The 57,671-nt window shown below is 66.3% G+C and carries 47 protein-coding genes and 1 pseudogene (1 of these 48 running past the window's edge); 32 read left to right on the forward strand and 16 right to left on the reverse strand.

Features of this window, described 5'->3' with window-relative positions; translation table 11 throughout:
- Both RhoFasB10_RS18130 and RhoFasB10_RS18135 read right to left on the reverse strand, forming a co-directional pair.
- A partial coding sequence (locus tag RhoFasB10_RS18130; RefSeq protein WP_167677777.1) for an MFS transporter occupies positions 1-678 on the reverse strand: 678 nt, incomplete at its 3' end.
- On the reverse strand, positions 675-1,535 hold the full coding sequence (locus tag RhoFasB10_RS18135) for a PAC2 family protein (RefSeq protein WP_114329706.1): 861 nt from the start codon (positions 1,533-1,535) through the stop codon (positions 675-677). The genes RhoFasB10_RS18130 and RhoFasB10_RS18135, both read right to left, overlap by 4 nt.
- Before the next feature lie 235 nt (positions 1,536-1,770).
- Here RhoFasB10_RS18135 and metH point away from each other — a divergent pair, with 235 nt between their 5' ends.
- The 4 genes from metH to hisG are packed head-to-tail and all read left to right on the forward strand — an operon-like array spanning position 1,771 to position 7,250.
- Positions 1,771-5,340, forward strand: coding sequence for a methionine synthase (gene metH / locus RhoFasB10_RS18140; protein WP_068424153.1), 3,570 nt, complete (start codon positions 1,771-1,773; stop codon positions 5,338-5,340).
- Positions 5,333-6,013: an HAD family hydrolase gene (locus tag RhoFasB10_RS18145; protein WP_114329465.1), complete on the forward strand. Its 681-nt coding sequence runs from the start codon at positions 5,333-5,335 to the stop codon at positions 6,011-6,013. Before metH ends, RhoFasB10_RS18145 begins: the two co-directional genes overlap by 8 nt.
- A gap of 41 nt (positions 6,014-6,054) precedes the next feature.
- A complete protein-coding gene (locus RhoFasB10_RS18150; RefSeq protein ID WP_174551393.1) occupies positions 6,055-6,336 on the forward strand; it encodes a phosphoribosyl-ATP diphosphatase in 282 nt (93 codons plus the stop codon).
- A 44-nt stretch (positions 6,337-6,380) separates the two neighbouring features.
- The gene (hisG, locus tag RhoFasB10_RS18155; RefSeq protein WP_068425873.1) at positions 6,381-7,250 is read left to right on the forward strand and encodes an ATP phosphoribosyltransferase; all 870 of its coding nucleotides are present in this window, start codon (positions 6,381-6,383) and stop codon (positions 7,248-7,250) included.
- A gap of 19 nt (positions 7,251-7,269) precedes the next feature.
- On the opposite strand, the gene RhoFasB10_RS18160 is transcribed toward hisG, so the two are convergent.
- Both RhoFasB10_RS18160 and RhoFasB10_RS18165 read right to left on the reverse strand, forming a co-directional pair.
- Entirely contained in the window at positions 7,270-8,091 is an 822-nt protein-coding gene (locus RhoFasB10_RS18160; protein WP_167677779.1) for a thioesterase family protein, read from the reverse strand.
- A complete protein-coding gene (locus RhoFasB10_RS18165) occupies positions 8,088-8,966 on the reverse strand; it encodes a RecB family exonuclease (protein ID WP_167677781.1) in 879 nt (292 codons plus the stop codon). Before RhoFasB10_RS18165 ends, RhoFasB10_RS18160 begins: the two co-directional genes overlap by 4 nt.
- A 140-nt stretch (positions 8,967-9,106) precedes the next feature.
- On the opposite strand from RhoFasB10_RS18165, the gene RhoFasB10_RS18170 reads away from it, so the two are divergent.
- Positions 9,107-10,036, forward strand: coding sequence for a tRNA (adenine-N1)-methyltransferase (locus RhoFasB10_RS18170; RefSeq protein ID WP_068424145.1), 930 nt, complete (start codon positions 9,107-9,109; stop codon positions 10,034-10,036).
- Between the two features lie 46 nt (positions 10,037-10,082).
- Here the strand turns inward: RhoFasB10_RS18170 and RhoFasB10_RS18175 are convergent, their stop codons facing one another.
- Positions 10,083-10,568 carry a hypothetical protein gene (locus tag RhoFasB10_RS18175; protein WP_068424143.1) on the reverse strand — a complete coding sequence of 162 codons (486 nt, stop codon included), beginning with the start codon at positions 10,566-10,568 and terminating at the stop codon, positions 10,083-10,085.
- A 182-nt stretch (positions 10,569-10,750) separates the two neighbouring features.
- On the opposite strand from RhoFasB10_RS18175, the gene arc reads away from it, so the two are divergent.
- The 5 genes from arc to prcA all read left to right on the forward strand — a co-directional run bounded on the left by arc (position 10,751) and on the right by prcA (position 16,081).
- Complete coding sequence (arc, locus tag RhoFasB10_RS18180) at positions 10,751-12,523, forward strand: proteasome ATPase (protein ID WP_068424141.1); 1,773 nt, start codon at positions 10,751-10,753, stop codon at positions 12,521-12,523.
- Between the two features lie 129 nt (positions 12,524-12,652).
- Complete coding sequence (gene dop / locus RhoFasB10_RS18185) at positions 12,653-14,152, forward strand: depupylase/deamidase Dop (protein ID WP_068424139.1); 1,500 nt, start codon at positions 12,653-12,655, stop codon at positions 14,150-14,152.
- A gap of 131 nt (positions 14,153-14,283) precedes the next feature.
- Complete coding sequence (locus tag RhoFasB10_RS18190; RefSeq protein ID WP_068424137.1) at positions 14,284-14,478, forward strand: ubiquitin-like protein Pup; 195 nt, start codon at positions 14,284-14,286, stop codon at positions 14,476-14,478.
- Entirely contained in the window at positions 14,475-15,350 is an 876-nt protein-coding gene (gene prcB, locus RhoFasB10_RS18195; protein WP_167677783.1) for a proteasome subunit beta, read from the forward strand. The genes RhoFasB10_RS18190 and prcB overlap by 4 nt, the downstream gene beginning before the upstream one ends.
- Positions 15,347-16,081: a proteasome subunit alpha gene (prcA, locus tag RhoFasB10_RS18200; RefSeq protein WP_167677785.1), complete on the forward strand. Its 735-nt coding sequence runs from the start codon at positions 15,347-15,349 to the stop codon at positions 16,079-16,081. The genes prcB and prcA overlap by 4 nt, the downstream gene beginning before the upstream one ends.
- A gap of 30 nt (positions 16,082-16,111) precedes the next feature.
- On the opposite strand, the gene RhoFasB10_RS18205 is transcribed toward prcA, so the two are convergent.
- Positions 16,112-17,527: a bifunctional phosphatase PAP2/diacylglycerol kinase family protein gene (locus tag RhoFasB10_RS18205; RefSeq protein ID WP_240931260.1), complete on the reverse strand. Its 1,416-nt coding sequence runs from the start codon at positions 17,525-17,527 to the stop codon at positions 16,112-16,114.
- Positions 17,528-17,704: 177 nt separating this feature from the next.
- Here RhoFasB10_RS18205 and pafA point away from each other — a divergent pair, with 177 nt between their 5' ends.
- The 7 genes from pafA to RhoFasB10_RS18240 all read left to right on the forward strand — a co-directional run bounded on the left by pafA (position 17,705) and on the right by RhoFasB10_RS18240 (position 26,155).
- On the forward strand, positions 17,705-19,063 hold the full coding sequence (gene pafA, locus RhoFasB10_RS18210) for a Pup--protein ligase (protein WP_174551392.1): 1,359 nt from the start codon (positions 17,705-17,707) through the stop codon (positions 19,061-19,063).
- Positions 19,064-19,095: 32 nt separating this feature from the next.
- On the forward strand, positions 19,096-20,130 hold the full coding sequence (locus RhoFasB10_RS18215) for a YafY family protein (RefSeq protein ID WP_084423673.1): 1,035 nt from the start codon (positions 19,096-19,098) through the stop codon (positions 20,128-20,130).
- Positions 20,127-21,095 carry a YafY family protein gene (locus RhoFasB10_RS18220; RefSeq protein WP_068424129.1) on the forward strand — a complete coding sequence of 323 codons (969 nt, stop codon included), beginning with the start codon at positions 20,127-20,129 and terminating at the stop codon, positions 21,093-21,095. The genes RhoFasB10_RS18215 and RhoFasB10_RS18220 overlap by 4 nt, the downstream gene beginning before the upstream one ends.
- 122 nt (positions 21,096-21,217) lie before the next feature.
- Entirely contained in the window at positions 21,218-21,472 is a 255-nt protein-coding gene (gene tatA / locus RhoFasB10_RS18225; protein WP_068424127.1) for a Sec-independent protein translocase subunit TatA, read from the forward strand.
- A gap of 71 nt (positions 21,473-21,543) precedes the next feature.
- A complete protein-coding gene (gene tatC / locus RhoFasB10_RS18230) occupies positions 21,544-22,506 on the forward strand; it encodes a twin-arginine translocase subunit TatC (protein WP_167677789.1) in 963 nt (320 codons plus the stop codon).
- 9 nt (positions 22,507-22,515) lie between these two features.
- The gene (locus tag RhoFasB10_RS18235; RefSeq protein ID WP_068424123.1) at positions 22,516-25,248 is read left to right on the forward strand and encodes a DEAD/DEAH box helicase; all 2,733 of its coding nucleotides are present in this window, start codon (positions 22,516-22,518) and stop codon (positions 25,246-25,248) included.
- 55 nt (positions 25,249-25,303) lie between these two features.
- Positions 25,304-26,155: a DUF4333 domain-containing protein gene (locus tag RhoFasB10_RS18240; RefSeq protein ID WP_167677791.1), complete on the forward strand. Its 852-nt coding sequence runs from the start codon at positions 25,304-25,306 to the stop codon at positions 26,153-26,155.
- Positions 26,156-26,171: 16 nt separating this feature from the next.
- Here the strand turns inward: RhoFasB10_RS18240 and RhoFasB10_RS18245 are convergent, their stop codons facing one another.
- On the reverse strand, positions 26,172-27,146 hold the full coding sequence (locus tag RhoFasB10_RS18245; RefSeq protein WP_068424121.1) for a 5'-3' exonuclease: 975 nt from the start codon (positions 27,144-27,146) through the stop codon (positions 26,172-26,174).
- 27 nt (positions 27,147-27,173) lie between these two features.
- On the opposite strand from RhoFasB10_RS18245, the gene RhoFasB10_RS18250 reads away from it, so the two are divergent.
- On the forward strand, positions 27,174-28,319 hold the full coding sequence (locus tag RhoFasB10_RS18250; RefSeq protein WP_068424119.1) for a Xaa-Pro peptidase family protein: 1,146 nt from the start codon (positions 27,174-27,176) through the stop codon (positions 28,317-28,319).
- Between the two features lie 19 nt (positions 28,320-28,338).
- On the opposite strand, the gene RhoFasB10_RS18255 is transcribed toward RhoFasB10_RS18250, so the two are convergent.
- Positions 28,339-28,752: a PPOX class F420-dependent oxidoreductase gene (locus tag RhoFasB10_RS18255; RefSeq protein ID WP_068424117.1), complete on the reverse strand. Its 414-nt coding sequence runs from the start codon at positions 28,750-28,752 to the stop codon at positions 28,339-28,341.
- Between the two features lie 23 nt (positions 28,753-28,775).
- Between RhoFasB10_RS18255 and RhoFasB10_RS18260 the strand changes: the two genes are divergently transcribed.
- The 3 genes from RhoFasB10_RS18260 to RhoFasB10_RS18270 are packed head-to-tail and all read left to right on the forward strand — an operon-like array spanning position 28,776 to position 31,494.
- Positions 28,776-29,537 carry an SDR family NAD(P)-dependent oxidoreductase gene (locus RhoFasB10_RS18260; protein ID WP_157105276.1) on the forward strand — a complete coding sequence of 254 codons (762 nt, stop codon included), beginning with the start codon at positions 28,776-28,778 and terminating at the stop codon, positions 29,535-29,537.
- Positions 29,537-30,760, forward strand: a complete 1,224-nt coding sequence (locus RhoFasB10_RS18265; RefSeq protein WP_068425861.1) for a bifunctional cobalt-precorrin-7 (C(5))-methyltransferase/cobalt-precorrin-6B (C(15))-methyltransferase — start codon at positions 29,537-29,539, stop codon at positions 30,758-30,760. Before RhoFasB10_RS18260 ends, RhoFasB10_RS18265 begins: the two co-directional genes overlap by 1 nt.
- A complete protein-coding gene (locus RhoFasB10_RS18270; RefSeq protein ID WP_157105275.1) occupies positions 30,757-31,494 on the forward strand; it encodes a cobalt-precorrin-6A reductase in 738 nt (245 codons plus the stop codon). Before RhoFasB10_RS18265 ends, RhoFasB10_RS18270 begins: the two co-directional genes overlap by 4 nt.
- On the opposite strand, the gene cobJ is transcribed toward RhoFasB10_RS18270, so the two are convergent.
- The 3 genes from cobJ to cobG are packed head-to-tail and all read right to left on the reverse strand — an operon-like array spanning position 31,489 to position 34,797.
- The gene (gene cobJ, locus RhoFasB10_RS18275; protein WP_167677793.1) at positions 31,489-33,006 is read right to left on the reverse strand and encodes a precorrin-3B C(17)-methyltransferase; all 1,518 of its coding nucleotides are present in this window, start codon (positions 33,004-33,006) and stop codon (positions 31,489-31,491) included. The genes RhoFasB10_RS18270 and cobJ overlap by 6 nt on opposite strands.
- Complete coding sequence (locus tag RhoFasB10_RS18280; protein WP_068425859.1) at positions 33,003-33,629, reverse strand: precorrin-8X methylmutase; 627 nt, start codon at positions 33,627-33,629, stop codon at positions 33,003-33,005. The genes cobJ and RhoFasB10_RS18280 overlap by 4 nt, the downstream gene beginning before the upstream one ends.
- Positions 33,630-33,660: 31 nt before the next feature.
- Positions 33,661-34,797 carry a precorrin-3B synthase gene (cobG, locus tag RhoFasB10_RS18285; protein ID WP_084423731.1) on the reverse strand — a complete coding sequence of 379 codons (1,137 nt, stop codon included), beginning with the start codon at positions 34,795-34,797 and terminating at the stop codon, positions 33,661-33,663.
- 237 nt (positions 34,798-35,034) lie between these two features.
- Here cobG and cobN point away from each other — a divergent pair, with 237 nt between their 5' ends.
- The 3 genes from cobN to RhoFasB10_RS18300 are packed head-to-tail and all read left to right on the forward strand — an operon-like array spanning position 35,035 to position 40,723.
- Positions 35,035-38,676 carry a cobaltochelatase subunit CobN gene (gene cobN, locus RhoFasB10_RS18290; protein WP_167677795.1) on the forward strand — a complete coding sequence of 1,214 codons (3,642 nt, stop codon included), beginning with the start codon at positions 35,035-35,037 and terminating at the stop codon, positions 38,674-38,676.
- 15 nt (positions 38,677-38,691) lie between these two features.
- On the forward strand, positions 38,692-39,069 hold the full coding sequence (locus tag RhoFasB10_RS18295; RefSeq protein WP_068424107.1) for a PPOX class F420-dependent oxidoreductase: 378 nt from the start codon (positions 38,692-38,694) through the stop codon (positions 39,067-39,069).
- Between the two features lie 34 nt (positions 39,070-39,103).
- A complete protein-coding gene (locus RhoFasB10_RS18300) occupies positions 39,104-40,723 on the forward strand; it encodes an amidohydrolase (RefSeq protein WP_167677797.1) in 1,620 nt (539 codons plus the stop codon).
- Here RhoFasB10_RS18300 and RhoFasB10_RS18305 read toward each other — a convergent pair.
- Complete coding sequence (locus tag RhoFasB10_RS18305; RefSeq protein ID WP_167677799.1) at positions 40,715-41,314, reverse strand: TIGR03086 family metal-binding protein; 600 nt, start codon at positions 41,312-41,314, stop codon at positions 40,715-40,717. The two genes, RhoFasB10_RS18300 and RhoFasB10_RS18305, sit on opposite strands and share 9 nt — an antisense overlap.
- A gap of 55 nt (positions 41,315-41,369) precedes the next feature.
- Here RhoFasB10_RS18305 and RhoFasB10_RS18310 point away from each other — a divergent pair, with 55 nt between their 5' ends.
- Positions 41,370-42,368, forward strand: a complete 999-nt coding sequence (locus RhoFasB10_RS18310) for a YafY family protein (protein ID WP_206031082.1) — start codon at positions 41,370-41,372, stop codon at positions 42,366-42,368.
- A gap of 27 nt (positions 42,369-42,395) precedes the next feature.
- Here RhoFasB10_RS18310 and RhoFasB10_RS18315 read toward each other — a convergent pair whose 3' ends face one another.
- The gene (locus tag RhoFasB10_RS18315) at positions 42,396-44,777 is read right to left on the reverse strand and encodes an excinuclease ABC subunit UvrA (RefSeq protein ID WP_167677801.1); all 2,382 of its coding nucleotides are present in this window, start codon (positions 44,775-44,777) and stop codon (positions 42,396-42,398) included.
- A gap of 186 nt (positions 44,778-44,963) precedes the next feature.
- Between RhoFasB10_RS18315 and RhoFasB10_RS18320 the strand changes: the two genes are divergently transcribed.
- Entirely contained in the window at positions 44,964-45,389 is a 426-nt protein-coding gene (locus tag RhoFasB10_RS18320) for a VOC family protein (RefSeq protein ID WP_114329424.1), read from the forward strand.
- A gap of 2 nt (positions 45,390-45,391) precedes the next feature.
- Here the strand turns inward: RhoFasB10_RS18320 and RhoFasB10_RS18325 are convergent, their stop codons facing one another.
- The 3 genes and pseudogenes from RhoFasB10_RS18325 to RhoFasB10_RS18335 all read right to left on the reverse strand — a co-directional run bounded on the left by RhoFasB10_RS18325 (position 45,392) and on the right by RhoFasB10_RS18335 (position 49,003).
- Positions 45,392-46,753, reverse strand: coding sequence for a metallopeptidase TldD-related protein (locus tag RhoFasB10_RS18325; protein ID WP_068424097.1), 1,362 nt, complete (start codon positions 46,751-46,753; stop codon positions 45,392-45,394).
- A pseudogene (locus RhoFasB10_RS18330) lies at positions 46,750-48,179 on the reverse strand (TldD/PmbA family protein). The gene RhoFasB10_RS18325 and the pseudogene RhoFasB10_RS18330 overlap by 4 nt, the downstream one beginning before the upstream one ends.
- A 56-nt stretch (positions 48,180-48,235) precedes the next feature.
- Entirely contained in the window at positions 48,236-49,003 is a 768-nt protein-coding gene (locus tag RhoFasB10_RS18335; RefSeq protein ID WP_068424093.1) for a TSUP family transporter, read from the reverse strand.
- A 34-nt stretch (positions 49,004-49,037) separates the two neighbouring features.
- On the opposite strand from RhoFasB10_RS18335, the gene RhoFasB10_RS18340 reads away from it, so the two are divergent.
- The 6 genes from RhoFasB10_RS18340 to RhoFasB10_RS18365 all read left to right on the forward strand — a co-directional run.
- Positions 49,038-50,198 (forward strand): histidine kinase, encoded by a 1,161-nt coding sequence (locus RhoFasB10_RS18340; protein ID WP_068425853.1) that lies wholly within the window; start codon positions 49,038-49,040, stop codon positions 50,196-50,198.
- 52 nt (positions 50,199-50,250) lie between these two features.
- Positions 50,251-50,910 (forward strand): response regulator transcription factor, encoded by a 660-nt coding sequence (locus RhoFasB10_RS18345; RefSeq protein ID WP_167677803.1) that lies wholly within the window; start codon positions 50,251-50,253, stop codon positions 50,908-50,910.
- Between the two features lie 81 nt (positions 50,911-50,991).
- Positions 50,992-51,486 carry an FxsA family protein gene (locus RhoFasB10_RS18350; RefSeq protein WP_308115107.1) on the forward strand — a complete coding sequence of 165 codons (495 nt, stop codon included), beginning with the start codon at positions 50,992-50,994 and terminating at the stop codon, positions 51,484-51,486.
- 17 nt (positions 51,487-51,503) lie between these two features.
- Positions 51,504-53,099, forward strand: a complete 1,596-nt coding sequence (locus RhoFasB10_RS18355) for an amidohydrolase family protein (protein ID WP_346764424.1) — start codon at positions 51,504-51,506, stop codon at positions 53,097-53,099.
- Positions 53,089-54,669 carry an apolipoprotein N-acyltransferase gene (gene lnt / locus RhoFasB10_RS18360; protein WP_068424087.1) on the forward strand — a complete coding sequence of 527 codons (1,581 nt, stop codon included), beginning with the start codon at positions 53,089-53,091 and terminating at the stop codon, positions 54,667-54,669. The genes RhoFasB10_RS18355 and lnt overlap by 11 nt, the downstream gene beginning before the upstream one ends.
- A gap of 648 nt (positions 54,670-55,317) precedes the next feature.
- On the forward strand, positions 55,318-57,671 hold part of the coding region annotated (locus tag RhoFasB10_RS18365) for a non-ribosomal peptide synthase/polyketide synthase (protein WP_167677807.1) (this coding region is incomplete at its 3' end). 16,885 nt of the annotated region lie beyond the right edge of the window; 2,354 of 19,239 annotated nt are visible.

Here is a 57,671-nt window from a genome sequence, read left to right on the forward strand (position 1 = left end):
CAGCCCACCCAGCGCGCCCCACCCGAGCAGCGCGACCAACCCGATACGCACCACATGCGGGCGCAGTGCGTCGCGGAGCCGTTCGCGCGGCGCTGCCGACGTCGCGTCATCCGTGCGCGGCAGGCCGACGAGACCGAGAACCGCCGACACCACCGCCAGCACGACGAACGCGTAGCGCCAGTCGAACTGTGCAGCCACCCCACCGACGAGCGGCGCACTCGTCTGCCCTGCCGCCTGCAGCGCGCCGAACGTCCCGAGAACTCGGCCGAGACGTTCACGAGGGGTCGCCGCCGCGAGGGTTGCGAGCAGCAGAGGCGTCGTGAACGCGTTTCCGCATCCCTGCACCACTCGCGCCGCGAGCAGAATCTGGAGCGTCGGCGCCAGCGCGCAGACGATGGACGCGAGTGTGTACACGCCGTAGGCGATCCGGACCGTGCGCAGGCGTCCCCACCTGGCGCCGAGCGTGCCCGACACGAGCATCGTCAGCGCGAACGGCAGCAGATACGCCGTCAACGACGACGACGCGGACCCGGTGGAGACACCGAGCGAGTCACCCATCTCGGGAAGCATCGACGCGACCAGTGCGCCGCCGAACGGGCCGAGAAAGCCTCCCGAGTACAGCGCAGCGACGCGAAGACGTTCGGATCGAGGTCTGTCCTGGGGTCGAGTACCCGTCACAGACCGAAGCTGCCGGGACCCCGCCGACGGAGATAGCGTTCGAACTCGGCGGCGATGGCGTCACCGTCGATCTTGGAGATGGCGTCGGTGATGTCGACCTCGGCGTCGCCGCGCTCCTCGAGGCTGCGGACGTACTCGCTGATCTCCTCGTCCTCCTTCGTCATCTCGGTGACGGCTTCCTCCCAATCCTCTGCCTGGGTGGGGAGCTCGCCGAGCGGCACCTCGATGTCGAGTACTTCCTCGACACGCTGGAGCAACGCAACCGTTGCCTTCGGGTTGGGCGGCTGCGAGACGTAGTGGGGAACCGCGGCCCAGAACGACACGGCGGGTACGCCTGCCTTGACGCACTCGTCCTGCAGAACTCCGGTGATGCCGGTCGGACCTTCGTAGCGGGTCTGTTCGAGATTGAACCGTTCGGCCGCCTCCACGCTGTGCGCGCTTCCGGTGACGGGAACAGGGCGGGTGTGCGGCGTGTCGGCCAGGAGCGCGCCGAGGATGACGACGGTGTCGACGCCGAGCTGCTCGATGAACTCCAACAGGTCGTCGCAGAAGCTACGCCACCGCATGTTCGGCTCGATACCGCGCAGCAGAACGATGTCGCGGGCGCTTCCGGGGGGAGAACACACCGACAGACGCGTCGACGGCCACTGGATCTCGCGGGTGACGCCGTCGACCTGCCTGATGGTCGGTCGGTTGACCTGGTAGTCGTAGTAATCCTCGGAGTCGAGCTCCGCGAGCGGACTCGCGTCCCAGATCAGTTCCAGGTGTTCGACGGCACCGCTCGCGGCGTCGCCCGCGTCGTTCCAGCCTTCGAACGCAGCCACCAGAATCGGGTCGCGCAGCGTCGGCAGCGGCATCTCGTCGTCGTCGACGAGCTCGGAAACCGGCGAAAACGGTGTTGCGTTCGACACAGCGGTGGAGACCGCATCCAGTAGCGTTTCGGCTGCGCTGTCCGATTTGTCGCGCTCTGCGTCGATGTTGTCGTCGTTGTCGGCGGGAAAGTTGCCGTCGCGGTTTCGGGGACTCACCACGACAGACTACGACCAGGCAGCGCTGTCGTGGCCGCGGCGCCTTGCCCTCTACTCTGTAGGGATGCCTGCGCTACATAGAACCGGCCTGCTGGATGCGATTCGTTCTCGCGTTGTGATCGGCGACGGCGCTATGGGAACGATGTTGCAGGACGCGAATCTGACGCTCGACGATTTCCTGGGTCTCGAAGGCTGCAACGAGATCCTGAACGAGACCCGCCCGGACGTGTTGCGCGAAATCCACCGGGCGTACTTCGCGGCAGGTGCCGACGCGGTGGAGACCAACACGTTCGGCTGCAATCTGCCGAACCTCGCCGACTACGACATCGCCGACCGCATCCGCGACCTCGCCGAGAAGGGCACCCGTCTCGCCCGTGAGACCGCCGACGAGATGGGCAAGGGACGCGACGGCATGGACCGGTTCGTCCTCGGATCCATGGGTCCGGGCACGAAGCTGCCCACCCTGGGTCACGCGCCGTTCGCCTCGCTCCGCGACGCGTACACCGAGGCAGCGCTCGGCATGATCGACGGAGGCGCCGACGCGATCCTGGTGGAGACCTGCCAGGATCTGCTCCAGGTCAAGGCGGCCATCATCGGCAGCCAGAACGCGATGGACAAGCTCGGCGTCCGTATCCCGATCATCACCCACGTCACGGTCGAGACCACCGGAGCGATGCTGGTCGGCAGCGAGATCGGCGCAGCGTTGACCGCGTTGGAGCCGCTCGGCATCGACATGATCGGTCTCAACTGTGCGACGGGTCCCGCCGAGATGAGCGAGCACCTGCGTCACCTGTCGAAGCACTCGACGCTTCCCGTGTCGGTCATGCCGAACGCCGGCCTGCCGACGCTGGGCGCGAACGGCGCCGAATACCCGCTGACGGCACCTGAGCTGGCGACGGCTCTCGGTTCGTTCGTCAGCGAGTACGGCCTGTCGCTCGTCGGCGGCTGCTGCGGTACGACGCCCGAGCACATTCGTCAGGTCGCAGACCTCGTGCACGGTGTGACCAAGGCCGACCGCGTGCCCGCCCCGGAGCCCGGTGTGTCGTCGCTGTACACGGCCGTTCCGTTCGAACAGGACGCCAGCATCCTGATGATCGGCGAGCGCACCAACTCCAACGGATCCAAGGCCTTCCGTGAGGCGATGATCGCCGAGGACTACGAGAAGTGCCTCGACATCGCCAAGGATCAGACCCGCGACGGCGCCCACATGCTCGACCTCAACGTCGACTACGTCGGCCGCGACGGCGCCGCCGACATGGCCGCGCTCGCGTCACGTCTCGCGACGGCGTCCACGCTGCCGATCATGCTCGACTCGACCGAGCCCGCGGTGCTGCAGGCAGGCTTGGAGCATCTGGGTGGGCGCAGCGCGGTCAACTCGGTGAACTACGAGGACGGTGACGGTCCCGACTCGCGCTTCCACAAGATCATGACGCTGGTGAAGGAACACGGTGCCGCTGTCGTCGCGCTGACCATCGACGAGGAGGGCCAGGCTCGTACCGCCGAGTGGAAGGTGCGCGTCGCCGACCGACTGATCGAGGACATCACGACCAACTGGGGTCTGAGCCACGAGGACATCATCGTCGACACGCTGACGTTCCCCATCTCGACCGGCCAGGAAGAGGTCCGACGCGACGGCATCGAGACCATCGAAGCCATTCGGCAGCTCAAGGCGAAGTATCCGAACGTGCACACCACGCTGGGTCTGTCGAACATCTCGTTCGGCCTGAATCCTGCTGCGCGGCAGGTGCTCAACTCGGTCTTCCTGCACGAGTGCACCGAAGCGGGCCTCGACACGGCCATCGTGCACGCGTCGAAGATTCTGCCCATGAACAAGATTCCGGACGAGCAACGCGAGACGGCTCTCGATCTCGTGTACGACCGGCGCACCGACGACTACGACCCGCTGCAGAAGCTCATGCAGCTGTTCGAGGGGGTGTCGGCCGCGTCCGCCCGCGAGTCTCGCGCCGAGGAACTGGCACGCCTGCCGTTGTTCGAGCGCCTCGAACGTCGCATCGTCGACGGCGAACGCGCCGGACTCGACGCCGATCTCGATGCTGCGATGACCGAGAAGCCGCCGCTCGAGATCATCAACGAGACGTTGCTGTCCGGCATGAAGACCGTCGGCGAACTGTTCGGCTCCGGTCAGATGCAGCTGCCGTTCGTGCTCGCCTCGGCCGAGGTCATGAAAGCTGCCGTGGCGTACCTCGAACCGCACATGGAGGCGACGGACGACGACGGCAAGGGTCGCATCGTGCTCGGCACCGTCAAGGGCGACGTGCACGACATCGGCAAGAACCTCGTCGACATCATCTTGAGCAACAACGGTTACGAGGTCGTCAATCTCGGTATCAAGCAACCGATTTCGACCATCCTCGAAGCTGCGCTCGACAAGCGTGCCGACGTCATCGGCATGTCCGGTCTGCTCGTGAAGTCGACGGTCGTCATGAAGGACAACCTGATCGAACTCAACAACAAGGGAGTCGCCGAGCAGTTCCCGGTGCTGCTGGGCGGCGCGGCATTGACGCGGTCCTACGTGGAGAACGATCTTCAGGACGTGTACGAGGGCGAGGTCCACTACGCACGCGATGCGTTCGAGGGTCTGCGCCTGATGGACACCATCATGACCACGAAGCGCGGTGGGGGCCCTGCGCCCGACAGTCCGGAAGCGTTGGAGGCCAAGGCGAAAGCCGAGGAGCGCAAGGCGCGCCACGAGCGGTCGCGTCGAATCGCCGAGCAGCGTAAGGCGGCCGAGACTCCCGTCGTCGTGCCGGATCGTTCCGACGTCGCGGCCGACATCGAGGTGCCGGTGCCGCCGTTCTGGGGCACGCGCATCGTCAAGGGTGTCTCGCTGACCGAGTACGCCGGTCTGCTCGACGAGCGGGCACTGTTCCTCGGCCAGTGGGGTCTGCGGGGCGCACGCAAGGGTGAGGGCGCGACGTACGAGGATCTCGTCGAGTCGGAAGGCAAACCGCGCCTGCGCTACTGGCTCGACCGCCTCAGCACCGACGGCATCCTGGCGCACGCGGCGCTCGTGTACGGGTACTTCCCAGCGGTCTCCGAGGGCGACGACGTCGTCGTGCTCACCGAACCCGAGCCCGACGCACCGGAGCGATTCCGCTTCTCGTTCCCCCGCCAGCAGCGCGACCGGTTCCTCTGTGTCGCCGACTTCGTCCGGTCACGCGAATCGGCGCGCGAGCGAGGTCAGGTCGACGTGCTTCCGATGAACCTCGTGACGATGGGCCAGCCGATCGCGGACTTCGCGAATCAGCTGTTCGCATCCGATTCGTACCGGGACTACCTCGAAGTGCACGGCATCGGAGTGCAACTCACCGAAGCGCTCGCCGAGTACTGGCACCGCCGCGTCCGCGAGGAGCTGAAGTTGGCAGGCGGGACCAGTGTCGCGGCCGACGACCCGACGAACCCGGAAGGGTTCTTCAAGCTCGAATACCGTGGTGCGCGTTACTCGTTCGGCTACGGCGCGTGCCCCGATCTGGAGGACCGCATCAAGCTTGCGGCCCTGCTCGAACCGGAGCGAATCGGCGTCAAGCTGTCCGAAGAGCTGCAGCTGCATCCCGAACAATCGACCGACGCATTCGTGCTTCACCACCCGGAGGCCAAGTACTTCAATGTCTGAGAACACTCTGCTCGCTGTTCTGTGGGACATGGACGGCACACTGCTCGACTCGGAGAAGATCTGGGACGTCGCGGTGGCCGAGCTGTCGCTCGAGCTGGGGCGTGAGCTGACGGCCGAGGTCCGTGAGAGCACCCTCGGCAACTCGATGCGCGGCGCGCTGACGAAGGTGTTCGCGCATACCGGCACCGAGGTCACCGACGAATCGTTGAAACGCGGACGCGACTGGCTGACCGACCGCGTCGGAACTCTGTTCGCAGAAGGCATCCCGTGGCGACCGGGTGCCAAGGATGCGCTGCAGCTGGCCCGCGACATGGACCTGAAGACCGCGCTCGTCACCAACACCGAACGCGGCCTCGTCGAGAACGCGTTGGAGACGATCGGTCGCGAGTACTTCGACTTCACCGTGAGCGGAGACGAAGTCGAGGAAGGTAAGCCGCACCCTGCGCCGTACCTTCGTGGGGCCTCGCTGCTGGGTCTCGAACCGTCGTCGTGTCTGGCAGTGGAGGATTCGCCGACGGGATCGCTCTCGGCGCACCGGGCAGGCTGTTCGGTGCTGCTCGTGCCGTCCGAGGTGTCGGTGGACGCGCGGCCGGGTTACGTCGTCCGCGAGTCGTTGGTGGGACTCACCGATGCAGGATTTCGGTCGGCCTGGCGCGACGCACGACCGGCGTGAACAGTGATGAGAGGCGTCGGCCGCGTCACGAATCCAGCGTCATGAAAGAATCATCCACCGTGAAGACCTTCGACTCACTGTTCGCCGAGCTCACCGACCGTGCCGCCACCCGTCCCGAGGGTTCCGGCACCGTGGCCGCGTTGGATGCAGGTGTGCACGCTCAAGGGAAGAAGATCATCGAGGAAGCGGGCGAGGTCTGGATCGCCGCCGAACACGAGGGCGACGACGCGCTGGCCGAGGAGATCTCCCAGCTGCTGTACTGGGTTCAGGTGTTGATGGTGGGTCGCGGGCTGAAGCTGGAGGATGTCTACCGACATCTGTGAGCAGGTTCTCCTCCATCGGACTTCTCTCACATAAGGACATCGTCATGTTGCGCGTAGCAGTTCCCAACAAGGGTGCTCTTTCCGAATCCGCCGCAGAGATTCTCAAGGAAGCCGGCTACCGGCGTCGAAGCGACTCCAAGGACCTCACCGTCCTCGACCCCGCCAACGGCGTCGAATTCTTCTTCCTCCGCCCCAAGGACATCGCAATCTACGTCGGTTCCGGCCAGCTCGACCTGGGCATCACCGGCCGCGATCTCGCGCTCGACTCAGGAGCTCCCGTCGAGGAACTTCTGTCTCTCGGATTCGGGCGTTCGACCTTCCGTTACGCCGGACCGCAGGGCAAGGACTGGTCCACCGACGACCTCGCCGGCCTCCGCATCGCGACGTCGTACCCCAATCTGGTGAAGGCCGACCTCGCAGCGCGTGGAATGGAGGCGACGGTCATCCGGCTCGACGGTGCCGTCGAGATCTCCATCCAGCTGGGTGTCGCCGACGCAATTGCCGACGTCGTCGAATCCGGTCGCTCGCTGCGGCAGAACAATCTCGTCGCATTCGGTGAGTCGTTGTGCGATTCCGAGGGTGTGCTGATCGAACGAGCAGGCGGCGACGGGAGGGACGGTAGCGACAGCAGCGACCGAACTCGGAAGCAGCTGATCGCCCGCATTCAAGGTGTCGTGTTCGCGCAGCAGTACCTGATGCTGGATTACGACTGCCCGAAGGCCATTCTCGACGAGGCTGTGAAGATCACGCCGGGAATCGAGTCGCCGACGTTGTCGCCGATGGCCGACGAGAACTGGATTGCGGTGCGCGCCATGGTCTCTCGGAAGGCCCACAATTCCGTCATGGACGATCTCGCCGAGCTCGGCGCGAAAGCGATTCTGGCGTCGGACATCAGGTCCTGTCGGGCGTTCTGATCACCGGAATGTCGACACCTCACCGAGGTCGTACCAGCACCGTCTGAGCGATCCGTCCGACGGGTCCGTGTTCGTCGTGGAGCACTCCTGCGGACATCGCGAATCCGTCGGGGCCGGTGGATGTTTCGGCGGACACGCCCACCCATTCGCCGACCGGTTCCCGAAACACGTGCACGGTGAGATCGGTGTTGAGGAACGTCCATCGGTCGATGTCGATCTTGGCGCCGATTCCGTTGGCGATGTCCGCGATCGAGAACAAGCGCTCCATCGGAGTCATCGATTCGCCCTCCACGAGAGCGGGTTTCGGACGCGCCCACACCTGACCGGGCCCGTCGACGCCGAACTCGGTGAGCGCGCGCATCTCGACGTTGTCGAGGTAACCGGACTTCCAGGTGCCGCCCCAGGTGTGAACAGCGGCGTCGGACAACGGTTTCAGCGGCGTGTCTGCGGCGGACGAGACGGCGGATGTGTCCGCGGTGGCCATGCGCCACGCCGTTCCTCTGGCGACGGCTCGGTCGACACCGGAACTCGTACGCGCCCACAGCTCGGCGACGACGAGTTCGATGGACGACCCGGGGCGTTCCATCCACGCGCGAACTTCGATGTCTGCGATGGGAACCGGGCCGAGCAACTCGACGACGACCCTCGTGAGCTGCATGTCGGGACGCGGCGCCACGCGCCCCAGCGCTCGGACCAGCAGAGCAGACGGGGGCGCGCCGTGCTGCATCGTGGGTGCCCACAGGCTGACGGTTCGTTCGGTGGTGCGGAACACCTCGTGGCCGCGCTCGTTCGGGCCGAGCGGAACGTAGAACGCGTCGGCGGTCGCTGGACTCGGTGTCATCGGTCGCCTCCGGTAGGCCAACCGGGGTACGCAGGCGGAGTTCCGCCGAACTCCGGGCACAGCGGCTGGTGATCGCACCACTTGCACAGCGTTCCGCGACGGGGTTGGAAGTCGCCGGTCTCGCCCGCCGTCATGATCGCCTTCCAGATCGCGGACAGCATGCGCTCGAAGCGCAGCAACTCGCCCTCGTCGGGGGTGTACGTCAACGACTTCTTGTCCGCGAGATACATCAGCTTGAGCTGCGCGGGAACGATGCCGCGCATCCGCATGATCACGAGCGCGTAGAACTTCATCTGGAACAGCGCCTTGGCCTCGGTGAAACCGCTGGGCGCACGGCCCGTCTTGTAGTCGACGACGCGAACCATGCCGTTGGGCGCGACGTCGATCCGGTCGATGAAACCGCGCAGGGGAGTGCCGTCGGCGAGCTCGATCTCGACGCGCTGTTCGCACGACTCGGGTTCGAACCGAGTGGGATCTTCCATCTCGTAGTAGCCGCTGACGAGTGCTCGTGCTTGGTCGAGCAACGTGGCACGTTCGGCAGGAGTGAGCAGATCCGCAATGTCCGGAGACTCGGCGACGACGCGTTCCCACGCTGGGTCGACGAGCTCGACTGCCGTCGCCGAATCTCGTGTCGCACTGGGCATTCCGTACAGCGCTTCCAGTGCTGCGTGAACGACGGTTCCCTTGACCTGTGCGGTGGTCGACTTCTCCGGGATGCGATCGACCGCACGGAAGCGGTACAGCAGCGGGCACTGTTTGAAGTCGTTGGCGCGGGAGGGGGACAGTGCGGGCCTGCTACGTCGAGAAGGGTCCGACGCGTCCGGGGCAGTCGATCCGACGGAGAGCTCCATCGGCAGCGAATCGGTAATACTCACACCACGCAGACTAAGCCCGTCGTCCGACACGATCGTGGAGGCACGTAATCTGGTTGGTCGAGTCGTCGTCCACTTCCGAGGCGACACGACCTCCGCGAGCACCGACGAAAGAGAGAACTGCTGTGTCTTCGGACGAGAGCATGTCTTCGGACGAGACCCAGTCCCACCTCGAGACCCAGTCACACGACGAGACCCAGTCACACGACGAGAGTCTCGCGCACCACACCGGTCCGGCCCGCAGCGGCCCGTTCCGTGTCGGTGACCGCGTTCAGCTGACGGACGGCAAGGGACGTCACTACACCGTCGTTCTCGACGCGGGCAAGGAATTCCACACCCACCGCGGCGGCATCACACACGACGCGCTGATCGGCGCCGACGAGGGCAGCGTCGTCACGTCGGTGAACGGCACGCCGTACCTCGCTCTTCGTCCGCTGCTGACCGACTACGTTCTCTCGATGCCGCGCGGCGCGCAGGTGATCTACCCGAAGGACGCGGCGCAGATCGTGCACGAAGGGGATGTGTTCCCCGGGGCTCGCGTGCTGGAAGCCGGTGCAGGGTCGGGTGCGCTCACGTGCTCGCTGCTTCGCGCCGTCGGACCGAGCGGCACCGTCATCTCCTACGAGATCCGCCAGGACCACGCCGACTACGCGGTCAAGAACGTCGAGACGTTCTTCGGCGAGCGGCCCGACAACTGGGAACTCACCGTCGCGGACATCAGCCGATTCGCCGACGACCGGCCGGGGGAGACCGTCGACCGCGTCGTTCTCGACATGCTGGCTCCGTGGGACGCGCTGCCCACCGTCGCCGACGTGTTGGTCCCGGGCGGCGTGCTCATCGTCTACGTCGCGACCGTCACGCAGCTGTCCCGCGTCGTGGAAGCCCTGCGCGAGCAGGAATGCTGGACCGAGCCGCGCTCGTGGGAATCGATCGTGCGCGGATGGCACGTCGTAGGCCTCGCCGTGCGCCCCGAACATCGGATGCAGGGGCACACGGCCTTCCTCGTCAGCGCGCGAAAGCTCGCGGCGGGGACGGTGACGCCCAAGCCGCAGCGTCGCTCCGGCAAGGGCTGAGAACAGCAAGTGTCGATCACGCGCACCGGCAGATGGACTCCGGGTTCTAGACGCAGGGCGCCTGTCCCATGGCGAGGATCTGGCATGCGCTCGCGTCGGACACCTTCCACTTGCCGTCGATCAGTACCCACGTGTTCGGCGTCGGAGCGGTCGTGCCTCGTGCGGTCGCGATCGTGACCGGCGCGGTCGCCGTCTCGCCCTCGACCGTCGGCTCGTCGACCTGGAAGGTGATGTCCCCGTAGTTCGCGAGGGCGGCCGTCATCTGCTCGAGGTTCGCCAGCCGAGCCTGACCGTTTTCCACGGTCGCGGCCTTGGTCGTCGCGTCGACCTGCGGGTCGACGAGCAGGTTCAGCGACGCGGTCAACTCGTCGACGGTCGGAGCTGCGACGTTCTCGGCCGAGGACTGATCGGTTCCGGAGGTGACCGCGGCAGTCGTCGTGTGATCCGCATGATCGGTGTCGTCGCCGGAGCTGCACCCGGCGATCAGGAGTGCCCCCGAGACGGACACGACCGCTGCTGTGACCTTGAACATTTTCACTGGTGAAGTCTCTCCCTCGAGATGCAGAAATCGCAGGTGGTCAGGCGAGGCTAACATGACGCGACTCAGGGTTCGGATGGCTCGAACCGGGGCATACGAGACCACTGGATCGTGTCCACACGCACTTTTGCCGCCGTGCCGGTAGCGTTGACTGATCGGACTGGGAGGAGTCGCTCATGAGCTCGACAGACAATCCGGATTCGGCCGCGGCCAGAGCGGAACTCGACAACGTGCGCGCCGAAGCTGCGTCGCTGCGTCGACAGCTGGGTCAACTGGGCGAATCGCCTGAACACGTACGCGAACTCGAGGTGCGCGTCGACTCGCTTTCTTTGCGCAATTCGAAGTTGATGGACACCCTCAAGGAGGCACGCCAGCAACTCATCGCGCTGCGCGAAGAGGTCGACCGCCTGGGACAACCGCCGAGCGGCTACGGAATTCTGTTGACCGTCCACGAGGACGACACCGTCGACGTGTTCACGTCCGGGCGCAAGATGCGGTTGACGTGTTCGCCGAACATCGAGACCGACACGCTCGCATCGGGGCAGACCGTCCGGCTGAACGAAGCGCTGACCATCGTCGAGGCAGGTTCGTTCGAGCAGGTCGGTGAAATCAGTACGCTTCGCGAGCTCTTGGGTGACGGCTCGCGGGCGTTGGTGGTCGGTCACGCGGACGAAGAACGTGTGGTGTGGTTGGCCAAGCCGTTGTTCGACATGGCCAACGACGAGGGCCCCGACGATCCCGGTGAGCCGTCGCGCAGGCTTCGGCCCGGCGATTCACTGCTCGTGGACACGAAGGCCGGCTACGCATTCGAACGCGTTCCCAAGGCGGAGGTCGAGGACCTCGTGCTCGAGGAGGTGCCCGACGTCGGCTACGAGGACATCGGCGGCCTCGGAAGGCAGATCGAGCAGATTCGTGACGCGGTGGAATTGCCGTTCCTGCACAAGGATCTGTTCCACGAGTACTCGCTCCGGCCTCCGAAGGGTGTGCTGTTGTACGGCCCGCCGGGATGCGGTAAGACGCTGATCGCCAAGGCAGTCGCCAACTCGCTCGCGAAGAAGATCGCCGAGGCGCGCGGCCAGGATGCCAAGGAAGCCAAGTCGTACTTCCTGAACATCAAGGGCCCCGAGCTGCTCAACAAGTTCGTCGGTGAGACCGAGCGTCACATCAGGATGATCTTCCAGCGTGCGCGCGAGAAGGCGTCCGAGGGAACGCCGGTCATCGTGTTCTTCGACGAGATGGATTCCATCTTCCGCACGCGCGGGTCGGGTGTGTCCTCCGACGTCGAAACCACGGTCGTACCACAGCTTCTCGCCGAGATCGACGGCGTGGAAGGTCTCGAGAACGTCATCGTCATCGGCGCGTCCAACCGCGAGGACATGATCGATCCGGCCATTCTTCGCCCCGGCCGTCTCGACGTGAAGATCAAGATCGAGCGTCCCGACGCGGAGTCGGCACAGGACATCTTCTCGAAGTACCTGACCGACTCGCTGCCGGTCAACGCCGACGACCTCGCCGAGTTCGGCGGAGATCGGCCGTCGTGCGTACGCGCGATGATCGAGCGGGTCGTCGACCGTATGTACGCCGAGAGCGACGACAACCGGTTCCTCGAGGTCACGTACGCCAACGGGGACAAGGAAGTTCTGTACTTCAAGGACTTCAATTCGGGCGCGATGATCCAGAACATCGTCGACAGGTCGAAGAAGTACGCGATCAAGTCGGTTCTCGAATCGGGCAATCCGGGTCTGCGGGTGCAGCACCTGTTCGACTCGATCGTCGACGAGTTCGCCGAGAACGAGGACCTGCCCAACACCACCAACCCGGACGACTGGGCGCGCATCTCCGGCAAGAAGGGCGAACGCATCGTCTACATCCGCACGTTGGTCACCGGCAAGAACGCGAGTGCGTCGCGCGCGATCGACACCGAGTCCAACACGGGGCAGTACCTGTAAGGGCCGTGTGAGGCAACCGAGGTCTTCGTCGGGGCCGTTCGTACATCGTGCGAACGGCCCCGACGCTTTCGGCCGTTCGACGGTCCTGGGTTCGATGCCGGTCGCGTTCATCACCTAGGCTCGTAGATTATGCAGCGCATCATCGGTATCGAGGTCGAGTACGGAATTTCGTCACCGAGCGAACCGACGGCGAATCCGATCCTGACATCCACCCAGGCCGTGCTGGCGTACGCCGCGGCGGCCGGAGTGCCGCGTGCGAAGCGAACCAGGTGGGATTACGAGGTCGAGTCACCCTTGCGCGACGCACGCGGATTCGATCTGGGTCGCTTCAGCGGGCCGGCCCCGGTCATCGACGCCGACGAGGTCGGCGCCGCCAACATGATCCTGACCAACGGCGCACGGTTGTACGTCGACCACGCCCACCCCGAGTATTCGGCACCGGAGGTGAGCGACCCGCTCGACGCCGTCATCTGGGACAAGGCGGGCGAACGCGTCATGGAGGCGGCCGCTCGCCACGCGTCGAGTGTTCCCGGAGCGCCGCGTCTGCAGCTCTACAAGAACAACGTCGACGGCAAGGGCGCGTCGTACGGCACGCACGAGAACTACCTGATGTCGCGAGAGACGCCGTTCTCCGCGGTGATCGCCGGACTGTCACCGTTCTTTGCATCCCGCCAGGTCATCACGGGGTCCGGACGGGTCGGTCTCGGGCAGTCGGGCGACGAGGCCGGTTTCCAGCTGTCGCAGCGCGCAGACTACATCGAGGTCGAGGTGGGGCTCGAGACCACGCTGAAGCGCGGCATCATCAACACGCGCGACGAGCCGCACGCCGACGCGGACAAGTACCGCCGGCTGCACTGCATCATCGGCGACGCGAACCTCGCCGAGATGGCGACGTACCTCAAGGTGGGCACGACGGCTCTCGTCCTCGACATCATCGAAGCGGGCGTCGACCTGTCGGACCTGCAGCTGGCTCGTCCAGTCACGGCCGTTCATCAGATCAGCCACGACCCGACGCTGCGTCAGGCGGTTGCACTCGCCGACGGGCGGGAACTGACGGGCCTGGCCTTGCAGCGCATCTACCACCAGCGCGTCGCGAAGTTCGTGGCGAGTGAGGGCAACGACGACCCCCGCGTCGCCGACATCCTGGACAAGTGGGCCATGGTGCTCGATCTGCTCGAACGTGATCCCATGGAGTGTGCGAACCTGCTGGACTGGCCTGCGAAGCTGCGGTTGCTCGAGGGATTCCGTCAGCGCGAAGGGCTCGGCTGGTCGGCGCCCCGGCTGCACCTCGTCGACCTGCAGTACTCCGACGTCCGCCTGGACAAGGGCCTGTACAACCGCCTCGTGGCGCGCGGCTCGATGGAGCGGCTCGTCACCGAGCAGCAGGTTCTCGACGCCGTGTCGACGCCGCCCGCGGACACGCGCGCCTATTTCCGCGGAGAGGTTCTGCGCAAGTTCGGGGCCGACATCGCTGCTGCCAGTTGGGATTCGGTGATCTTCGACCTGGGCGGCGACTCGCTCGTCCGAATCCCGACGCTCGAGCCGCTGCGCGGCAGCAAGGCGCACGTCGGCGAACTTCTGGAGACCGCGGAAACGGCCGCCGAACTCGTCGAGCAACTGACCACCTGATCTGCGGCTGCGCCGCCGTCCCCGGTATTCGAAGTCGTCGGACGTTGTGTCTTGCCACCCCTGGCGCGTATCGAATCGGTAGGGTGAAGGTCCGAGCACATCGATGCGAATACGTAAGGAGGTCGGCGACTATGGCTACGGAGCAGACACGGCGCTCTGGCGGTGGCGACGGCGACGACGAGGTCCCAGGCGAGGCCGGTGGTGGTCAGGAACGTCGCGAGAAGCTGGCGGAGGAGACCGACGACCTTCTCGACGAGATCGACGACGTGCTCGAGGAGAACGCTGAAGATTTCGTTCGCGCCTACGTTCAGAAGGGCGGCCAGTGACGGAGGATCGCACAGCCGGACACGCCCCGCGTGATCTGTTGCCGTCGTTCGGCTCTCATCACTCGTCGTTCACCGATTACCTGCGCGACCATGCACCACATCTGCTCCCCGAGGGCCGCATGACGGCGGCCGGCCACGGTATGTCGGACGTTGCGCCGCACGGCACGACCATCGTCGCCGTGACCTTCGCCGGTGGCGTCCTCATTGCGGGAGACCGGCGCGCGACGCAGGGAAACCTGATCGCGAATCGGGACATGCAGAAGGTGTTCGTCACCGACGAGTACTCGGCGGCGGGCATCGCAGGCACAGCAGGTATCGCGATCGAACTGGTTCGCCTGTTCGCGGTCGAACTGGAGCATTACGAGAAGATCGAGGGCGTTCCGCTCACGTTCAACGGCAAGGCCAACAAGCTGTCCTCGATGGTGCGCAGCAACCTGGGTGCCGCGATGCAAGGTCTGGCTGCCGTCCCGCTTCTCGTCGGTTTCGACATCGACGTCAACGAGCCGGAGAAAGCGGGCCGCATCGTCTCGTACGACATCGTGGGTGGACGGTACGAGGAGCAGTCGGGATATCACGCAGTCGGGTCGGGCTCCCTGTTCGCCAAGGCAGCGCTCAAGAAGCTGTACACGCCCGGTGCCACCGAAGATGAAGCCCTCGCTGCCGTCGTCGAGGCATTGTTCGACGCCGCGGACGACGATTCGGCAACCGGTGGTCCCGACGTCACGCGGGGGATCTACCCCACGGCCGTGGCGGTCACCAGCGTCGGTGCCGCTCCGGTAGCGGAATCTCGTATCGCGGACGCGGCGCAGGCTGTCATCGCGCAGCGCGCGGCCGAAGCCCGAAATGCATCGCAAGGGGGGACCGCGTCATGACCATGCCGTACTACGCGTCGGCCGAGCAGATCATGCGCGATCGCTCGGAGCTCGCGCGCAAGGGCATCGCACGGGGCCGAAGCGTCATCGTTCTCACGTTCGCCGACGGGGTTCTGTTCGTTGCGGAGAACCGTTCGACGGCGCTGCACAAGGTCAGTGAGCTGTACGACCGTCTCGGATTCGCGGCGGTCGGCAAGTACAACGAGTTCGAGAGCCTGCGCAAGGCAGGCATTCTGCACGCGGACACCAAGGGCTACACGTACGACCGGCGTGACGTCACCGGCCGCTCGCTCGCCAAGACGTATGCGCAGGCCCTCGGCACGATCTTCACGGAGCAGTTGAAGCCGTACGAGGTCGAGATCTGCGTCGCCGAGGTCTCTCACTCCGACGAGGCCCCGTCGACGCAGCTTTATCGCATCACCTACGACGGGTCGATCGTCGACGAGCAGGATTTCGTCGTCATGGGCGGCACGACCGAGCCGATCGTGACGGCACTGCGCGAGTCCTACCGCCCCGGGCTCGACCTCGCCTCTGCGGTGAAGATCGCCGTCGCGGCGTTGTCCGACGGTTCAGGCGCAGGTTCCGGGGCGACAGCAGGCGGTTCCGCCGACGTTGAGAAGAAGGTTCTCGAGGTCAGCTCGCTCGAGGTCGCCGTGCTCGATCAGGCACGCCCGCGGCGTGCGTTCCGCAGGATCGCAGGCCCGGCGCTGGAAGATCTGCTTCCCGCGTAACCCATCGGCACTTCGGGCCGGCGTCGCGTCCTACCGATCGCGGTAGAGTGCGACGCCGGTTCCGCTGGCGAACTCGAACACACGGCCGTCCGCGGTGACCTCGCCGTCGGTCGCGAGTGCCACCTCCGGTCCGACGACGGACACCGTCACGGACCGAACTCGTTCGCAGACGTACGTCGACGACGACCCGAGCGTGCCGGTCGCGGCCGCCAGCAGCAGACGCGTTCGAGACAGAAACGGCTTCGACGGCAGGTAGCGCACGTCGAGGGTTCCCGAGCCGATGGAGTCCCGCGACATCGGAACCTGGTCGGACGGCGAGTACCGACCGTTCCCGACGAACAGCATCCACACTGCCTTGCGCCGGCCGTCGATCGTGACGTCGAGCGGCTCGGCCGCGGCGAGGACGCGCGCCATGGCCACCGCTGCGGCAGGCCATTTCCCGATTCGCCCTTGCAGCTTCTCGCGAATGCGCACCGAGTCCGGGTAGCCGCCGAACGTCGAGGTGTTGACGAACGACACCGTGCGCGCGTCGTCCACACGCACGGTCGCGACGTCGACCACGGCAGCACGTCCGTTCTCGATGGCCGACGCCGTCGCTTTCACGTCGACGACGCCCGCATCGCGCGCGAAGTGATTCAATGTTCCGCCGGGGAACACGGCCAGCGGAAGACCGTGCCGCACAGCGGAATCGGCGACTGCGACGATCGAACCGTCGCCGCCGCACACCCCGAGCGCCCGCGGCTGGGCCGTCGCGATGCGCCGTTCGAGTTGCTCACCGAAATCCAGATCGAGGTCAGGCTCGAACAGTTCGGCATCGGGGAGGTATCGACGAATGTCGTTCGTGATGCCGTCGTCGTCCGTGCCGGCCCCCGAATTCGTCAGGACCAACAACCCGCCGCCGCGGGGGAGTGCGGGAGCATCGCATTCTCCCCGTACGTCGGCAGGTTCCTCGGTACGCACCGCCCACCAACGGCGGGTGGAAAGAGCGAGCGCTGCGCCCAGTGCGGCACCGGCGACGACGTCGCTCGGCCAATGAACGCCGGTGTGCACGCGTGAGTAGCAGACTGCTGCGGCGACCGGGGCGAGGACGGCCCCCGCCGCAGGCGATTCGAGCGCGACGCCGGTGACGAACGCCGCGGCGGACGCCGAGTGGCCGGACGGGAACGACGACGACACCGGGGGCGACAGAAGACGACGAACGAGCGGCGTCAGTTCGGTGCCGGGACGCGTCCGCGGGAAGAGCGGCTTGAGAAGTCCGTTCGCAACGGCGCTCGCCGCGCCGACGGCGAGCACGCCTCGAACGGCTCCGCGGCGTGTACGACCCGGACGCAACGCAAGGATGCTTCCGGCCACTCCCCACAGGACGCTGTGGTTCGCTGCCGTGCTCAGCGCACGGAGTGCAGGATCGGCAACCGAAGCCCGCAGTGTCGCAGTTCGGTCGAACATCGCCTCGTCCCACGCGTGAACTCGGCTGGAACAGGAGTGAAGCGTGCGGAACGACCCGGGTGCGAACGAAGCGGAACGGGACCTCATGCGTCGAGCCTAGGTGTGCAGGCCCGGCACTCGCCGAATGCGGTGTGTTGGGAGCCATCATCGGCGCCGTCTGCGTTGTACTGTCGAAGTGTGCAGCGACGAATTATGGGCATCGAGACCGAATTCGGTGTGACGTGTACGTTCCACGGGCACAGGCGACTCAGCCCCGACGAGGTAGCCCGCTACCTCTTCCGGCGTGTCGTGTCGTGGGGACGTAGCTCCAACGTCTTTCTCCGCAACGGCGCGCGCCTCTACCTCGACGTCGGTTCGCATCCCGAATACGCGACCGCCGAGTGCGACAGTCTGCTCCAACTCGTCACGCACGATCGTGCCGGCGAGCGCGTTCTCGAAGACCTCCTCATCGACGCCGAGCAGCGCCTCGCCGAGGAAGGCATCGGCGGCGACATCTACCTGTTCAAGAACAACACCGATTCGGCAGGCAATTCCTACGGCTGCCACGAAAACTACCTCGTCCAGCGAGCCGGTGAGTTCTCGCGCATCTCGGACGTGTTGCTGCCGTTTCTGGTCACCCGTCAGCTGATCTGCGGAGCGGGCAAGGTGCTGCAGACGCCCAAGGCCGCCACGTTCTGCCTGTCGCAGCGCGCCGAGCACATCTGGGAAGGCGTCTCGTCGGCGACGACTCGGTCGCGCCCGATCATCAACACCCGCGACGAGCCGCACGCGGACGCCGAAAAGTACCGTCGCCTGCACGTCATCGTCGGCGATTCGAACATGGCCGAGCCCACCACGATGCTCAAGGTCGGCACCGCCGCGCTCGTTCTCGAGATGATCGAAGCAGGTGTCGCGTTCCGAGACTTCGCTCTGGACAACCCGATTCGCGCGATCCGCGAAGTCAGTCACGACTTGACGGGTCGCAGGCCCGTCCGTCTGGCGGGTGGACGGCAGGCCAGTGCCCTCGAGATACAGCGCGAGTACCACTCTCGCGCCGTCGAACATCTGAAGACCCGAGAGCACGACACCCAGGTCGAGCAGGTCGTCGACTTGTGGGGCCGCACCCTCGACGCCGTCGAAGCCCAGGACTTCGCCAAGGTGGACACCGAGATCGACTGGGTGATCAAGCGCAAGTTGTTCCAGCGCTACCAGGACCGGTATTCCATCGAACTGTCCGATCCCAAGATCGCACAGCTGGATCTGGCCTACCACGACATCAAGCGGGGCCGAGGCGTCTTCGACGTACTGCAGCGCAAGGGTCTCGCCAAGCGCGTCACCGAGGACGATCAGATCGACGAGGCCGTCGACGTGCCGCCGCAGACGACGCGCGCGAAGCTGCGGGGCGAATTCATCACTGCCGCGCAGGAGGCAGGTCGTGACTTCACCGTGGACTGGGTGCATCTCAAGCTCAACGACCAGGCACAACGCACCGTTCTGTGCAAGGACCCGTTCCGCAGCGTCGACGAGCGTGTCGAGCGGTTGATCGCGTCGATGTAGCAGTCTTCGCTACGACCATTAGGCTTCTTCACGTGGCGATCAGCAAAGTCGAACGATTGATGAACTTGGTCATCTGTCTGTTGTCGACGCGTCAGTTCGTGACGGCGGAGCGGATCAGGGAAAGCGTCGCGGGATACGGGGATTCGGCAAGCGACGAGGCGTTCGGTCGGATGTTCGAGCGCGACAAGAACGAACTCCGCGACCTGGGCGTTCCTCTGGAGACGGGCGTGTCCGTCGGGAACAACGGTGTAGAGGGGTACCGCATCAACCGCGACGCCTACGAACTGCCCGACATCGATCTGAGTCGGGAGGAGGCAGCAGCCGTCGCCGTCGCCGTTCAGCTGTGGGAGTCGCCCGAGCTCACCTCCGCCGCGCAGAGCGCTCTGCTGAAGCTTCGCGCCGCGGGCATCCAGGTGGACCAGGACGAGTCGGCCGCGTCCGTGACGGCTGTGCCCGCGCGTACACGGGGATCGGAACCTGCGCTCGGCGCGCTGCTGGCGGCCATCGACGCCGGCCGTTCGGTCAAGTTCGATCACCGGAGTTCGACGTCGGATCCGTTCACCACCCGAACGGTCGAGCCGTGGGGCGTCGTCACGTTCCGCGGGCGCTGGTATCTGGTGGGTCACGACCTCGATCGAGACGACGTTCGTACCTTCCGTCTGTCGCGCATCGGAGACGACGTGACGACGTTCGGAAGGGCGGGAAGCGTCGGAAAGCCGGACGACGTCGATCTGCAGGCGATCGTGGAGCGCGTCGCGGGGACCGCGGAGGTGAGTGGGACGGCCACCATCTGGGTCGCCGACGACCGTGCGCTCGAAATCAGACGCCTGGGCGACGTCGTCGAGCATCGCACCGTCGGCGGTCGAACGGGATCGGTGTTGCAGATTCCGGTGCGCTCGTGGGAATGGGTGACCCGGTTGGTCGCCGGACACGGTGCCGATGCGCTGGTGCTCGCACCGCTCGAACTGCGTCAGGACGTGCTCACCACGCTCCGATCCGTCGCCGGTGACGCCGGCGTCGAGTCGACCGCGAACATGACCACCGGAGTGTTCGGAATGCAACGATGAGCGCGCGTCTGTCGGTGCGGCTCGCTCGGTTGCTCAACATGGTTCCGTTCTTCCTCGCCAATCCGGGCATGAGCGCGGCCGAAGCGGCCGACGAACTCGGCGTGTCCACGAGCACTCTGATGGCCGACCTCAATCAGCTGTGGATGTGCGGACTGCCCGGCTACGGACCCGGTGATCTCATCGATCTGTCGTTCTCCGAGGAGAGCATCGAGGTGACGTTCTCGGCAGGAATCGATCGCCCGCTGCGGTTGACGTCCACGGAGGCGACCGCCTTGCTCGTGGCGCTTCGAACGTTGACGGCCATGCCGGGAATGGTGGATCCGTCGGCAGCGCAGCGTGCGATCGCGAAGATCGAGGACGCCGCCGGTACCGCGGCGGCGAACGTGCCGTCGTCCTCGGACGGTGGCGACGACGTTTCCGGAGTCGAGAACGAGGCGGCGGCGGCAGTGCGGTCCGCGTCGCGCAACCAGCACGCGCTCGATCTGACCTACTACTCGGCGTCCCGCGACGCAGTGTCCGAACGCGTCGTCGACCCGATCCGCACCGTCTTGATCGACGATCACAGTTACCTGCAGGCGTGGTGCCGTCGTGCGGAAGGTGTGCGGCTGTTCCGTTTCGACCGAATCGATCGCGCCGTGGAACTCGACGAGCCGTCGCGGCCCCCGGAGGGTGTGCCGCAGGACGACAGTTTCGACATCTTCAACGACGACCCGACGCTGCCTCAGGCGCGGCTGCGTATCGCTCCCGGATACGCGTGGGTGATGGATTACTACCCGATGACGCAGGTCGGCGCCGACGCCGACGGCTCGCTGACGGTGACCATGCGTTTCGCGACCCTCGCCTGGATGACGCGTCTGACGTTGGGCTTCGGCGAAGGCGTCACCGTTCTCGGGCCCCCTGAGCTGCAGCGCAGCGTCGAGAACCGCGCGCGGTCGGCGCTGGCTGCGTACGCGGACCTGGAGTGACTCGGAGCCTGTTGTTTCGTTCGGCTCAATACAGATGAACGAACAGGAAACGACCGGTCCTCGGCGGCGTTCCCGCCGAAAACTCGGGTACGCTCGACACCATCTGATCTTGGGAGGTAAACATGGGAGCCATGAGCCCGTGGCACTGGGCGATCGTTGCGCTCGTTGTCGTCATTCTGTTCGGTTCGAAGAAGCTGCCCGACGCAGCTCGTGGACTCGGACGTTCGTTGCGCATCTTCAAGAGCGAAGTCAAGGAGATGCAGAACGACGGCAAGTCCGACGCTCCGGCCGCACCGACCGCAGCTCCGGCACAGCTCGATTCGACCCGTCCGGTCGACGCGCACGCTCACGTTCAGCCGGACTCCAAGTCCGCCTGACGTAACCCACACACTGGGGCAAACCGGGGTGCACGCCTGCACCCCGGTTCACTGCTGAGCGAAGACAGAGAATGCGAATCCCGTTCGATCCACGGCGAAGCAAGCGCCGCCTGAATCCCGACGGCACGATGTCGTTGGTCGATCACCTGTACGAACTGCGGACCCGACTGATGTGGTCGCTGCTGGCAATGGCAGTGACGACTGCGTTCGGGTTCTTCTGGTATTCACACACGATCGTCGGCATCGAGAGTCTCGGTGACCTACTGCGTGGGCCGTACTGTTCGTTGGACCCGAGCTTGCGGGCGAATCTGAGTGGCGACGACGAGTGCAGGCTCCTCGCGACGGGACCGTTCGATCAATTCCTGCTGCGATTCAAGGTTGCGTTCACCGCGGGCGTCGTGATGGCGTGCCCGGTCTGGCTGTACCAAATTTGGGCGTTCGTGACGCCCGGCCTGTACTCGCAGGAACGCAAGTACGCCATCGGTTTCGTGACGTCGGCGGCGACGCTGTTCGTCGCCGGTGCGGTGCTCGCGTACTTCATCGTCGCCAAGGGACTGCACTTCCTGCTGTCGATCGGTGACAACGTGCAGATCACCGCGCTCAGCGGTGAGCAGTATTTCGGCTTTCTCATCAATTTGCTGATCATCTTCGGAGTCAGTTTCGAGATTCCGCTGTTGGTGGTCGCGCTGAACTTCGTCGGCGTCTTGACGTACGAACGACTCAAGGCATGGCGCCGCGGACTGATCTTCGCCCTGTTCGTGTTCGCAGCCATCGCGACTCCGGGCCAGGACCCGTTCTCCATGCTGGCACTGGCGCTGGCGTTGACGCTGTTGTTCGAGATCGCGGTCCAGATCGCGCGTCTGAACGACAGGCGTAAATTGCGGAAGAGAAACGACGATTGGGGTGATGTGTCCGATGACGAGGCAACGTCGATCGACTCCGCGAGTCCCATCGAGTCTCCGGTTTCCGTCACGCCACCGTCAGCACGCGAGCAGATCGTTCGCCGCGACCAGGATTTCACCGACACGATCTGACGTGATCGAGTGACCGTCTCCACGTCGGAATTGCAAAGATTCGCCGGCGCTCTGAATTTCCCTCTCGACCGTTTCCAGGTCGACGCCTGCACCGCTCTGGAAGCCGGTCACGGCGTGCTGGTGTGTGCCCCGACGGGTGCGGGCAAGACGGTCATCGGCGAGTTCGCGGTTCATCTCGCGCTGTCCGCAGGTCGCAAGTGCTTCTACACGACGCCGATCAAGGCGCTCAGCAACCAGAAGTTCGCCGATCTGACCGCCCGCTACGGGCGCGAATCGGTCGGCTTGCTCACCGGTGATTCGAGCATCAATCCGGACGCGCCGGTCGTCGTCATGACCACCGAGGTGCTGCGGAACATGCTGTACGCGTCGTCCGACGCACTTCGCGGCTTGTCGCATGTCGTGATGGACGAGGTGCACTACCTCGCCGACCGCTTCCGCGGCGCGGTGTGGGAGGAAGTGATCCTGCACCTGTCGCAGGACGTTCGACTGGTCAGCTTGTCCGCGACGGTCAGCAACGCCGAGGAGTTCGGTGCGTGGATGGAGACGGTCCGGGGAGACACGACGGTGGTCGTGGACGAGAACCGGCCGGTTCCGCTGTCCCAGCACATCATGGTCGGTCGTCGCCTCTTCGATTTGTTCGACAGCAGGGCCAATGCAGACGGCGCATCGAAGGTCGTCGTCGACAAGGAACTCGTCCGACACGTCAAGCAGCGTCAGGCACTCGACCACGTCGATCGCTGGCAGGCCCCCCACAGTCGCGGCCGCGGGCGCTCCGGTGGCGGTGGCAGTTACAGCGGCAGCGTCAACAACCGACCGCTTCCGCGCCCCGAGGTCATCGCGCGCCTCGATCAGGAGGGACTGCTTCCGGCGATCACGTTCATCTTCTCCCGTGCGGGATGCGACGCCGCGCTGACGCAGTGTCTGCGATCGAGGTTGGCGCTGACGACCCCGGAACAGGCCGAGGAAATCCGCTACATCGTCGACAAGCACACGTCGGAGTTGCCACGCCAGGATCTCGAGGTGCTCGGGTTCTGGGAGTGGCGTGAGGCGCTCGAGCGGGGACTCGCCGCCCACCATGCCGGAATGCTGCCGGTGTTCCGGCACACAGTCGAAGAACTGTTCGTCAAAGGGCTGGTCCGCGCGGTGTTCGCGACCGAAACGCTCGCCCTCGGCATCAACATGCCCGCGCGCACCGTGGTGCTGGAGAAGCTCGTCAAGTACAACGGCGAGACGCACGCCGAGCTGACGCCTGGCGAGTACACGCAGTTGACGGGACGTGCCGGTCGGCGCGGAATCGACGTCGAGGGTCACGCCGTCGTGCTGTGGCAACCGGGAACCGAACCGACCGAGGTCGCCGGTCTCGCGTCCACGCGCACGTTCCCGCTCAGGAGTTCGTTTCGCCCCGGCTACAACATGTCGATCAACCTCGTCGAGCAGTTCGGGGCGCCGGATTCGCGCGCGCTTCTCGAGCGGTCGTTCGCCCAGTTCCAGGCCGACCGTTCGGTGGTGGGTCTCGTGCGCGGCATCGAACGGAACGAGACGACGCTGGCTCAGCTCGGTACGAAGCTGGGTGGACCCGAGGGCGAGTACTTCGAGTACGCCAGCCTCCGTGAACGGCTCAAGGCGCGTGAGAAGACGCTCGAACGCCAGGGGAGGCAGGACCGTCGCGACAAGGCCGTCGAGTCACTGCGTGCATTGAAGCGCGGCGACGTCGTCTCCATTCCGAGCGGCCGTCGCAGTGGCCTCGCCGTCGTACTGGAACCCGACGACGATCGCGGCGATCCGAGACCGCTCTTCCTCACCGAGGACAAGTGGGCCGGGCGACTCTCGGCCGCGGACTTCCCGTCGCCTGCCGACCCTCTCGGCCGTATGCGCCTGCCACGGCACGTCGATCACCGCACCGCTCGCACCCGTCGTGACTTGGCCGCGGCTCTCCGGTCCACGGGAATCACGGCCGGGTCGGACAGGCGGCGTCGTAAATCGACGGCGGCGGACGATCGCGAGCTTGCGACGCTGCGGCGCAGCATCCGGTCGCATCCGGTTCACTCGCGTCCCGATCGCGACGAACTCGGGCGAGTCGGGGAGCGCTACAACCGAATTGCGCGAGAGACCGAGACGATGCGTCAGAAGGTGTCCGCGACGACCAACTCGCTCGCGCGAACTTTCGATCGCATTCTGGCCTTGCTCGCCGAGCGCGATTACATCACCACGGGCAAGTCGCCGACGGTGACCGAGAACGGCAGTCGCCTCGGCCGCATCTACTCGGAATCGGATCTTCTCGTCGCCGAATGCCTCCGGCAAGGGTTGTGGCGGGGGTTGTCGCCGGCCGAGCTCGCCGCGGTGGTGTCCGCGGTCGTCTACGAGTCACGTCAGGAAGGCGACCCGATCCCGCACGGCCCGACGGGTCCTATTCGATTCGCACTCGGCGAAACGGTCCGCGTGTGGACAGAACTGCATGCCGACGAGGTTCGCCACAAGCTGCCGCCGACGCGTGAGCCCGACATGGGATTCGTCAAGGCCGTGTACCGCTGGGCCAGCGACAATTCGCTCGTCGACGCGTTGCTCGCGGCCGGTGACCACGGAAAAGCCCTGTCAGGGGGTGATTTCGTCCGGTGGTGTCGGCAGGTCATCGATCTGCTGGATCAGGTACGCCTGGCAGCGCCCGATCCGGAGCTGTCGAAGACTGCAGCGCGGGCGATTTCGGCGCTGCGTCGTGGAGTGGTCGCCGTCGATGCCGCCTGAGTCGGCGCGGCGGGATACGGTATCGGTCGAGAAATCGAAACTCAGTGGAGGCGAGATGAGCGGCCCTTACGGTCCTGGCAATCCTGACGATCAGTGGTCCCGTACGCAGGGTGAATCGGGGAGCGATGCACCCGACGCCGGGCAGTCCGGTGCGCAGGCGTGGGGCCAGCACTCGCAACAGCCGTACGGCCAGTACCCGCAGGGCCAGACTCCGCAGGCCGAGAACCCGCAGGCTCAGAATCCGCAGGCTCAGAATCCCCAGGGTGGCCAGTACCCGAACCCTCAGGGCCACTATCCGCAGGGTCAGTACCCACAGGGTCAGTACCCACAGGGCCAGTACCAGCAGGGGCAGTACCCGCAGGGTCAGTACCCACAGGGCTATCCGCAGGGGCAGTACCCGCAGGGTGGCTATCCGCAGGGCCAGTATCCCGGACAGCAACCCGGTCAACAGCAGTACGGGCAGCAGCCCGGGCAGTACGGCCAGTATCCGCAGCAGGCGTACGGCCAGGGTCAGCCAGGTCAGGGTCAGCCGGGTCAAGGGCAGTATCCGCAGGGGCAGCAGCCGTGGAATCCGGGTAAGCAGCCGTCGCAGGGAAGCAGCTCGAAAACTCCGCTGTTCGTCATCCTCGGCCTGGTCCTGGCCATTGCCGTCATCGGCGGCGTTCTGTTCGCCACGCTCGGCGGGGGCAAGACCCTGGATCGGACGGCGGCCGAGTCCGGCGTCGAGGAAATCGTGACCGGCACCTACGGATCGTCGGGAGTGACCGACGTGTCGTGCCCGGACGGCCAGGATGTCAAGCGCGGCAACTCGTTCGACTGCTCGTTGAACGTCGACGGGATCTCGCGAACCGTGACGTTGACGTTCACCGACGACGACGGCACGTACGAGGTGTCGCGGCCGCGCTGACCGCGTTCCGATCGAGTCAGCGAGCGCCGTGAGTCGACATGGCAGTGGTCAGTCGATTCACGGCGTTGCCGATACCCAGTTCGGACGCCAACTCCGCCAGCCGTGCCTCGTCGGCCGGAACCGCGGGGATGACGTCGGAACGCGAGAACACGACGTCGGCGTCCCGGACGACGCGCACCACCGGTAGCGCGGCGTCGAGATAGTCGCTCGCTGCGGCCAACTTCGCTCGAATGCCCTGTGCCAGATCGGATGTCGGATCGGACGCGGCCGCGCGGAGCGCCTCGATCGAGCCGAACCGCAGCATGAGCGTCGACGCGGTCTTCTCGCCCACACCCTTGACGCCCGGTAGCCCGTCGGACGCATCACCCCGAAGCAGAGCGAGTTCGGCATAGGCGTCGCCCGCACGGTGCAGCGGGACGCCGTACTTCTCGGCGACCTCGACGGGCCCGAACAATTCGGCCTTCGCGAGTCCGCGCCCCACGTACAGCACGCGTACCTCGTTGGGTTCGTCGGCGGCGACCTGGAGGAGATCTCGGTCGCCACTGACGACGACGACAGGGTCGGTGCGTTCGCGGGCAGCGAGCGTGCCCAGGACGTCGTCGGCTTCGAGTCCCTCGGCGCCCGCGGTCGCGACACCGGCCGCGGCCAGTACGTCCATGATCATGTCGACCTGGGGTGTCAGAGTCTCGGGCACTTCCTCGCTGTCGGGGCTGCCGACGACTGCCTCGGCGACTCGGTGTGCCTTGTACGACGGGACCGCGTTGACGCGGAACTGCGGTCGCCAGTTCAGATCCAAGCAGACAGCCATGCGCGACGGCTCGGTGCGCGTCATCAGTGCGGCCACCATGTCGATGAAGCCGCGGACCGCGTTGACGGGTCTTCCGTCGGGAGCCGTAATCGATTCGGGCAGAGCGTAGTAGGCGCGAAACCACAGGCTGGCTCCGTCGAGAAGGAGCAAGGGCGACTTTCCCGGGGCTGTCATGGGCAACATCTTGCCAAACGCCGATAGCCTGAAGTCATGAGTTCCGATTCGACACATTCGGCTGCCCGTTTTCCGTCCGAGGTCTACGCCTCCCGCCTGTCCCGCGCCGCGGAGTACGCGCGGGAGGCTGGGCTCGCGGCACTGCTGATCACGCCCGGACCGGACCTGCAGTATCTCGTCGGCTCGAGAGCCAGTTCCTTCGAGCGACTGATCTGCCTCGTCGTGCCTGCCGACGGTGAAACGCCGACGGTCGTCGTACCCCGCTTGGAGCTGGCGGCATTGACCGACTCCGCGGTGGCGGAGCTGGGACTGCAGATCACCGACTGGGTCGACGGCGTCAGCCCCTACGATCTGGTGGCCGAGGCGCTGCACCCCGGCGCCGCAACGGCCGTCGACGACGCCATGCCCGCGCTGCACTTCGTTCCGTTGGCCGCGGCCGTCGGCCGGGTACCGGTGTTGGCAACGGACGTGCTGCGGCGCCTGCGCATGATCAAGGACGATGCGGAGATCGACGCACTTCGTCGGGCCGGTCAGGCCATCGACCGCGTACATGCACGGATGGGGGAGTTCTTGAAGGTGGGCCGCACCGAGGCCGACGTCGCCGCGGACATCGGTGCGGCCATCGTCGACGAAGGCCACACCGGAGCCGAGTTCATCATCGTCGGGTCCGGCCCTCACGGCGCCGACCCGCACCACGAGGTGTCCGACCGGGTCATCGAAGCAGGTGACGTCGTCGTCATCGACATCGGTGGGCCCGTCGCACCGGGCTACAACTCGGATTCGACGCGCACCTACGTGCTCGGTGAGCCGACGCCGGAGATCGCCTCGCAGTACGCGGTGCTCGAACGCGCACAGCAGGCCGCGGTCGACGCGGTGCGGCCCGGAGTGACGGCGCAGTCGATCGACGCAGCGGCTCGCGACATCCTGGCGGCCGAGGGGCTCGGAGAGGCGTTCCTGCACCGGACGGGCCACGGGATCGGACTCTCGGTGCACGAGGAGCCGTACATCGTCTCCGGCAACGACATCGAACTGACCGAAGGAATGGCCTTCAGTGTCGAACCCGGTATCTACTTCCGGGGCGAGTGGGGAGCCCGGATCGAGGACATCGTCGTCGTCACCGCCGACGGCTGCGAATCGGTCAACCTCCGTCCGCACGGCCTCACGGTTCTTCCCGTCGACTAGTCCCCGCGGGAACGAGCTGTCACCGCCCGAGCAAGGATTTGGAGCCCAGAACGCGCTGGACCGCGATTCGGATGACGACTCGTTCCGGATTCTCACGGGGGACGCGGTACCGCTCGGCGTAGCGTCGCTCGGCCTCGGCGACGTCCGGACGCTCGGTCAGGACCTCGGCGGGGCCTTCGAGCGTCAGCCAGCGCGCCCCGTCGACCTGGCTCACTGCCGCGTATCCACCACGGGCTGCGTTGATCGCTTTCTGGGATCGACCGCTGGTGATGATGCGAGCGATGCCGGCGTCCGGATCCCAGGTGAACCCGACGGCGACGACGTGGGGTGTGGAATCCGGTCGCAGTGTCGTCAGCGTCGCGAGATGGCGGTCGGTGAGGAACTGCAGTGCCTCTTCGGTCAGTGACGAAGGGTCGGCGGGGGTGGTAGCCATGGACGAAACGTTAATCGGACAGACTGTGTGACGTGACGACCACTTACGACCACGAGACACTTCTGTTGCTCGGCGGCCGCAGCGAGATCGGCGTCGAGCTGGCCGTTCGGCTCGCGCAGGGACGAACCGTCGTACTGGCAGCGCGGCGGAAGGACGATCTGTCCGAGCAGGTGGCGCGGGTACGCGCGGCGGGCGCGCGAGACGTCGTCACCGTCGAGTTCGACGCCGACGACCTGAGTTCACACCGCCCCTTGCTCGAAGCGGTGGCGAACGAACACGGGCCGCTCGGCACCGTCGTCCTGGCCTTCGGGATCCTCGGTGATCAAGCGCGTGCCGAGGTCGACGCCGAGCATGCGGTGGCCGTCGTGCACACGGACTACGTGGCGCAGGTGTCCGTTCTGACGCACGCCGCGAACCTGCTGCGAGCGCAGGGACGCGGACAGCTCGTCGTGTTCTCCTCGATCGCGGGCAAGCGTGTGCGCAAGGCCAACTACGTCTACGGTTCCGCCAAGGCCGGCTTGGATGGATTCGCATCCGGATTGACCGATGCGTTGCACGGATCCGGTGTGTCGTTGCTCCTGGTGCGCCCAGGGTTCGTCATCGGTTCGATGACCGAGGGCATGACTCCCGCGCCGTTCTCGAGCACGCCGGGGCAGGTTGCCGACGCGACCGCGCGGGCAGTGAAAGCCGGTAGGGCCCGCGTGTGGATTCCCGGCATCCTCGCGCCGATCAACATCGTCATGAATCTACTTCCGGCGTGGATCTGGCGAAGGATGCCGCGCTGATGCCTGCCTCCGTGGACGTACCGATCGACGTCGTGGGTATCGGCGCCGACGGTTGGGACGGACTGTCCGATGCAACGCGTGCGATCGTGGAACGGGCCGACGTCGTGTTCGGGTCGGCCCGACAGTTGGATTCGGTACCGGTGCCGGACGCGCGAAAACGGCAGTGGGCCAGTCCGATGCTGCCGACGCTGCGCGGTGCGATCGACGAGTTCGACGGCCGTTCGGTCTGCGTGCTGGGGAGCGGCGACCCGATGTTCCATGGGATCGGCGTCACGCTGGCGCGGGTGTTCGGCGCCGACCGACTGCACGTGATACCCGCCCCGTCCTCGCTGTCGTTGGCCTGCGCGCGGATGGGATGGGCAGTGCACACCACGACGACGGTCAGCCTGGTGAACACTCCCGTCGGGGCGCTCGGACCTGCCCTCGCCGACGGGGTGAACGTGCTGGTGCTCTCGCGTGACGGCACCACTCCGGGTGCTGTCGCAGAGTTGTTGCGACAGAACGGGTTCGGCGAGTCGCGGGTCACCGTCCTGGAACAGCTGGGCGGACCTGCGGAGCGCTCCGTTCGTTCCACCGCGAACACGTGGACCGAGGGGGCGGCCGATGCGCTGAACGTCGTCGCGATCGAATGCATCTTCTCCGGAACGACCAGGCTCACGCGCGTTCCCGGTCTGCCCGACACCGCGTACGCCGGAGACGGGCAGCTGACCAAGGCGGAAGTGCGCGCGCTCACTGTCGGCGCACTCGCACCGTCACCGGGCGAGACGTTGTGGGACGTCGGCGGCGGCTCGGGATCCATTGCCATCGAATGGATGCGCACCGATCCGCGGTGCCGTGCGGTCGTCTTCGAATCGGCGCCGCACAGGCGAACCCAGATCACGCAGAACGCGTCGACGCTCGGGGTGCCTGCGTTGCGATGCGTCGGAGCCGCACCGTCTGCGTTCGAGGACTTGGCGGACGACGGTCCGGTCGACGCACTCTTCATCGGCGGTGGGCTGACCCAGGACGGCATGCTCGACGCGTGCTGGGCACGGGTGCGATCCGGTGGCCGCGTCGTCGCCAACGCCGTCACTGCCGAGTCGGAAGCGCTGTTGCTGCAGTGCGTTTCGCGTTACGGCGGGTCGCTGCGAAAGTTCCAGATCTATCGCGGCGAGCCGTTGGGGTCGTTCACGAGCTGGCGTCCGCAACTGCCCGTCGCGCAGTGGGTTTCGGTCAAGCCGTGAAAGTTCTGATTCTGGGAGGCACGTCCGACGCGCGCGCCCTCGCGCAGTCTCTCGACGGCGACGGCCGATTCGATGTCGTGACGTCGCTGGCGGGCCGTGTGCGGGATCCGTTGCTGCCCGCGGGACGTGTCCGCGTCGGCGGTTTCGGTGGCGTCGACGGTCTCGCGTCCTGGATTCGAGAACACGACATCGGTGCCGTGGTCGACGCGACTCACCCGTTCGCCGCGCAGATCTCGGAGAACGCGGTCGCGGCCGGCGCCACGACGTCGATTCCCGTTGCGGCGCTGCGTCGTCGGGCGTGGGTTCCCGGACCCGGCGACCGCTGGACGGCCGCGGCGTCGGTGCAGGACGCGGCAACGATCGTCGGCGACAGGCCTCGGCGGGTGTTTCTGACGATCGGACGTCAGGGCGTCGGTGCGTTCGGTGGCGATGCGACATCGTGGTTCCTCGTCCGAAGCATCGATCCGCCCGACGCCGACTTGCCCCCGCAACACGAGTTGCTGCTGGCGCGTGGCCCGTTCACCGTCGACGCCGAACGTGACCTGATGCGGAGTCGGCGCATCGACCTGATCGTGTCGAAGAACAGCGGGGGAGCGATGACCGAAGCCAAGCTGGTCGCCGCGCGTGAACTCGGGCTGCCGGTCGTCATGATCGAACGACCGCGGCCCCCGCACGGCGACCTCGAGACGGATTCGGTCGCCGACGTCGTGACCTGGTTGGACGACCACCTATGACGGGTTGGCCGCCACCTCGGGATAACGCCGCGGCGTGAATATCTGCGTACCGCTGCCGGTCTCGACGACCGTGGTCTGCGACGAGCCGATGATGAGCAGACACCGCATGTCGACGTCCGCGGGATCGAGGTCCGCGAGGCGCACCGTCCGTACCGTCTCGTCGTCGCTGCCGACCGCACGACCGATGATCACCGGTGTGTCCGGCCCACGATGCTCGAGCAGGAGATCGCGCATCGCCGCCACCTGCCAGGTACGCGACTTCGACGCAGGGTTGTAGATCGCGATCGCCATATCGGCGGCTGCCACGGCGGACAGCCTCTGCGCGACGACGTCCCACGGCTTCAAGCGATCCGACAGCGAGATGACGGCGTAGTCGTGGCCGAGCGGTGCGCCGACTCGGCTCGCCACGGCGTTCGCTGCGGTCATTCCCGGAACGACTCGGACGGGCACGCCGGACCACTGAGGTTCCGCCGCGACCTCGACGACGGCGGATGCCATCGCGAACACGCCTGGATCGCCGGACGAGACGACGGCGACACGCTTGCCGCGCTTGGCCAGATCGAGCGCGAACGCGGCACGTTCGGACTCGACCTTGTTGTCGCTGATGTGGCGAGTCTGCCCGGGGCGCACCGGCACTCGATCCACGTAGGTGACGTACCCGACCAGATCGGTCGCGACCGCCAGTTCCCGGCGCACCTCGTCGGTGGTCCACCGGTCCGCGCCAGGACCGAGTCCGACGACGACCACTTCACCTGTCGTGCTCGCGCCGCGTGCTGCCACCGGGTTGTTGACGGGGCTCGGAACGATCGCGATCGAGAAGTACGGCACCTCGGATGGGTCGACCTCGGCCGCGGCGAGAACACGCTGCGCGGGTGTGCTCGCCCGCTCGACGTACTTCGCCTCGTCCAAGCGTCCCGATTCCCGCAGCGCACGAACGACATTCGGGTAGGTGCGACCCAGCTTCATGATCGCGGCCGCGTCGGTGGTGCGGAGGCGACGCGTCAGCTCCTCGACGGGCAGGGTTCCCGGCAGGACCGTGAAGACCTCGTCGCGTTCGACGAGCGGTGTGGCCAACGCCGCCGACGCCGCGCTCACCGACGTCACGCCAGGAACGACCTCGACGTCGAACCGATCGCACAACCGCTTGTGCATGTGCATGTACGAGCTGTAGAACAGCGGATCGCCCTCTGCCAGAAGGACTACCGACCGACCTGCGGACAGGTGGGCAGCGAGTCGATCCGCGGATTCCTCGTAGAACTCGTCGATCGCGCCCTGGTATCCACCCGGGTGGTCCGTCGCCTCCGTCGTGACGGGGTAGACGAGGTGCTCTTCGATCTGGCCGTCGCGCATGTAGGCAGCAGCGACGCCCCGCGAGATGCTTCGGCCGTGCCGCGCACTGTGGAAGGCGACGACGTCGGCCTCGCCGATGACGCGGGCGGCCTTGACGGTCACCAGTTGCGGATCGCCCGGGCCGAGCCCGACGCCCCACAATTTCCCGTGTTGCACGCTCATTCTTCCTCGCTCGCAATGGCGTTGACGGCGGCCGCCGTGATGGCGCTTCCACCGCGCCGACCGCGGACGACGATGTAGTCGAGCCCGAGCTCGGACGCGATCAGGTCTTCCTTCGACTCGGCTGCACCGATGAATCCGACAGGGCCGCCGACGATCGCGGCCGGTCGGGGAGCACCTGCAGCGAGCATCTCGAGCAGATGGAACAGAGCTGTCGGAGCATTACCGATCGCGACGACCGCGCCGTCCAGCTTCTCGCCCCACAGCTCGAGCGCCGCCGCGGTGCGCGTGGTGCCGAGCTTCTCGGCGAGAGAGGGAACCGCTGGATCGGACAACGTGCAGAGCACGTCGTTGTCGGCAGGCAATCTCCGACGCGTGACGCCTGCGGCCACCATGTTGGCGTCGCACAGAATCGGCGCGCCTGCCCTCAGCGCGGCGCGGGCCGTCGAGACGACGTCGTCGGTGGCGGCGACGACCTCGGTCAGATCGACTTCACCGCATGCGTGGATCATCCGGACGACGACCTGCGCGACCTCGGGTGCGAATGCTGACAGATCGGCCTCCGCCCGAATGGTCGCGAAGGACTGCCGGTAGATCTCCGCACCGTCGCGGATGTAGTCGTACATGAAGTTCACGATAGGGGAGTGCTACGAGGCGTCAGGACACCCGGTAGCCGGTGGGTCCGGCGACGACGTCGACGACGTCGCCTTTCGGTTTACCGCATCGCCGCTCGCATCCGGACCAGTGCTGGCGACGTCCGGCCTCGACGTCACCTCTCTCGACCGCCTGCGTGAGGTCGCCGCGCACATCGGCGTGGGACTTCTCGCACCCCGGTGATCCGGTACAGGCACTGACCTGCGCCCACGGCGAGGATGCGTCGAAGATCAGTCCCATCGGTGCGAGCACTCGGACGACGGTGTCGGCGGCACCCTCGTCGAGATCGCACACGACGATGCCGCGCCAGGGCGTCACGACGAGCGGCCGTTCGATCGCTGCCAGGAACTCCCCGAGACGGGCGTCGAGCACCCCCATCGCGAGCACACCGCCGAGCGCGACACGGCCGTCGTCCTGCGTCATCCAACCGATCGGCGCCTCGTCCGCCCCGGACGAGTCGAGTTCTTCGGGTTCTCCGGCACCGAGCCCCAGCTGGTCGAGCACTCGTGCCGGTCCGTCGGACAGTTCGGACAGCCGCCATTGCGTGTCCCGAAGGTCGACGAATACCTGAGCGGCGTCGAGCAGGACGTCCACCACGTCCTCCGCATCGATGCGCACACCGGTGTCGGCTCCCGCGAGTATCAGCGCGAACTCCTCGGGCGTGATCGCCTGGACGCCGAAGTCGGGCTGCAAGGCGGTGACGTCTCCTCGGCCGTCGTCGAGCGCGAACTGCGTCCGACCAGGCAGTTCCGCCAACGTATCGCGGGAGCACAGCGCCTCGTCGAGACGCTGGACGAGAGCACGCACGTCTGCGAGTCCGCCGACACGGCCGGACAGTGGTGACGCGAGGATGTTGCGCACGCGCTCGTGCGTCGCGGACGGAAGCAGCCCCGCCGACGCCAGACGCTCCGCCAGCGCGTCGCCATCGGTGATGCCGCGGAACTGCACGTTCGCGCGTGACGTGAGTTCGAGCTTGCCGTCGCCGAGCTCGGAGGCCGCGTGCGCGAGCTGCACCATCGCATCGGGCGTGAGCCGGCCACCGGGCAGGCGGACACGCGCGAGGCCGCCGTCGGCAGCCTGATGCATCGTCAGCGCACCGGGGCAGCGGTCCGGGTGCTCACGCGGGTCGGTCGAACTCATGTCGTCGAGGCTACAAGCGGTATCGACGGCGTCCACGTCGGCATCGAACACACCCGGGTAGCATTCCGTCCCGACAAGGCTTCGTCCGAGAGGAAACCCGGTGCAATCCCGGTGCGGTCGCGCCACTGTGAAAGCCAGACCCTCTCGGATCGCAGCACGAGACTCTCGTTCGACACTCTCGTTCGACGCTGTCGATCGACGTAGAAGGGCGCGAAACCCTTCAGGAGGGCTTTACCCGTGATCTTGCTGCTGTCGACGTCCGACACCGACCTGCTCAGTGCGCGCGCCAGCGGCGCCGACTACCGGTGGGGCAACCCGTCCCGACTGCTCGCCGACGACGTTCCCGCGCTGGCCGACGGCGTCGATCTGATCGTCCTGCGCATCCTCGGTTCGAGGCGATACTGGGAAGAGGGCGTCGACGCCGTCCTCGCATCCGGACTTCCCGTCGTCGTGCTGGGTGGCGAACAGGCACCGGACGCCGAGTTGATGGAGCTGTCGACGGTTCCGGCCAACGTCGCGGCCCAGGCGCACAACTACCTCGCCGAGGGCGGCCCCGAGAACCTCGTGCAGCTGCACGCGTTCCTGTCCGACACGGTCCTGCTGACCGGCAACGGATTCTCGGCACCACTGCACACCCCGACGTGGGGGATTCTGGAGCGCCAACCGACTCGAACCGTCGATTCCGCCCCTGTGCCATCGGGTCACTCCGCAGGCTCCGCTCCTGTCGTCGCCGTTCTGTATTACCGTGCCCAGCACCTCGCCGGAAACACGACCTACATCGATGCGCTGTGCACGGCCGTGGAAAATGCAGGTGGACAAGCGCTTCCGATCTTCTGTGCGTCGTTGCGCACCGCGGAGCCCGAACTTCTCGAGACCCTGAAACAAGCCGACGCGATGGTCGTGACGGTCCTGGCCGCCGGTGGTACCAAGCCGGCGAGCGCATCGGCAGGCGGTGACGACGAGGCATGGGACGTCGCCGAACTCGCCGCGCTCGACGTGCCCATACTGCAGGGACTGTGCTTGACCAGCAGCCGCGAGACCTGGGAAGCGAACGACGACGGACTCTCTCCGCTCGATGTGGCAACCCAGGTCGCGGTCCCGGAGTTCGACGGCCGCCTGATCACGGTTCCGTTCTCGTTCAAAGAGATCGACGGCGACGGCCTGACCACCTACGTGCCCGATCACGAGCGGGCAGCCCGCGTCGCGGGAATCGCCGTGCGGCACGCGAAACTTCGTCGCATCCCGACGCCGGAACGCCGCATCGCGTTGATGTTCTCGGCGTACCCGACCAAGCACGCGCGCATCGGCAATGCCGTCGGACTCGATACGCCTGCCAGTGCGATCGCACTGATGACCGAGATGCGTTCCGCTGGATACGATCTCGGACCCGTCGACGGACCGGACGCCATTCCAGGGCTGGCGGCCCGTGACGGTGACGCGCTGATCCACGCCCTGATCGCACGCGGCGGTCAGGACCCGGACTGGCTCACCGACGAGCAACTCGAGGGCAATCCGATTCGCATCTCGGCAGCGCGGTACCGATCGTGGTTCGCCCAGCTGCCCGACGAGCTGACCTCGGCCGTCGAGGAGCACTGGGGCCCCGCACCCGGCGACATGTACGTCGACCGATCGTCCGACAAGGACGGCGAAATCGTCATCGCGGCAATGCAATTCGGCAACGTCGTGATCATGGTTCAGCCTCCGCGCGGGTTCGGCGAGAAGCCCGTCGCGATCTACCACGATCCCGATCTCCCGCCGAGTCACCACTACCTCGCCGCGTATCGCTGGATCCAGGCGTCGCAGGACGACGGTGGTTTCGGCGCCGACGCGATGGTGCATCTCGGCAAGCACGGCAACCTCGAATGGCTGCCGGGTAAGACCCTCGGTATGTCAGCCTCGTGCGGCACCGACGCGGCACTCGGCGACCTCCCGCTGATCTACCCCTTCCTCGTCAACGACCCCGGCGAGGGCACCCAGGCAAAGCGTCGTGCGCACGCGACCCTCGTCGACCATCTCATCCCGCCGATGGCGCGAGCGGAAAGCTACGGCGACATCTCGCGCCTCGAACAGCTACTCGACGAACACGCGAACATCTCGGCACTCGACCCCGCGAAGCTCCCGGCGATCCGCCAGCAGATCTGGACGCTGATGACGGCGGCGCAGATGCACCACGATCTCGGTCTCGAAGAACGCCCCGACGAGGACGTGTTCGACGACATGCTGCTGCACGTCGACGGGTGGCTGTGCGAGATCAAGGACGTTCAGATCCGCGACGGACTCCACGTTCTCGGGCAGGCGCCCGCCGGTGACAGTGAGGTCGAACTGGTGCTCGCGATGCTGCGCGCGCGGCAGATGTGGGGTGGAGAACAGTCGGTTCCCGGTCTGCGCGAGGCGCTCGGTCTGAGCGAGGGCGGCGACGAAGCACGCACACGCGTCGACGACATCGAGTCCGTCGCGCACGGTCTCGTCGCGGCGATGCAGGCGGCAGGATGGGATCCGGCGGCAGCGGACACGGTTGCCGGGGAGCACGGATCCGTCGTCGCCGACATTCTTCGGTTCGCCGCCTCCGAGGTCGTTCCGAGACTGCGCGGTACGTCCGAAGAGATCGAGCAGGTGCTGCACGCCCTCGACGGCGGTTTCGTCCCCGCGGGGCCGAGCGGTTCACCGCTGCGCGGACTGATCAACGTCCTGCCCACCGGCCGCAACTTCTATTCCGTCGATCCCAAGGCCGTCCCGTCGAAGCTTGCCTGGGAGACCGGGCAGGCGATGGCCGACTCCCTGCTCGAGCGGTACCGGAAGGATCACGGCGAGTGGCCGAAATCGGTCGGCCTGTCCGTGTGGGGCACGTCCGCGATGCGCACGTCCGGTGACGACGTCGCGGAAGTGTTCGCGCTGTTCGGAGTCCGGCCGGTGTGGGACGAGGCGTCGCGGCGCGTCACGACGCTCGAGGTCATCGACCTGGGGGAACTGGGACGCCCGCGCATCGACGTCACCGTGCGCATCAGCGGATTCTTCCGCGACGCGTTCCCGCACGTCCTGGCGTTGCTCGACGACGCGGTGCGTCTGGTCGCCGCGCTCGACGAGCCTGCGGACCGAAACTTCGTCCGCGCGCACACACAGGCCGATTTCGCCGAGCACGGCGACGAACGACGCTCCACGACGCGTATCTTCGGGTCCAAGCCAGGAACGTACGGGGCAGGCTTACTGCAGCTGATCGACAGCAAGACCTGGCGTAGCGACGAGGACCTCGCGCAGGTCTACACGACGTGGGGCGGTTTCGCATACGGCCGCGGCCTGGACGGTGTGCCCGCGTCGGACGACATGCGCACGGCGTACCGCCGAATTGCCGTGGCGGCCAAGAACACCGACACGCGCGAGCACGACATCGCCGACTCGGACGACTACTTCCAGTACCACGGCGGCATGATCGCTACGGTGCGCGCGCTGACGGGCACGTCACCGGAGGCCTACATCGGTGACAGTACGAGGCCGGACACCGTACGCACCCGTACGTTGTCGGAGGAGACCACCCGGGTGTTCCGGGCCCGCGTCGTCAATCCGCGGTGGCTGGAGGCGATGCGCAGGCACGGGTACAAGGGCGCGTTCGAGATGGCGGCCACCGTCGACTATCTCTTCGGGTACGACGCGACGACCGACGTCGTCGCCGACTGGATGTACGAGAAGCTCGCCGAGACATACGTTCTCGACGAGCAGAACCAGAAGTTCATGCAACAGTCGAACCCCTGGGCGCTGCACGGCATCGCCGAACGGCTGCTCGAGGCGACCGAGCGCGGCATGTGGGCGGAACCGGATCCGAAGATCCTCGGTGAACTACGCCAGGTGTATCTGCAGACGGAAGGCGATCTGGAGGGGGAGTAGCCGTACGCTGGTCGTATGCCCACGTTCCAGGAGATCGCCGACGGAAAGTACGTCTCGCTGACCACGTTCAAGAAGGACGGCACGCCCGTCGCGACGCCACTGTGGGGTGTTCGTGAGGGCGACCGCCTACTGGTGTGGACGACCTCCGATTCGTGGAAGGTCAAGAGGATCAGGCGCAACGGCCGTGTGACGGTAGCGCCCTGCACGGCGCGCGGGAAGATCCAGGGCGAGGCGCAAAACGGCTTCGCCGAGATACTGGACGGTCCCGCCACCGACAAGGTTCGTCGCGCGATCGCACGGAAGTACGGCATTCTCGGCTGGCTGACCGTCACCGGCAGTACGCTTCGGCGCGGCAAGACCGGCACCGTCGGCATTTCGGTGGCGCCCGCCTGACGCGACCTGCATACTTCCTTTTCGGGAGGTAAGGATGTCGTCGTACGCCGATCTTGTCCTTGTCGGAACCGTGTTGACCGTGGACTCGAGTCGCCCCACCGCAGAAGGCGTCGCGGTGCGGGACGGCCGTATCTGTGCGGTGGGCACCAGAGCGGAACTCGACTCCGAGATCGGCCCGAGCACACACGTCGTCGACATCGGCGATGGATGCGTGATGCCCGGTCTGGTCGAGGCGCACGGCCATCCGCTGATGGAGGCGGTGGTGCTGTCCGATCGGATGGTGGACATCCGTCCTGTCACCGTTCGCGACGCCGACGCCGTAGTGCAGGCCGTGCGTGACGAGGTCGGGCGCCGCGGTGACGACGGCGCATTCCTCAGCGGGTGGGATGCGTTGCTGCAGAAGGGCCTTCCGGAGCCGACCCTGGCGTGGCTCGACTCCGTCGCACCGGATACGCCGCTCGTGATCCTGCACAACTCGGGCCACCTCGCGTTCTTCAACTCCGTGGCGGCCCGTCTGCACGGATTGGACCGCACCACACCCGACCCGAAGGGCGCGGCCTACGGGCGTGATGCGAGCGGCGAGCTCGACGGTTCGGCCCGAGAGACTGCGGCGGTGTTTCCGCTCGTCTCGTCTGCGATGAATGCCGGCTCCTATCCGCAGATGCTGGCCGAGGAGTGCGCTCGGCTCAATCGCGCCGGGCTGACGACGTGTTCCGAGATGGCGTACGACCCGAAGTTCGGCCCGCTCGTCGAGGCGTTGAACACGCAGGGAGCGCTGACGGTTCGCCTTCGTACCTACGAGATGTCCAATCCGACGATGACCGCGCGCTCCACCCCTGGTGCGGGCGACGACATGGTGCGCGCTACAGGAATCAAGATATGGGTGGACGGTTCGCCGTGGATCGGCAACATCGACCTGACGTTCCCGTACCTCGACACCGACGCCACCGCTGCCATCGGCGTCGAGCCGGGATCGTGCGGGCACGCTAACTACACCCGCGAACAGCTGACCGAAATCGTCGACGCCTACTTTCCGCTGGGATGGCCGTTGGCGTGTCACGTCATGGGCGACAACGGGATCGACACGATTCTGGATGTGTACGACAGCGTCCTCACCCGTCACCCCCGTCCGGACCACCGGCTGCGCCTCGAACACGTCGGCGCGATCCGCGACGATCAGATCGCACGCGCGGTATCGCTCGGCGTGACGTGCAGCCTGTTCGTCGACCAGATCCATTACTGGGGTGACGTTCTCGTCGACGGACTCTTCGGGCCCGAGCACGGGTCGAGGTGGATGCCGGCCGGGTCGGCCGTAAGGGCAGGTATGAGGGTTTCCCTGCACAACGATCCTCCCGTCACGCCGGAGGAACCCCTGCGCAACATCGCCGTCGCAGTCACGAGAACCACACCGAACGGGCACGTCTCCGGTCCGGAACAACGGCTGACCGTCGAACAGGCCATCCGCGCTCAGACCATCGACGCGGCCTGGCAACTGTTCTCGGAGAACGAGATCGGCTCCATCGAAGTCGGCAAGTACGCGGACTTCGTCGTGCTGTCCGCCGATCCGCGCACCGTCCCGCCGGAAGACATCGCCGACCTCGACGTCCGCGCCACCTACCTCGCGGGCACCCGGGTGTTCGACGGCTCAGCGTGACGCGGCACCCACCCACGGAGCACTGGCCCGACCGGACCAATTGACGAGGCGTTCGGTCGGGCCGGCGTCGGCGGCGGGTTCGACCACGTCGTCGAAAGGCATGACGTCGCGAGGCTCGGCGGGAATCGCGCGCGCGGCGGCGGCGAGCACGGGTTCCACGAGCCGAGGTTCAGCCTCGGACGGTCGACCCGTCGACACCGCCAGATCCCATCCGTGAACGAGGGTTTCGTTGATGTACGCCCACACCGCTGCGCGGCCGGGCACGGTTCCCCACGGCGCCGTGACCGTCATGTCGAGTATGTTCTCACCCTCCCATGCCTCGAGCGCCAGTCGGACCTCCTCTCGATACGCGGCAGCCGCGTCGTCGAACCCGGTGAGCACCACCGGCACGGTCGTCGGGTCGCCGCCCAGTGCCATCGTCCTGGCGCGTCGCACACCCGCGATCTGGTGCCCCACCAGCGCTCGGACGTCGAAGTCCGGGCACGGCGTCGGCAGCGTCATCTGGTCGTCGCGAGTTGCTTCCATCAGATCGGCGACCCAGGCCAGCGCGTCGCGGTAGAGGTGCCGGGGATCGAGCGTGATGTCGGTCATGATCTCTCGTTTCGTCGTGATTCGAACGGTACGAGTAGAAGTCAACGTCGAATACATGACATCTTCTGTCGTGTATTCGTGCGACGATCGGCGAGTGCGTGCGGACAGATTGATCTCGTTGGTTCTTCTGCTGAGAAATCGAGGGCGCATGTCCGCGTCGCAGCTGGCTGTCGAGCTCGAAGTCTCGGAGCGCACGGTTCTGCGGGACATCGACGCCTTGTCCACCTCGGGCTTCCCGGTGTTCGCCGAACGCGGTCGTCACGGAGGTTTCGAGCTTCTTCCCGGCTTCACGACGGACCTCACCGGCTTGACCGCGGAGGAGGCGACAGCGCTCATGTCCGCGGACGCGTCGGCGTCGCTCGGCATGGGGTCGGCCTTCGCGTCCGCCATGCGCAAGGTCGCGGCGTCCTTGCCCGACGAGCAGCGACGCGTCGCGACGTCGGTGGCCGACCGCGTACTGGTCCGACCCGAAGGCTGGCTCCGAGACCCCGAACGAGACGAGTATCTCGACGTCGTTCAGCGCGGCGTCTTTCTCGGGCGCCGACTACGGCTCGACTACGCAGGCCGTAGCGGGACGCCGAGCGTGCGGACGGTGGACCCGATCGGACTCGTGTACGCCGCCGGGCACTGGTACCTGATGGCGACGGTGGACGGGGACGAACGGACCTATCGGGTGTCTCGGATTCGCCGTGCGGAACTACTGGACGACGACGCCCGCAGGAGTACGAGGGTCGATCTCGGTGCGCTGTGGGATGCCGGTCGCCGACGGTTCAGATCGAGTCGGGACACCGTGTCCGTTCGACTGCGTGTGCGGCCCGATCAGCTGGACCACGTCGCCGCCACCGCGATTCGAGTGGACGAGACGTCGGCGCCGCACGACGGGTGGATCGGACTCGACGCACTGTTCGGCGGTGTGGCACATGCCTGTTCGACGGTATGGATGCTCGGAGACGACTGTGAACTGCTCGGCCCCGAAGACGTGAGGGCCGCGGTGTTCGACCGCGCTCAGCGGATGATGACGCGTCATGCACCCCATGTGCGCGCGAGTACATAGAGGGTTATGCATTCGCGCGCACGAGGGCTAGCGCCCCACGTACGCCGCGAGATGCTCGCCCGTCAGCGTGGACCGATCGGCGACGAGATCGGTCGGCGTGCCCTCGAAGACGACGCGACCGCCGTCGTGACCGGCGCCGGGGCCGAGGTCGATGATCCAGTCCGCGTGTGCCATGACCGCTTGATGATGTTCGATCACGATGACCGACTTGCCCGCATCGACGAGACGATCCAACAGACCGAGCAGCTGTTCGACGTCGGCCAGGTGGAGGCCGGTCGTCGGCTCGTCGAGAACGTAGATTCCGCCCTTCTCGCCCATGTGGGTCGCGAGCTTGAGCCGCTGACGCTCACCGCCGGAGAGGGTGGTCAGCGGTTGACCCAGTTTGATGTAGCCGAGGCCGACGTCGACGAAACGCGTCAGGATCTTGTGCGCCGCAGCCAGTTTCGACGTCTCACCGAAGAACTCGTGCGCTTCCGCCGCCGACATCTCGAGCACCTCGCTGATGTCCTTGCCGCCGAGGTGGTATTCGAGGACCGATGCCTGGAAGCGCTTGCCCTCGCATTCCTCGCACGGGGTTGCGACGCCTGCCATCATCGCCAGGTCCGAGTAGATGACACCGTTGCCGTTGCACGTCGGGCAGGCGCCTTCCGAATTCGCGCTGAACAGAGCAGGCTTGACGCCGTTCGCCTTCGCGAACGCCTTGCGGATCGGCTCGAGCAGCCCGGTGTACGTCGCAGGATTGCTACGACGCGACCCGCGGATCGCGCCCTGATCGATTGCGACGACGTCGTCCAACCCGGACAGCGACCCGTGGATGAGCGAGCTCTTGCCGGAGCCCGCGACGCCCGTGACGACGGTCAGCACCCCGAGCGGCACGTCGACGTCGACGTTCTGCAGGTTGTGCGTATCGGCGCCGCGGATCTCGACGACCTCGGTGAACTCCCGGACGGACTCCTTCAGCGTCGCTCGGTCGTCGAAGTGCCGTCCGGTGATCGTGTCGCTCGAGCGCAGGCCGTCGACCGTGCCCTCGAAACATACTGTGCCACCGGCGGATCCGGCCCCGGGCCCGAGATCGACGATGTGATCGGCGATCACGATCGTTTCGGGTTTGTGTTCCACGACGAGAACGGTGTTGCCCTTGTCCCGCAGTTGCAGCAGAAGGTCGTTCATGTTCTGGATGTCGTGCGGATGCAGACCGGTGGTCGGCTCGTCGAACACGTAGGTGACGTCGGTGAGCGACGAACCCAGGTGCCGAATCATTTTGGTGCGCTGAGCTTCACCACCGGAGAGCGTGCCTGCGGGACGCTCGAGCGACAAGTAGCCCAGTCCGATCTGCACGAACGAGTCGAGCGTCTTGCCGAGCGACTCGAGCAGGGGTGCGACGGACGGTTCCTTCAGCCCGCCCACCCATTTCGCAAGGTCGCTGATCTGCATCGCGCACGCGTCGGCGATGGAGATTCCCTTGATCTTCGACGACCTCGCACCCTCGTTCAGACGGGTCCCGTCGCACTCCGGACACGTCTGGAACGTCACCGCACGCTCGACGAACGCGCGGATGTGCGGCTGCATCGCGTCGACGTCCTTGGACAGGAACGACTTCTGGATCTGAGGAACGAGACCCGAGTAGGTGAGGTTGATGCCCTCGACCTTGATCTTGGTCGGCTCGCGGTAGAGGAGATCGTTCAGTTCCCGCTTGGTGAATTCGGCGATCGGCTTGTCGGGGTCGAAGTAGCCGCAGCCACGGAAGATTCGGCCGTACCACCCCTCCATGCTGTATCCGGGGATCGTGATCGCACTCTCGTTGAGGGACTTGCTGTCGTCGTACAGCGCCGTCAGGTCGATGTCGCTGACCGACCCGCGTCCCTCGCAACGCGGACACATGCCGCCGGTGATCGAGAAGGTCCGCTTCTCCTTGGTCTCACGCCCGCCCTTCTGCACGGTGACGGCTCCGGCGCCGGAGATCGACGCGACGTTGAACGAGAACGCCTGAGGCGACCCGATGTGCGGCGTACCGAGGCGGCTGAACAGGATGCGCAGCATCGCGTTGGCGTCGGTGGCAGTGCCGACCGTCGAGTGCGGATTGGCACCCATCCGCTGCTGATCGACGATGATCGCAGTGGTCAAGCCGTCGAGCACATCGACGTCGGGCCGCGCGAGCGTCGGCATGAAACCTTGGACGAACGCGCTGTACGTCTCGTTGATCATGCGCTGCGACTCGGCGGCGATCGTGCTGAACACGAGAGAGCTCTTGCCCGAACCGGACACGCCGGTGAACACGGTCAGTCGGCGTTTGGGGATCTCGACACTGATGTCCTGCAGGTTGTTGACCCGCGCGCCCTGGACTCGAATCAGATCGTGGCTGTCGGCCACGTGCATCTCGGGTGACCGTGTGCTCGCACTCGCTGCCATCCGTTGTCGCCTCTCCCTCGGTGGGTTCACGCGGAATACGTTAGTTCCAGCGCCGCCGTGATACTTCTCGAATCCTGACCGGATTGGGCTTCGCGCGTTTCGACTCACGCGCGGCGGTGCACTCTCCGGCGGGGTGGCACGCGGGCAGCGCGACGGCGACAGGTCTTCGACGAGGAGAGACACACCATGGCGATAGCAGCTACCGATTTCCACCACGTGCGCATCACCGTCAGCGACATAGACGTCTCGCGGAAGTTCTACGACGACGTGTTCGGCTTCGACGTCGCGTACGAGTGGGATCCGAACGCCGACGAGCAGACCAAGAAGGCGCTGTGGTTTCTGTTCGGGGGAGTGATCTACTCGTTCGCCGGGGGACTGTTCGGCCTTCGTCCGGTTGCGCCGGGCGAGGATCGGTTCGACGAAGACCGCGCAGGCCTCGACCACCTGAGCTTCGCCGTCGCGACCTACGACGATCTCGAGAACGCCGTGGCGACCCTCGACGAACTGGGAATTCGTCACGAGGGCATCAAGTCGGCCGGCGAAGGCCTGAGCATCCTGGAATTCCGTGACCCGGACAACATCGCGCTGGAGATCTCAGGACCGGAGAAGTAGTCCTACTGTGCTTTGCTCACCGAGGACATGTGGAAATCAGGAATACGTAACGGCGGCATCGCCGTTCGCGTGAACCAGTCCTTCCACTCCCGGGGCAGCGTCTTCTCCGTCGCCCCGGCCTCGGTGACGCGGCGCAGCAGATCCAGTGGGCTCTCGTTGAAGCGGAAATTGTTGACGGCTCCGGTGACCGTTCCGTCCTCGACGAGGTAGACGCCGTCACGGGTCAGTCCGGTGAGCAGCAACGTGGCGGGATCGACCTCTCGGATGTACCACAGCGTCGTCAGCAGCAGTCCACGCTCGGTGCGTGCGATCATCGCGTCCAGGTCGGCGTCGCTGCCGCCCGTCAGGACGAGGTTGTCGCCGGGGATCACGGGGTCGGTGTCGTACTTGTCGGCGAGGAACCGCGGGTACGCCAGCGCTCCGACGGCACCGTCACGTACCCAGTCGACGCGCGAGGTGGCCATTCCGTTGTCGAACACCGAGACCGAATCGTTGGACGCACCGGTCGCGACGAAGGGCGAGTACTCGAGCCCGGCGTAGTTCGGATCGGAGAACAGCGTCAGGGGAATCGAACCGAGCTTCTCGCCGACGCGTGTGCCGCCCGGCCGCGACAACGCCGTATGACCTTCCTGCGCTCCCCGGCCTTCCATCGTCCACATCAGGTAGATCATCAGATCGGCGATGGCCGACGGCGGTAGCAACGTCTCGTATCGTCCTGCTGGAAGATCGAGTTGCGTCGAAGCCCACCCCAGCCGCGTCGACAGGTCACTCAGCAACGAGGCGACGTTCACGTCGTCGAAGTGCTTGGTGCTCGCGCCGACCCAGGCACTCGCGTCGTCGCGTTTGCCGTTGATCTCGATCGAGCCGGTGGGCTGCGTGAAACGGCGCCGGATCCCCGACGTCGATCCGAGCCAGACCGTGTCGAGGCGGTGATGGGCGAAGCCGTACAGCTGGTCCCGGCCGGCGAAGCCCGCGGCGAGGTCCTCGGTGAAACGGCCGAACACGCCGATGCTCGTGAGCGCGGTGTCGGCGGCCCAGTCGTCCGGATCGCCGGTGCCGGTGACGAGTGGCATCGCATCCTCGGCGGGTTCGGCTGCGCGAGCGGTGTTCTCGCACGCTGCGACGATCGACGCGATCTCGTCCGGGTCGACGCTCGTCGACGACATCGTCGCGACCTTCGTGTCGCTGGATCCACGGACGACGGAGACGACGGTCCAGTGTCGCGAAATTCCGATTCCGTTGGTGGTCATCGAATTTCCGGCCCAGCGCAACGACGCCTCGCTGGAGTCGGTGACGATGACGAACGTGTCGTCGACCGTGGCGAGTGCGAGCACCCGCTCGACGACCTCGTGACCGGGAATCACTGGCCTGCCTCCGATCGCGTGTTGAGAACGTTCACTCCACGGAAGACGGCAGCGGGACATCCGTGACTGACGGCCGCGACCTGACCGGGCTGCGCCTTTCCGCAGTTGAACGCGCCACCGAGGCGTCGCGTCGACACGCCGCCGACGAGATCCATCGATCCCCAGAAGTCGGTCGTCGTCGCTTGATAGGCGACATCGCGCACCTGGCCGTCGAGCACGCCGTTCCTGATGCGGAAGAACCGCTGTCCGGTGAACTGGAAGTTGTAGCGCTGCATGTCGATCGACCAGCTCTTGTCGCCGACGACGTAGATCCCGGTTGCAGGGACACGTTCGCCATTCGTTGAATCGGAACGTGCTGCGCCGAGTCGGCGTACGAGCACCCGTTGGAGCGGGAGAGTCCCAGCCTCGGCGCGAACACGCGGTCGAGCTGATAGCCGACGAGCACGCCGTCACGGATCAGATCCCACTGCTGCGCGGCCACGCCGTCGTCGTCGTAGCCGATGGTGGAGAGCCCGCCCACCTCCGTGCGGTCGGCCGTCACGTGCATGATGTCGCTGCCGTACCTCAGTGTGCCGAGTTGGTCCGGGGTCGCGAACGACGTACCGGCGTACGCCGCCTCGTACCCGATTGCGCGGTCGTACTCGGTTGCGTGACCGATGGATTCGTGGATCGTGAGCCACAGATTGGTCGGGTCGATCACCAGGTCGGTCGGACCCGGAACGACGGACGGCGACTTCACCTTCTCGGCGAGCCATCCGGGGATGCGCGTCAGTTCGTCCGACCAGTCCCACGTGCTGTCGGCACCGAGGTACTCCCATCCACGGCTGACCGGCGGGGCGAGAGTGCGCATCGTCTCGAAGGCGCCCGCGGCCGTGTCGACCGTCGTCGCTTCGAGCTGGGGGTGGAGCCGGACTCGTTGCTGCGTGATCGAACTGCCGGCCAGATCGGCGTAGTACGTCTGTTCCTTGACCTGCAGTACCGAAGCGGTCACATGATCGACGCCGTCCGACGCGCGAAGGCGGGCGGAGTAGTCGGTGAGCAGTTCGACCTTGTCGCGGGTCGGAACGTGAAACGGATCGACGTCGTACTCCGACACCCATGTCGCGTTCGCGTACACGGGCTCGTCGGCGAGCTCGACGCGTTCGCGGTTCAGCGACCGGAGTGCCTGCGCGATGTCGACGGCCGTGCGTGCCGTCGCCGCGGCCGCGTCGACCGACAGATCGCTGTGCGACGCGAAACCCCACGTACCGTCCACGACGACGCGCACTGCGAGGCCGATTTCGGAGCCGTCCACGGCCGACTGGACGACGCCGTCGCGCAGGTTCAGCGATTGCGTGGTGAGGCGCTGCACTCGGAAGTCCGCGTGCGACGCACCGGCGCGCCGCGCGACGTCCAGGGCAGCAGCGGCCAGTTCACCGCACGGCATCGCACGGAAGTCCGGATCGACATCGCGGTGGGGCGGCTGGGTCACAGACACGGAGATTAGCCGAATTGTTGCCAGCCGAGGCGGACAACCATGCCGATGACGACGACGAGCAGTACGACGCGCACGAATCCGGCGCCGCGTGCGAGCGCCGCACGCGATCCCAGCACGGCACCGATCACGTTGCACACCGCCATCGCTGCGCCCAACTGCCACAGCACGTGTCCGGTCACGGCGAAGAACGTCAGAGCCCCGACGTTGGATCCGAGATTGAGCACCTTGGCCATCGCGGCGCTGCGCACGAACTCGGTGCCGAGCAGCGTCGCGAACGCGATGATGAAGAACGTTCCCGTGCCGGGGCCGAGAATGCCGTCGTAGAAGCCGAAGCAGCCGGCGGCGAGAAACACGACGACGAGAATCTTCCGAGTCGTCGGCGGGCGAGCTGCGGCGACGGTCCCGATGGTCGGGCGCGTCGTCACGAGCACCGCGACACCGACGAGCGCGACCATGATGATCGGGATGAACAGGTCGCGGTCGATCAGCGACACCGCCGCGGCGCCACCGGCAGCCGCGACCGCGGCGAGCACCGCGGCCGGCACGAGAATCTTCCAGTCGAGAGCCACCTTGCGTGCGAATGTCACGACGGCCGCGGCCGTACCGAACACGGCTGTCACCTTGTTGGTCGCGAGCGCTGCCTGGGGACTCAGCTGCGGCGCGACCAGCAGGATCGCGGGTAGCAGGATCAATCCGCCGCCGCCGACGACCGCATCGACCCAGCCGGCGGCAGTGGCCGCCACCATCAACAATCCCCAGTCCGCCGCGGTCATAAGGCCCTTGCTCGCATACGGCAAACTCAATCACATGCGGAGATTCAGCCTGTGGCTCAGGGGCAAGCCCTTCGTCGCGGACTCGCTGCTCGCAGGAATGCTCGTCGTGCTCGACGTCGTCGCGCTGGTCGCCAACGCCGAGTCGACGAATTGGGTGCTGTTCGGTGTGGTCACCTCGGCGGTCTGCACCCCGATCGCATGGCGTCGTCGGCACCCTCGAACGGTCGCGGTCGCGGTGCTCGTGGTGTCGTTGTTCGGCACGACGACCGGCGCGGCACTGGGAGAGACGACCAACCTTCATCCCTCGCTGCTCGCGCTGCCGATCATGCTGTACACGTTGGTGGCCTACGTGGGTCGGCGTGACGCGCTGTTCTATCTGATCGCGGTGATCCTGGATTCGATACTGGCGCTGCTTCTGTTCGACGAGGACCTCATCACCAGCGTCGTGTTCGGCGCCATGATGTATGCGCTGGCGTGGATCGCGGCCGAGTTCCTCGGCGCCCGGCGCGCGTACGACGAGGCCGTCGAAGCGCGCCTTGTCGTCGCCGAGTACGACCGAGATCGCCGCGCCGAGGAGGCGGTCGCCCTCGAACGGACGCGCATCGCACGCGAACTACACGACGTCATCGCCCACGGGGTGAGCGTCATGGTCGTACAGGCCGACGGTGCGTCCTACGCGATACGCAAAGATCCCGAGCGGGCCGAACAAGCCGTCGCGAACATCTCGGCGACCGGTAGGCAGGCGCTTGCCGAACTGCGCCGGACCGTTGCCTTGCTGCGAACGACACCTCACACCGACGACATGCCGCAGTACGGCACAGCGGGTCTGGCGAAGGTGGTGGACATGATGTCCAAGGCCGGCCTCTACGTCGAACTCGAGCAGACGGGAAACCTCGACGACATCAGCCCCGCGATCAGCTTGGGAGTACATCGTGTCGTCCAGGAGTCGCTGACCAACGTGCTGCGACACGGCGGTCATGCGCCGAGAGCTCGCGTCTCGGTCGTCCGACGGGACAGCGGCGTCCACGTCGAGGTGATCAATCGCGACGTCGGACCGACTGCGAGCACGGTGCAGGGAACCGGAAACGGGCTCCTCGGCATGCGCGAACGCGTCGCCGTCCTGCAGGGGACGCTGGACGCGGGCCGTACCGACGACGGCCAGTGGGTGGTGCGTGCGGTGCTCCCACTCGAATGAACGGGAGTGGAGCCTGCGGAACTTATCGGCCGCGGGGGATAGGTTGTCCCCTGTGCCGATCACCGTTCTCATCGTCGACGACCAGGAATTGATGCGGATGGGCCTGACGATGGTCCTCGACGCCCAGGACGATCTGTCTGTCGTGGGCGAGGCGTCGGACGGTGCGTCGGCGCTCGCGAAGGTCGACGAGTTGAAGCCGGACGTCGTACTGATGGATGTCCGGATGCCGGGCATCGACGGCGTGACGGCGACGTCGCGCATCGTCGAGTCGAATTCCGAGGCACGTGTTCTGGTGATGACGACGTTCGATCTCGACGAGCACGTCATCGGTGCGTTGAAGGCGGGCGCGAGCGGGTTTCTGCTCAAGGACACCCCACCGGAGGATCTCGTCTCCGCCATCCGGAGCATCGCGGGTGGCGACGCCGTCGTGTCGCCGAAAGTCACGCGGCGCCTGTTGGGACGGTTCATCTCCGGCGACACGACGCCGACTCGCGATCCGGCGATGCTCGACGCGCTGACCGACCGTGAGCGCGAGGTGCTCGGACTGCTCGCCACAGGATTGTCGAACGCCGAGATCGCCGGCAGCCTGGTGTTGTCCGAGGCGACGGTGAAGACACATGTCGGGCGTGTACTGACAAAGCTCGGTCTACGCGACCGCGTCCAGGCCGTCGTTCTGGCCTACGAAACGGGACTGGTTCGGCCGGGGGCCTAGCTGCTCGACGGAATGTCGTCCGATCCGGGAGAAAATCGGAACCCCGGTTCGTTGTCGATACAGGCAACGAAAGGAACTACCGTGTTTGCGCTCTTTCTCCTCTATGTCGTCGTCGAGGTGGCCGCACTCGTCGCGGTCGGCAGCGCGATCGGTGTGCTGTGGACCGTGCTGCTGTTGATCGCAGGTTCGGTCGTCGGGCTCGTCCTCGTACGGTCGCAGGGCCGCCGCGTCATGGAGGGTCTGCGCGCCGCCAGTCGCGGTGAACGGACGCCGGCGGGAGCGGTCGCCGACGGTGTTCTGTTCGCGGTCGGGTCGGTCGCGATGTTCGTACCAGGTCTGGTGACGACAGTGTTCGGCATCCTGCTGCTGCTGCCGGTCTCGCGGTGGGCCCTGCGGCCGCTGGTGCTGGCCGCTGCTGCCCGCTGGATGCCGAGCATCGCGGTCGCGACGCGCAGAATGCGACCGACCGTCATCGACGGCGAGGTGATCGGTGAGACGTACGCGGGGCAGTACCCGAGCACCAGCGGGCGCATCATCGAGATCGACGGACGGGATTTCGATAAGCCGACCCGCTGAGGGCAGACTGGTCAGCCGTGAGCACCCAACTGTTTCTCGGCGGGCGGATCTACAGCGCTTCCGCTCCCGACGCCACGGCGATGGCCGTCACCGATGGAATTGTCACGTGGACAGGCGAAGACCGAACCGGCCGCGCACTTCATCCGGGTGCCGAGGAGTTCGACCTCGCGGGGGCCTTCGTCGCTCCCGCCTTCGTCGACGCACATGTTCATACGACGGCACACGGGCTGCTGCTCGGCGGGTTGGACCTGTCGGCGTCCCGGTCCCATGCTCAGTGTCTGGACGAACTCCGCCGTCACGCCGCGCGAACCGACGACGCGGTGATCTGGGGTCACGGCTTCGACGAGTCGCACTGGCCGGACGGGGGAGCACCCACCACCTCCGAGCTCGACGCCATCGCCCCCGGCCGCGCCGTGTATCTGACGCGCGTCGACTCGCATTCCGCCGCGTGCTCGACGGCCCTGCGCGCGGCGTGCCCGGACCTTGCGAACGCGATCGGCTTCCACCCGGAGCTGCCGGTGACCGCTGCGGCTCATCACGTGGTTCGCGCCGCCGCTCGATCCCTGCTGACCCCCGCCGCACGTGAAGCGGCCCGTCGGCGAATGCTCGACGCGGCGGCCGCAGCCGGGATCTGCGCAGTGCACGAGTGCGGTGGCCCCGACGTATCGGGTCTGGGTGACTTCACCGAACTCCTGGCCACCGAGCACGGGGTGGAGGTCCGCGGCTACTGGGGCGAAGCGGTCACCAGCGCCGCGGAGGCCCGAGACCTGCTCGCACGGACGGGTGCGCACGGACTGGCGGGCGACGTGTTCGTCGACGGTTCCCTCGGATCGCACACCGCGTGGCTCACCGACGACTACACCGACGTCCACGGCCGAGGCACGTCGTACCTCGACGTCGACGCGATCGCTGCGCACGTCGCCGCGTGCACCGAAGTCGGTGTTCAGGCGGGATTCCACGCCATCGGAGACGCTGCGGTGACAGCCGTCGTCGACGGCTTCGCGCGTGTCGCCGCCTCGGTGGGTGGTCCAGCGCTGGCCGCGCGCGGCCACCGCGTCGAACACCTGGAGATGGTTTCCGTCGACCACGCCGCGTCGCTCGCGGCGTGGGGCGTCATCGCGAGCATGCAACCGCGGTTCGACCGCCTCTGGGGAGGTGACGACGGCATGTACGCACAACGCCTCGGCGCGGACCGCGCGCGTGCACTGAATCCGCTGGCACCGTTGGCCTCCGCGGGCGTTTCCCTGGCATTCGGATCCGACGCACCGGCGACGTCGATGGACCCGTGGGCGGTACTACGCGCTGCGGTCGGTCACCACACAGCCGGTAGCGGAGTCTCGCCGCGCGCAGCGTTCGCCGCTGCCACCAGGGGCGCGTGGCGAGCAGGCGGTGTGCGCGACGGGCTGGCGGGGACGTTGACGCCGGGAGCGCCTGCCAGTTTCGCGATGTGGGACGCGCCCGAACTCGTCGTGAGGGCCCCGAAGGACGGCGTCCAGCGGTGGTCCACCGATCCGAGAGCGGGAGTGCCGCCCTTGCCGCCGCTCGAGCTGGACTCGCCGAGCCCGCGTTGCCTGCGCACCGTTCATCGCGGGCGCGTGATCCATGAAGCGTGACCCTCGGGCGATCACGAGGGTCGCCGCGTCGAGTGCTGTCTCCGTGGCGTCGGGTCTGCTGCTCTATTTGAGCTTCCCACCCCGCACGCTGTGGTTCCTGGCACCGTTGTCGATCGCACTGCTGGTCCTCGTGCTCGTCAGAGGGCGGGGAGACGGTCCACAATCGAAGAAGGCCGGTTTCGGATACGGACTGCTCGCCGGCTTGGGCTTCTTCGTTCCGTTGTTGCCGTGGATCGGTGTGTACGTCGGACCACTTCCGTGGCTCGCGCTGGCGACGGCGGAATCGGTCTTCACCGGACTGTTCGGCGTGCTCGCCGTCGTCGCGGCACGGACCCGGTGGTGGCCTCTGGCTCTCGCTCTCGTCTGGAGCCTCGTCGAATGGGCTCGATCCAGTTTCCCGTTCGGTGGTTTTCCGTGGGGTCGCCTCGCGTTCGGACAGCCCGACGGGTGGCTTCTGCCTCTCGCGGGCGTCGGTGGCGCCCCGCTCCTGAGCTTCGGTGTCGCACTGACGGGGACCGGACTGGCCGCGGTGGCTGTCGCGCTGCTCGAGAAACGCCTTCGCGGAATCATCGTCGGCGTCTCCGTCGCCGCGAGTGCGTCGATCGTCGCCCTTGCCGTGGCACCGATGCTCATCGGGGACTCGCACGATCCGGATTCGCGCACCATCACCGTCGCGGCGATTCAGGGAAGCGTCCCGCGCCTCGGGCTCGACTTCAACGCACAGCGTCGCGCGGTGCTGGACAACCACGTTCGCGAAACGCTGAGTCTTGCCGACGACGTGCGTGCCGGCCGCACGCCCGCGCCCGACCTCGTGGTGTGGCCGGAGAACGCGTCGGACATCGATCCGCTCCGCAACGCAGATGCGGCCACCGAGATCACCGCGGCGTCCGAGGCGGTCGGCGCGCCCATCCTCGTCGGATCCGTTCTCGTCAACGACGATCGCACGACCACCAACTCGGTCATCGTGTGGGACGGCGCAGCAGGGCCGGGGGAACGCCACGACAAGAAGATCATTCAGCCGTTCGGCGAATACCTGCCGTGGCGGAGCTTCTTCCGGCTGTTCTCCGAGTACGCCGATCGTGCCGGTTACTTCGTGCCGGGGACCGGCAACGGTGTCGTTCACGCGGACGGAATCGCCGCCGGTATCGCGACGTGCTACGAGGTGGCATTCGATCGTGCATTGAACGAATCCGTCCGCTCCGGTGCGGAATTCATCGCGATACCGACCAACAACGCAACCTTCGGCGATACCGAGATGACCTATCAACAACTGGCGATGTCACGCGTACGCGCCGTGGAGCACGGCAGGTCGGTCGTCGTGGCGGCGACGAGTGGTGTCAGTGCGATCGTGTCGCCCAGCGGGGCTGTGACGCAACGGACGGAGCTGTTCGTTCCCGATGCGCTGGTCTCGGAGATCGAGCTGCGTCACGACACGACGGTCGCCACCGATCTCGGGGCGATTCCGGAGTACGTTCTCTGTTCGCTTGCAGCGATATTCGTCATTGTCGGAGTTGCACGATCGCGCAGAACAATCCACACGACCGGTTCGGTCGGCAAATTCGACCACTAGCCCCGTAACGACCGACTCATATGGATTCGACGTCGATTTATACGCCGATTTTCGTATGACGACTTGGGTTGCGCGCCAGCCATTGTCGAGATCTGTAACGGTCTCCGACGTAGGCTCGATTCCTCAATAGTGATCGGCCATAAAAGGGGGCGGCGCATTATTGTATGTTCTAGTTCGCGGTGTGTGTAAGCGCACATGTCCGTCGTAGGGAATGAACAGCTTCGGCCTCGGTCGGCGATTCGTTCGGTCGATCGTGGTGGAGACCTGTCGTGCACGACGCAGGTTGCGCGGTTCGTCTCGGTCGTCGATGTGCGGTCGGTGGCTCGGACACTCGGGAGGGATCTTCGGTGGAAGATTGGGTGCTCGTCGACAAGCCTGCAGAATCGCTCGTGAAACAATCCGCGAGTACGGTCATGCGACCATTGCCGTACCGAATTGCGGCGTCGCCCGGTCGGTGCGGGCCAATCCACGCCTTTGCGCGCAACGAACCACACTAAAGGCCACGTCGGGCGGACAGCCACCGCGCGACACCGGCCTCCCGGGGTGGATCTTTCAGCGCCCGTCGTCGCACGTTCGAGAACGGATCTTGCATTGACCGACCCTGCCCCGACTCTCCCTTCCTCGACCTCGCTCCAGAAAGGCGAATGAATGCGGGCCGCAGTTTCAGGCGAATCTCACAGCTCTCCACTGCACGAACAGGGTGACGCAGGTTCCGGTTTCCCGTTGTCGTCGGCGCAGCGAGGAATGTGGTTCGCGCAGCAGCTGGCTCCGTCCGTTCCGGTCTGCATCGCGCAGTACGTGGATCTGCGGGGAGATCTGGACGTGGACGTCCTGCGCCGGGCGTCGCGGGTGGCTGGGCACGAGTTCCAATCGGGATTTCTACAGTTGGTCGAGGTGGACGGCGAACCGATCCAGATCGTCGACCATTCCATCGACGACACGATTGCACTCGTCGACTTCCGGGGCGAAACGGACCCGATGGCGTCGGCGCGTCGCTGGATCGACGAAAACTACACCACACCAGTCGATCTGACACGTGACCGACTGGTTGCCATGTCGTTGCTGCAGGTCGAAGACGATCGATACCTGTGGTACAGCAAGATTCACCATGTCGCGCTCGACGGCTACGGCGCCATGACGATGGTCAACCGAACCGCCGAGCTCTACACCGCCGAGGTCGAAAGCCGCGAGCCTGCACCGGCCAAAGCGGCCGATCTCCGCACGTTGTACGAGGTGGATCAGGCATACCGCTCGTCGGCACGCTTCGAAACGGATCGGCAGTACTGGGCCGATCACGTCCGCGACGTACACGACGGTGCGACGCTGGCCAACAACCCCGGCGCGACGGTTGCGGCCAGCAAGCTCGAGAGCGCGTCGCTGCCCGACGACGTGGTCGCAGCATTGGAGAACTCCGACGCGTCCAAGGGTGCCACGGCTGCGGCGGTCGTCATCGCGGCCTTCGCGTGTTATCTCTCCCGCATGACCGGGCGGGAGAACGTTCTCGTCAACATGCCTGTGTCCGCGAGAACGACTGCGACACTGCGCCGTTCGGGCGGAATGCTCGTGAACGTCGCGCCCATTGCGGTGACCGTGCCGACGCACGGGACAGTCGGCGATCTCGTCGCCCAGGTGCAGCTCGAACTGATGGGTGCGCTCCGCCACCAGCGGTTCAGCATCGAGGACATCCGCCGTGACCTGAAGAGCAACGGTATCGACAAGGCGCTGGTTGCCCCGATGGTCAACGTGATGCTGTTCCATCAGCAGATCCATCTCGGTTCGATCGTCGGCGAATTCAACATCGTCACGTCCGGCCCGGTCGACGACCTCCTGGTCAACATCTACCAGAGTGGCCATCCCGCAAAGACATTCGTCGATTTCCGCGGTAACCCGAACCGTTACGTCGACGAAGACCTTGCGCAACACCACCGTTCGTTCGTCGAGGTCGTCTCCGCCTTCGTGGCCGCGAGCCCTCACGACGCCATCGACGACGTACATCCCGAGAGTGCAGCGATCGGAGCACGCCGGCGTGTCGAGCGGCAGGAGTTGCTGTACTGGCACTCCGAGCTCGCCGACCGGCCCGAGCCTGCGGGGCTTCCACTGTCCCGACCGCGTACCGCGGACGCTACGCGGGAACCACGAACACTGAGCGTGCAGCTCGGGGCCGAGTCTCACCGAGCGCTGCTGGCCTCGGCAGCACGACAGGGTTCGAGTGTCCTGGTGTCCTTGCACACCGCGGTCGCCACCGTGCTCGCACGCGTCTCCGGCGAGAACGACGTCTCGATCGGCGCGCGAACCCCGTACACAGCAGGGAACACCGTGGTTCTGCGGAGTTCCGTCGACCCGAGCGAGTCGTTCTCGTCTCTGTCTCAGCGGCTGCGCGGCATCGATTCTGCGGCGCTCGCTCACAGCCACGTGACCTTCGCCGACGTCGCCCGCGAGGTCGCCACCGACGACGCCGCACTGTTCCGCATCGTCCTCGCGCACTCCTGCACTGCTCGGCTGACCGACTTCGACGGCGTCGATCTCGTGGTCGAAACCACCGAGAACGTCGATGCACTCGGAGCGCCGGCAGGCATCTCCGTCGACGTGCAGTACGACGCGGCTGTTCTGGACGAGGAGGTCGTCCGCGGCCACGCCGAACGGCTTCTCCGCATCCTGAATGTGGCCGCCGAGAACAGCGACGCCGTCGTCGGCGACATCGACGTGCTGTCGGAGTCCGAGCGCGCGGCGTTGGTGCCGGTGCGTGGTGGATCGTCGGTCGGCGAGCGATTGTTGCCGGAGATTCTGTGCGGTGCGGTCGATGGCGCGGGCGTCGACGCGGCGGCGCTCGTGTCGAGTGACAGGACGATGTCGTACGGCGAGTTGGATGCGGCGTCGACGCGGTTGGCGCGTCTGTTGATCTCGCGTGGTGTGGGTCCTGGTTCGTTCGTGGCGTTGGCGTTGTCGCGGTCGGTCGAGTCGGTCGTGTCGGTGTGGGCGGTGGCGAAGGCCGGTGCTGCGTT

The sequence above is a fragment of the Rhodococcus sp. B10 genome (assembly GCF_011770055.1).
GTDB lineage: Bacteria > Actinomycetota > Actinomycetes > Mycobacteriales > Mycobacteriaceae > Rhodococcoides > Rhodococcoides kyotonensis_B.

What these genes read in the sequence shown, in the direction of transcription:
- RhoFasB10_RS18135 (WP_114329706.1), bottom strand. Translation starts at nt 1,535, where the DNA reads ATGCCGCTGCCGACGCTGCGCGACCCGATTCTGGTGGCTGCGTTCGAA.
- metH (WP_068424153.1), top strand. Translation starts at nt 1,771, where the DNA reads ATGCCTGCGCTACATAGAACCGGCCTGCTGGATGCGATTCGTTCTCGC.
- RhoFasB10_RS18145 (WP_114329465.1), top strand. Translation starts at nt 5,333, where the DNA reads ATGTCTGAGAACACTCTGCTCGCTGTTCTGTGGGACATGGACGGCACA.
- RhoFasB10_RS18150 (WP_174551393.1), top strand. Translation starts at nt 6,055, where the DNA reads ATGAAAGAATCATCCACCGTGAAGACCTTCGACTCACTGTTCGCCGAG.
- hisG (WP_068425873.1), top strand. Translation starts at nt 6,381, where the DNA reads ATGTTGCGCGTAGCAGTTCCCAACAAGGGTGCTCTTTCCGAATCCGCC.
- RhoFasB10_RS18160 (WP_167677779.1), bottom strand. Translation starts at nt 8,091, where the DNA reads ATGACACCGAGTCCAGCGACCGCCGACGCGTTCTACGTTCCGCTCGGC.
- RhoFasB10_RS18170 (WP_068424145.1), top strand. Translation starts at nt 9,107, where the DNA reads ATGTCTTCGGACGAGACCCAGTCCCACCTCGAGACCCAGTCACACGAC.
- RhoFasB10_RS18175 (WP_068424143.1), bottom strand. Translation starts at nt 10,568, where the DNA reads ATGTTCAAGGTCACAGCAGCGGTCGTGTCCGTCTCGGGGGCACTCCTG.
- arc (WP_068424141.1), top strand. Translation starts at nt 10,751, where the DNA reads ATGAGCTCGACAGACAATCCGGATTCGGCCGCGGCCAGAGCGGAACTC.
- dop (WP_068424139.1), top strand. Translation starts at nt 12,653, where the DNA reads ATGCAGCGCATCATCGGTATCGAGGTCGAGTACGGAATTTCGTCACCG.
- RhoFasB10_RS18190 (WP_068424137.1), top strand. Translation starts at nt 14,284, where the DNA reads ATGGCTACGGAGCAGACACGGCGCTCTGGCGGTGGCGACGGCGACGAC.
- prcA (WP_167677785.1), top strand. Translation starts at nt 15,347, where the DNA reads ATGACCATGCCGTACTACGCGTCGGCCGAGCAGATCATGCGCGATCGC.
- RhoFasB10_RS18205 (WP_240931260.1), bottom strand. Translation starts at nt 17,527, where the DNA reads ATGTTCGACCGAACTGCGACACTGCGGGCTTCGGTTGCCGATCCTGCA.
- RhoFasB10_RS18220 (WP_068424129.1), top strand. Translation starts at nt 20,127, where the DNA reads ATGAGCGCGCGTCTGTCGGTGCGGCTCGCTCGGTTGCTCAACATGGTT.
- tatA (WP_068424127.1), top strand. Translation starts at nt 21,218, where the DNA reads ATGGGAGCCATGAGCCCGTGGCACTGGGCGATCGTTGCGCTCGTTGTC.
- tatC (WP_167677789.1), top strand. Translation starts at nt 21,544, where the DNA reads ATGCGAATCCCGTTCGATCCACGGCGAAGCAAGCGCCGCCTGAATCCC.
- RhoFasB10_RS18240 (WP_167677791.1), top strand. Translation starts at nt 25,304, where the DNA reads ATGAGCGGCCCTTACGGTCCTGGCAATCCTGACGATCAGTGGTCCCGT.
- RhoFasB10_RS18245 (WP_068424121.1), bottom strand. Translation starts at nt 27,146, where the DNA reads ATGTTGCCCATGACAGCCCCGGGAAAGTCGCCCTTGCTCCTTCTCGAC.
- RhoFasB10_RS18250 (WP_068424119.1), top strand. Translation starts at nt 27,174, where the DNA reads ATGAGTTCCGATTCGACACATTCGGCTGCCCGTTTTCCGTCCGAGGTC.
- RhoFasB10_RS18255 (WP_068424117.1), bottom strand. Translation starts at nt 28,752, where the DNA reads ATGGCTACCACCCCCGCCGACCCTTCGTCACTGACCGAAGAGGCACTG.
- RhoFasB10_RS18265 (WP_068425861.1), top strand. Translation starts at nt 29,537, where the DNA reads ATGCCTGCCTCCGTGGACGTACCGATCGACGTCGTGGGTATCGGCGCC.
- cobJ (WP_167677793.1), bottom strand. Translation starts at nt 33,006, where the DNA reads ATGAGCGTGCAACACGGGAAATTGTGGGGCGTCGGGCTCGGCCCGGGC.
- RhoFasB10_RS18280 (WP_068425859.1), bottom strand. Translation starts at nt 33,629, where the DNA reads ATGTACGACTACATCCGCGACGGTGCGGAGATCTACCGGCAGTCCTTC.
- cobG (WP_084423731.1), bottom strand. Translation starts at nt 34,797, where the DNA reads ATGAGTTCGACCGACCCGCGTGAGCACCCGGACCGCTGCCCCGGTGCG.
- RhoFasB10_RS18295 (WP_068424107.1), top strand. Translation starts at nt 38,692, where the DNA reads ATGCCCACGTTCCAGGAGATCGCCGACGGAAAGTACGTCTCGCTGACC.
- RhoFasB10_RS18300 (WP_167677797.1), top strand. Translation starts at nt 39,104, where the DNA reads ATGTCGTCGTACGCCGATCTTGTCCTTGTCGGAACCGTGTTGACCGTG.
- RhoFasB10_RS18305 (WP_167677799.1), bottom strand. Translation starts at nt 41,314, where the DNA reads ATGACCGACATCACGCTCGATCCCCGGCACCTCTACCGCGACGCGCTG.
- RhoFasB10_RS18310 (WP_206031082.1), top strand. Translation starts at nt 41,370, where the DNA reads ATGACATCTTCTGTCGTGTATTCGTGCGACGATCGGCGAGTGCGTGCG.
- RhoFasB10_RS18315 (WP_167677801.1), bottom strand. Translation starts at nt 44,777, where the DNA reads ATGGCAGCGAGTGCGAGCACACGGTCACCCGAGATGCACGTGGCCGAC.
- RhoFasB10_RS18320 (WP_114329424.1), top strand. Translation starts at nt 44,964, where the DNA reads ATGGCGATAGCAGCTACCGATTTCCACCACGTGCGCATCACCGTCAGC.
- RhoFasB10_RS18335 (WP_068424093.1), bottom strand. Translation starts at nt 49,003, where the DNA reads ATGACCGCGGCGGACTGGGGATTGTTGATGGTGGCGGCCACTGCCGCC.
- RhoFasB10_RS18340 (WP_068425853.1), top strand. Translation starts at nt 49,038, where the DNA reads ATGCGGAGATTCAGCCTGTGGCTCAGGGGCAAGCCCTTCGTCGCGGAC.
- lnt (WP_068424087.1), top strand. Translation starts at nt 53,089, where the DNA reads ATGAAGCGTGACCCTCGGGCGATCACGAGGGTCGCCGCGTCGAGTGCT.